The organism is Mesorhizobium humile (assembly GCF_033977215.1).
GTDB lineage: Bacteria > Pseudomonadota > Alphaproteobacteria > Rhizobiales > Rhizobiaceae > Mesorhizobium > Mesorhizobium humile.
The window spans coordinates 1-57671 of sequence record NZ_JAVIIV010000023.1 but is presented as its reverse complement, the minus strand read 5'-3'; the positions used below and the strand labels follow the sequence as shown (position 1 = coordinate 57671).

The window sequence follows — 57671 nt, the reverse complement described above, 5'->3', positions numbered from 1 at the left end:
GGAAGACGAGGTCGTCGTCAACGAGAACTTCGCCGAAGCGCACCGGTTCGCGCTGGGCTCAAGCTTCGCGGCTCTTCTCAATGGCCGCAAGCGCGACCTGACAATCGTCGGCATCGCCCTGTCTCCCGAATATATTTACGCCGTCGGCCCTGGCGACATCATGCCCGACGGCCGCCGCTACGGCGTCATCTGGATGTCCGAACGGGCCCTAGCCAGCGCCTACGATCTGCAAGACGCCTTCTCTTCCGTGTCGCTGAAGCTGCTGCCAGGAACGTCGGAGGGCGAGGCGATGACGCGTCTTGACGACCTGCTGGCTCGCTATGGCGGGCGAGCTGCCTACGGGCGCAAGGACCAGACATCGCACGCCTGGCTCGATCATGAGCTCGACATGCTCAACAACATGAGCCGCACGCTGCCGCCGATCTTCCTGCTGGTCTCGGCCTTCCTCGTGAACCTTACGCTGAGCCGCCTCGTTTCGCTCGAGCGCGAACAGATCGGTCTCCTGAAGGCGCTCGGCTACCGCAACGCCAGCATCGTCCTGCACTACCTGAAGTTTGTGGGCATCATCACCGCGGTCGGCATTGTCATCGGCGGCGTGGTCGGCACGTGGCTCGGCAGCTATGTGACCGGGATATTCGCAGACTTTTTCCGCTTTCCTTTTCTCCTGTTCACCAAGAGTCCCGATCTCTACGTCGCAGCAGCGGGATTGAGCTTGCTTGCGGCGGCAGTCGGCGCGCTGCGAGCCTTGCGCGAAGTCGTCAATCTGGCTCCTGCCGTCGCCATGCAGCCGCCGGCTCCGCCGGTTTTCCATCGAACACTGCCGTTGAGCCTCAGCCTGGCTGGCCTTGTCTCGCAGCCAACGAGAATGATGCTGCGCAACATCGCGCGCCATCCAATTCGCTCCTCTTTCACCGCGCTCGGCATGTCGCTGGCGACGGCAATCCTGATCGTGTCGCTCTTCACGAGGGGCACGATGGAGCAACTCATCGACGTCACGTACTTTCTTGCGGATCGTCAGGACGCGACCGTGAGCTTTTTTCAGAACCGTCCTCAGGAAGTAGCCTTCCAGATCGCGAGACTTCCCGGGATCTTGAGCGCAGAACCCTATCGGGAAATCCCAGTCCGCATTCGCAACGGCCATGTCGAGCGCCGCATCATGATCCGCGCTAGGCCGCAGAATGCGGAGCTTAACCGCATCATCGATGCCGACCTGAACCGTGTCGTCCTGCCGGAATCGGGCCTCGCGATCTCGGACAAGCTGGCCAGCATCCTGAAGGTGCGGGTTGGCGACACCGTCGAAGTCGATCTGCTCGACGGCGAGCGCCGGACGGTCTCGCTTCCGATTGCCGCGCTGGTCGAGGACTATCTCGGCATTCGCGGCATGATGGATCAGGAAGCGCTCAGCAAGCTTCTGCGCGAAGCGCCGATGGCGAATGGCGTCAGCGTCAGCCTGGACAGAAACCGGCGGGATGAGTTCTACACAGCCGTCAAGGCCTTGCCAGTCGTGAGCAGCCTGGCTCTGCAGACGGCGTCCCTCGCCACTTTCCGTGACGCTGTGGCAATTCTGGTCACGACCATGTCCAGCATCTACACGGGGCTCGCGGCCGTCATCGCGTTCGGCGTGGTTTATAACAACGCCCGCGTTTCCCTGTCTGAGCGAGCCAGGGAGCTGGCGAGCCTGCGAGTCCTCGGCTTCACCTCTGGCGAGGTGCTGCGCATCCTGCTGCTCGAACTCGCGCTGTTGACCCTGGTCGCGCAGCCGCCTGGCTGGGCGATCGGTTACGGTCTGGCCTGGATCATGAAGACGAACCTGGCTGGGGAACTCATGCGGGTGCGCTTGGTGGTCGAGCCCGCAACCTACGTTTTCGCCAGCGCCATCGTCGTTACGGCGGCTCTGCTCTCGGCGCTGATCGTTCGCAGGCGAGTCAATCAACTCGACCTCGTTGCCGTTCTCAAGACGCGGGATTGAAGACCATGCGTAGCAAATCGATGACCAATTGGCTGAAAAGATTAGGCGGCATCGCGGCCTTTGGCCTGATCGCCGCAGCGGCGGTCTGGTTTGCATGGCCGCAGCCGATCCCAGTCGATCTGGCGACGGTGGCCAAGGGCCCAATGGAGGTCGCGGTCGACGATGAGGCCAAGACCCAGGTGCGGCACCTCTATACAGTGTCGGCGCCGGTTGCCGGTAAGGTTCTCAGAATTTCACCGCCGCGTCACGTCGGCGATCAGGTCACCAAGGACGAAACCGTGATGGCGGTGATGCAGCCGACCATCCCCAGCTTTCATGATGTGCGCACGCACGAGGAACTGCTGGCGGCGCTCAGCGCGGCCGAAGCGGCGGTGATCTTCGCGGAAGCGGACGTGAGGCGGCTAGAGGCGGCGCTCGCGTATTCGCGTACAGAACTCGATCGTGCGGAAAAGCTCGCCAAGACCGGAGCGATATCGCAAGGGGATCTCGACAAGGCGAAGTTCGAACTCGACACCGACGAGGCAGCCCTGGCGAGCGCGAAGGCGCAGGTCGAAGTCCGACGCAACGAACGGGCGATGGTCCAGGCGCGGCTCGGCCAGCCTGTCGACGACGTTACGCAATCGGATCCGGCCTGCTGCATCCAGCTTCGTGCGCCGGTGAGCGGCCGCATCCTGAGGATCGTTCAGGAGAGTGAGGGCATGGTGCAGCCGGGCGCGCCGCTTGTAGAGATCGGCGACCCGCTCGATCTGCAAGTGGTTGCGGACCTGCTCTCGACCGATGCGGTCCAGATCAAACCCGGTGCCCCTGTCCTGATCGACGGCTGGGGTGGGCCTGCACTTCAAGGCTCGGTGACGCGTGTTGACCCTGCCGGCTTCCTCAAGGTCTCCGCCCTCGGGATCGAGGAGCAGCGTGTCCATACTGAGATCAATATCGTCGACCCTCCCGAAAAATGGGCGCAGCTCGGGCACGACTATCGTGTGATCGTGCATGTGACGAGCTGGCGGGACGACAATGTCGTCACCGTTCCGGTGGCGGCCCTGTTTCGAAAGGGTGATGACTGGGCCGTGTATCTCCTCGAGAACGGACGAGCGCGCACGACCGTGGTCAAGATCGGTCACCGGAACAACAGGGTGGCCGAGGTCGAGTCGGGCCTGTCGGAAGGCGACCGGGTTGTCCTGCACCCGAGCGACCGTGTGGGCGACGGCGTAGCCTTACGTGAGCGGAACGCGGAATAGACCACAGCTCTTTCGCCCCTAGTCTAGCCTGCGATCGATCGCGCCGCCCATGGCGGTTCCAACGCCCTGCGAAGCCCCCCGTGATCTGCAGGCGCTATTTGCACAATTTGGATTCCGCCTCCGGTACCATACTTTCAAGCTGCCCAACTCTTTCCGCGGCCCAAATCGAGCTTAATTGAATTCGCTTTGGCGGCGGCCTATACGTCGAGGCCATGGAAACCATAGCCAGCGCCCAAAAACAAATCATTCCGCTGTCCGGCAGCAAGCCTCGTGCCGGACGGGCAGCGCCGTTCCTGCCGATGAGCCGCGCCGAGATGACGGCGCTCGGCTGGGACGAATGCGACATCGTGCTCGTCACGGGCGACGCCTATGTGGATCATCCGAGCTTCGGCATGGCGATCATCGGCCGTCTGCTCGAATCCCAGGGTTTTCGCGTCGGCATCATCTCGCAGCCCGACTGGCAGTCGGCGGAGCCGTTCAAGGCGCTGGGCAGGCCCAGACTGTTCTTCGGCATCACCGGGGGCAACCTCGATTCCATGGTCAACCGCTATACGTCGGACCGCAAGCTGCGCCATGACGACGCCTATACGGCGGGCGGTGAAGGCGGCAAGCGGCCGGACCGCTGCACGATCGTCTATACGCAGCGCTGCCGCGAGGCCTACAAGGACGTGCCGATCGTGCTGGGCGGCATCGAAGCCTCGCTGCGCCGCATCGCCCATTACGACTACTGGTCCGACAAGGTGCGCCGTTCGATCCTGGCCGATGCCAAAGCCGACCTCTTGATCTACGGCAATGCCGAGCGCGCCGTCGTCGAGGTGGCGAACCGGCTTGCGGCCGGCGACACGCCACGCCAACTCGATTCGATCAGGGGCGTCGCCTTGTTCCGCCGCGTGCCCGAGCACTTCACGGAGCTCCATGCCGACGATCTCGATTCCGCCGACGAGGGCGCGAGCCGCAAGCCCGGCGACACCGTGATCCGGCTGCCATCCTTCGAACAGGTCGAGGACGATCGCGACGCCTATGCCCGCGCTTCGCGCGTGCTGCACCGCGAGGCCAACCCCGGCAATGCCCGCCCGCTGGTCCAGCGCCACGGCGACCGCGACCTGTGGCTCAACCCGCCGCCCATCCCGCTGACCTCCGACGAGATGGACGCCGTCTACGACCTGCCCTACGCGCGCGCCCCGCATCCGTCCTATGGCGATGCCAAGATCCCCGCCTGGGACATGATCAAGTTCTCGGTGACGGTGATGCGCGGCTGCTTCGGCGGCTGCACGTTCTGCTCGATCACCGAGCACGAAGGCCGCATCATCCAGAACCGCTCCGAGGGCTCGATCCTGCGCGAGATCGAGAAGATCCGCGACAAGACGCCGGGCTTCACCGGCGTGATCTCCGATATCGGCGGGCCGACCGCCAACATGTACCGGATGGCCTGCAAGGACCCCAAGATCGAGGCGGCCTGCCGCCTGCCGTCCTGCGTGTTTCCCGACATCTGCCCCAACCTCAACACCTCGCATGACGACCTGATCCGGCTCTACCGCAAGGTCCGCGAGGTCAAGGGCGTCAAGAAGGTGATGGTCGCCTCCGGCGTGCGTTACGACCTGGCGGTCAAGAGCCCCGAATATGTCAAGGAACTGGTGACCCACCACGTCGGCGGCTACCTCAAGATCGCGCCCGAGCACACCGAGCGCGGGCCGCTCGACAAGATGATGAAGCCCGGCATCGGCACCTACGACCGCTTCAAGGAGATGTTCGACGCAGCGGCCAAGGAAGCCGGCAAGAAATACTATCTCATTCCGTATTTCATCGCCGCCCATCCCGGCACGACCGACGAGGACATGCTGCAGCTGGCGCTCTGGCTGAAGAAGAACCGCTACCGCGCCGACCAGGTGCAGACCTTCCTGCCTTCGCCCATGGCCACGGCGACGGCGATGTACCATACCGGCGTCAACACGCTGAAGGGCGTGCGGCGCGGCGCGACCGACAAGGTCGAGACCGTGCGCGGCGGACGGCAGCGCCGGCTGCACAAGGCATTCCTGCGCTACCACGACCCCGACAATTGGCCGCTGCTGCGCGATGCCCTGAAGGAGATGGGGCGCACCGACCTCATCGGCCCTCGCCCCGACCAGCTCGTGCCCGCCCACCAGCCGCCCGGAACCGGCAAGGCCGCCGCCACCAAGCGCCCCATGCGCCCGATCGGCAAAGGGCAGCGGTTCACCACCAAGGGCGTGCCGTTTCCAAAGAAGTGAGCCGTTAGGGGCCGGTGATCTCCCTGCAACGCTCCCTCAGCATAGCTGTCCGGCTGGGTGGCGATCCGAGCCACAAGCAGATCCGATTTCGTAGGCAGCTAGGCGGCCGTTACCGCCCCCGAAAGCCGACGTTTTGGCCGACTATGCTGAGGGTCGCACACGCGCATTCGATGCCGAAGGGAGGCACATGTCTTGGAAAAAGCATGTGCAGCCGGCTAGGCTCCGGCGTACGGACAGCGGAGGATCAAGATTCCTAAGCCCACCTTCCTTGAGATTGCGCGGCGGGCCGGTGTTGGCACGGCCACGGTCGAGCGTGTCCTGAACGACAGGGGCGGAGTGCGGCCGCAGACCGTCGAGAAGGTGGTCGCGGCGGCGCGTTCGCTCGATTATCCGCGCCGACTGCCGGAGGCGCATCGCGGCGTCATTCGCATCGAGGTGATACTGGTCAGGCCGGACGCGACCTTCTTCGCCCGTCTTTCCGATGCCTTCGAGCGCATCGCCGCGACGCTCGACCGCTCGATCGCCGTGCACCGTACCTTTCTCGACGAGGCGAAGCCGGCGGCGATCGCCAAACGCATCCTGGAACCCGATCTGCGCCGCGCGGCGCTCATTCTCGCCGTGCCCGACCATCCGCTGGTCAGCGACGCCTTGCGGAAACTCGAGGCGGAGAACATTCCGACGGTGCAGATCGTCACCCAGATCTCCCGTACCAAGAGCACCTATGTCGGCATTGACAATTACGCCGCTGGCCGCATGGCGGGGCTACTCATGGCCAAGATGCAGCGGCGGCCGGGCAAGGTGATCGCGATCTGCCATAGTCAGATCTACCGCGTGCACCGCGACCGCGTGCGCGGCTTCTTCGATTACCTGATCGAGGAAGGCAAGGACTTCGAGCCGGTCGCGGCCCTTTTCGGCTTCGACGACGGCAACCGTAATGCCGAGCAGTTGCACGAGGCGTTGAAACGCTGGCCCGACCTTGCCGGCCTCTACAATGCCGGCGGCGCCAACACCGCTCTGAACAAGGTGTTGCGCAAGCACGGCAGAGGCCGCGATATCTTCTTCGTCGGCCATGAACTCACCGAGCGCAGCACCAAGGCCTTGCGCGAGGGGACGATGGATGTCGTGCTCGACCAGGCGCCAGACGCGCAAGCGCGCCGCGCCATTGACCTGGTGCTCGCCGCGCTCAACCTGCATGACTTGCCCGTCGGAAACCCGCCGATCCGCTTCATCACCTTCACGGCCGAAAACGTTTGATCTGATTTGATCAAGGAACAAGCGGCGCCAGCGAGCACGCGGTGCTATCCCTTGCGAAACGGGAGGATGACAGTGGCAAGGCGGCTGACGACATACGACCTGCAGAGCGCCAAAGGCAGCCGTAAATGGCTGCAGCTCCATGTCGACACGCCGGCCGAGGCCGCTGCCGCAGCGGCATGCGATATCGTCATCCTCTCCTGCGAGCCCGATCACAATCTGGAAGCCATCCGCCAGGCGGCACCTTACGCGTTCCTCTCCGTCGGCATGCCGCATGGCGCGGTCGCCTCGCCTGAGGAGGCCGTGCGGTTGGGCTTCGCTATGATGAAGCGCGGCGCCGATGCGGTCTATTCATCACACTCGCCGCGCTTTATCGAGGCAATGGCGGCGGAAGGCATTCCCGTCACCGGCCACGTCGGCCTGGTGCCTAACCGCGCCACCTGGACGAATTTCCGCGCCATCGGCCGCACCGCCGAGGAAGCGCTCAACGTACTGCGCGCGGCGAAGGACCTCGAGAATGCGGGCGCCGCCTGCATCGAGGTCGAGGTCGTACCGGTGCGACTCGCGGATCACATCACGCGCTCGACCCCGCTGATCACCATGGGCATGGGTTGCGGCAGCGCCTGCGACACGCAATACCTGTTCTCCTGCGATGTGCTGGGTACCCACACCGGCCACTATCCGCGCCACGCAAAGCGCTATGCCGACTTCGTCACGCTGGAGGCCGAGCTGCAGGAAAAGCGCATCAGCGCCTTCCGCGCCTTTGGCCGCGACGTCGCCGAAGGCAGCTATCCCGAAGCGAAGCACCAGGTGGACATGGACGATGCCGCCTATGACCGCTTCCTCACCCTCTCTCAGTCCTTGTGAGGCTCATCATGGATGACCTGCAATTCGGCACACGCAACAAAAGGGGCGACTGGGCTCCTAACGAACCGGCCGGCACCGCGCCGCTGTTCGTCTTCCCGCCGCGTCCGCTGGCGGTGCTGAAATGGCTGCCGAGCTATCTCCTGCCCTATAATCTGCTTTTCGCCGTCTCGGCGGTGGCATGGTGGCGCTTCGTGCTGCCCGACGTCGAGGTGATGAAGACGCTCTCCGCCGGCTGGATCCTGCGCCTGTTCATCGTCAACTGCGTGGCGCTGCTCGTCTTCTTCGGCGCCTTCGAGCTTCGACTGTACATTTTGAGAGCCCAGGGCAACCGTTTCAAATACAACGGCAAATGGCCCTCGGAACAGAAGAACAAGGCCTTCTTCTTCCAGAACCAAAACATCGACAACATGCTGCGCACCTTCGGCACCGGCATGCCGATCTGGACGGCGATCGAGGTGGCGATCCTCTACGCTTACGCCAATGGCTATGTGCCGTGGCTGACCTTCGCGGAGCATCCGGTCTACCTGTTCTGCCTGGCGCTGGTGGTGCCGATCATCCACGAAACGCATTTCTTCCTGCTGCACCGGGCGATCCATTGGGGTCCGCTCTACAAATGGGTGCATTCGGTGCACCACAATTCGGTCAACCCGTCGCCCTGGTCGTCGCTGTCGATGCACCCGGTGGAGCAGCTCGGCTATCTTGGCGTCGCTTTCTGGCACCTGATCATCCCGTCGAACCCGCTCTTGGCGCTCTACCAGCTCCATTATGCCGGCTTCGGCGCCATTCCCGGCCATGTCGGCTTCGACAAGATCGAGCTTACGGAAGACACGTCGGTCGATAGCCACGCCTATATCCACTACCTCCACCACAAGCATTTCGAGGTGAATTACGGCGACGGCCTCATCCCGTTCGACCGCTGGTTCGGCACCTTCCACGACGGCAGCAAGGAAGCCGCCGCGCGCATGGACGCCCGCTACGAGAAGAAGAAGGCCCGCGCCAATGCGGCGGCCATCAAATGACATCTGCACGCACAGCCGCTTGCGGGGCCTCCGGGCGGCTATGAAGGCTATGCGGAGGTGCGCCGCGATCGAATTTTACGGATGGGAAAAATGACCGATTGGATCAGGGCTTGCGGCCTCAATGACATCGAACAGGAGGGAGCCCGACGTTTCGACCATAAAGGCCGGACCTACGCCGTCTTCCGCTCGCCCAACGACGAGGTGTTCTGCACTGACGGCCTGTGCACGCATGAGGCCGTCCATATCGCCGATGGGCTGGTCATGGACTACGAGGTCGAATGCCCGAAACATGCTGGCGCCTTCGACTACCGCACCGGCGCGGCCACGCGCCTACCGCCCTGCATAAATCTGCGAACCTATCCTGCAAAGGTGGAAGGCGGCTCTGTCCTGGTTGCGATGCCGGTGGCAGCTGTCTGAAGACTTCGCGGACCGATCGACTTGCGCCTGACTGCCTTGGGTCAGTTCGCTGGTAAGCAAGCGGCGTGCCTCATCGTCTCTGGCTATTTATACCTCAAGCTGCCGGCCCGCTATTGGCCCCATTCGGGTGGGTCATTCAGGAAATGGATCGCGAATGGCTGTGGGCGGCCCGCCTGGGCGTGGACCTTCTCGCTGCATGACGGCGGCGAAGAAGCCGTCGGTGCCGTTGCGCGCGGGCGTCAGCGACAGGTAGTCGGAATGGGCTGAATTCGTCAGTTGCGGCGCGGCCTCGTTGAGCGGCACGGCGCGAAAAGCGGGATGCGCCGCCAGGAAAGCGGCCACCTGCTCCTCATTCTCCTCCGACAACATGGAGCATGTCGCGTAGACCAGCCGTCCGCCAGGCTTCACCAGACGCGCCGCGCTGGCCAGGATCCGGGCTTGCAGCGACACGAGACTGTCCAGGCCCTGCTCCTCCGGCGCGCGCCAGCGTGCGTCGGGATTGCGTCGCCACGTGCCGGTGCCGCTGCATGGCGCATCGACCAGCACGCGATCGAAACCACCCTTGTGGCGCTTGACCCAGCGGTCAGTCTCGCTGGCTAGGAACCGGGTCTCGATATTGTGCAGTCCTGCCCGGCGAAAGCGCTCGGCGCCTCGCTTCAAGCGGCCGTCCATCACATCGCAGGCGACAATATGGCCCTTGTTGTTCATCTGCGCGGCGATGGCCAGCGTCTTGCCGCCGGCTCCGGCGCAGAAATCGACCACGCGCTCGCCCGGCCGGGCATCGACCAGCATGGCGACGAGCTGCGAGCCCTCATCCTGGATCTCGACCTCACCGGTTCTGAGCATCGGCAGGCTGGCCAGCGAGGGGCGTTCATCCACGCGAATGCCGTAGGGAGCCATGGCTGACGCCTGTGCCCGCAAGCCGTGATCTCTCAACGCGCCAAGCATGGCCTCGCGCGTCGACTTGATCGGATTGACGCGCAAGTCGAGCGGCGCCGGCGTCAGATGCGCTGCCATCTCTTGCCCAAACGCTTCCCTGAAACGGCGCCGCAACGGATCGACCGCCCAGGACGGACATTCGAGGCGCACCTCTTCCGGCATGCCGGGATGGTCGATCGTGGATCCCTGCAATTTGACCAGCAGCGCGTGCTCGTGATCCGTCAGCATGGCGGGCGCGAATTTCGCGCCATTGAACAAGCGTTCGATCTGATCAGGCGTCTTGCCTTCCTTCAGCGCCAGCCATGCGAGCAGCCGCTTGCGGGGCACATCCTCGCGCCCGTGTCTCGCCAGCCACCAGCCGAGCCGTGCATGGTGCCGCAGGAGCGCATAGTGCACCTCCAGGATATAACCACGGTCCTTGTCGCCGATGTAACGGCGGGCGCGAAACCAGGCCGAGACGACAGCATCCGCGGGGCGCGGAGCACTATCGACTTCATGCATAAGTTCGAGGGCGGCTTGCAGACGGATGGCAGGGGTCACGGAACGACGATCAGGCTGAAAACGCCTATATAGTCGACAGGGCTGCTCCTGACCATTGATCGCGGATGGCGGGACTGCTCAGCCAGGACGCCTCGGCAGCATTTTTTTGGCGAAGGCCTCCACCTCGCCTTCGCGAGGCGCTTCGCCCGTATGCGTGAGCAAATAAGCCGGCGTCAGGAAGAGACGGTTGCTTACCGGCTCGACGATCTCTAGCGAGTAATAGCCGATCTGCGTGAAGTAAAGCACGCGCGCGCGCACGAACGCTTCCGTGGCTTCGTAGCCATGGCGTGAAAACATCGCCCGGATGGCTTCGACGCGCGCGTCGTCCTCCTCGGTCACGACCCGGTGCACGTCGGCGGACTGGCGCGACCAGGCGCGCACGGCGAAGTCCAGCCGCGGATTGAAGAGCGATTCGTCGAGCCAGCACTCAAAGATATTGAGCACGGCCTGCGTGATCGACGCGGCCGGCCGGCCGGCCTGCTCGACGATGAAACGGGTGTTGTTGTTGCGCCAGTAATCCAGCAGCTGGTCGAGCAGGTCCTGACGGCTCTTGAAGTACCAGTAGAAACTGGAACGGGAGACATTCAGCTTCTGCCCGAGCGCAAGCACGCGCACCGCCTCGACGCCCTCGGAGATCAATGTCTCCAGCGCGAGGTTCATCCAGTCCTCGCGCGTCACCTTGGTGTTGCCGATCAGACCGGACCGCCGCACGACTTCATCAGCACTGGAATCGGAGAGCATAGCGGACCGGCCAAGATTGAACGCCGGCTAGATAGACCCGAAACCATTCCCGCTACAATACTTGCGCCCGTTCGAGCCATTGCCAAAGATACGGAGCAAGACCCCGGTCGACATGGAGGCGCGCCCGATCGGATTTGCCGAACCGGTAGAAGAGAACGCCGACGCCGGCAAAAAGGATCGAAGCCGAGGGGCTTGCCGCTCCTGGATCGAGCGCCGTGCCCCTGGCGATCAGGCGTTCCATGTCCAGCCCCTCGATCTCGAACACGTGCAATCCGGCATCCATGACCGTGACCGCGAAACCGGCCGCGTGCCAGCCGGCCGCAATGGGGAACGGCTGTTCGCCAACCGCAAGGAGCCGGTCGCGCGCGATCCGCACCATGTATGTGTCGCCGCTGGCAATTGCGCCGGCTCCGACGCCTTCGCCGGCAAGCCCCGAAGCCTTCGACCAGGCCGCAAGGTCGCCGCTGACCAGAAGCTGGTTCAGCCCGCCAAGCGTTCGCACGCTGACGCTGCCTTTGCTAAGCGTGGCGGTGGCCCACTCGAGCGGTGCCGGCCACTTTTCGGCAAGGTTATGCATGGAGCCGCCTCCCTTCCGGATCGAAGGCGCAAGGCGCGACGATCGTTGCCTGCCGCACGACGCCCAGATGTTGAATGTCGATCGTTTCGCCATGCCGCGCCGCGCCGCGTTCGATGAGCGCCAGCGCGACAGGGCGTCCCAGGGTCGGGCTCTGATAGCTGGAGGTGACGAAGCCGATGCTTTTGGGCCGGCCCTCGCGCTTCTCCACCCCATACGCGCCGGTCGCCAGCGGCGCCTCGCCTTCGCGGACAGCCAGGCCAACGAGTTGATTGCGGTCCGTGCTGTTGCCCGCTTCCGTGAAAAGCGAGCGCCGGCCGACGAACTCGCTGGCGCGTTTGGTCCGCGGTCCGGCGACGCCCAGATCGTGCGGCATGGTGGTTCCGTCGGTGTCCTTGCCGATGACGATGTAGCCCTTCTCGGCGCGCAGGATCATCAGCGATTCAAGCCCGAGCAGCACGGCGTCGAAGGCGCGGCCCTCCTGCTGCATCCTGGCCCACAGCACCTCCGCCCGATCGGCGCGGATGGAGATTTCGTAGCTGCGGTCGCCGGTGAAGGAGACCCTGGCGATGCGCACCTCGTTGCCGGCGAAACGGCCAACGGCTACTCCCATATGCGGCAGGCTGGCATCGTCAAGTGTTGCACCCAGATCGAGCGCTTCCACGACCTGGCGCGCGTTCGGACCCGAAACGGTCAAGGTGGCGTATTGCGCGGTGGCGTTGTGGATATAGACCGCATCGCGGCCGAAACGATCCTGCCGCCATTCTTCGAGGCGCGCGTGGACCGCGGCGACATGCGACGACGAGCAGGAGACGATGAAGCGATGCTCGTCCAGGCGGACCAGCACGCCATCGTCGAAGACGACGCCGTTTTCCGACAGCATGAAGCCGTAGCGGCAATGGCCCGGCTTCAGGGTCGACATGGTGTTGTAATAGATGAAGTCGACGAACTCGGCCGCGCGGGGGCCGATCACCTCGATCTTGCCCAGCGTCGAGCCGTCGAAGAGCGCGACCGACTGCCGGGCGCGCCGCGCCTCCTCCTGGATCGAGGCGTGGGCTTCGCCGCCGCCATAATAGGCGGGCCTCAGCCAACCGCCATATTCCTGGAACACCCCGCCTGCGGCGCGATGGTTTGCCTCCAGCGGCAGGCGGCGGACCGGATTGTGCATGCTGCCCCGGCGCGAACCAACCAGGCTGGCGAACGGGACAGGCGTGAATGGCGGCCGGTAGGTCGTGGTGCCGACCTCCGGAATGCCGCGCCCGGTGATATCCGCCAGCAGCGCCAGACCGTTCAGGTTCGAAGTCTTGCCCTGGTCGGTCGCCATGCCGAGCGTGGTGTAGCGCTTCAGGTGCTCGACCGAGACGAAGTTCTCCCGCGCCGCAAGCTCGACGTCCTTGGCGGTAACGTCGCTCTGGTAGTCGATCCAGACGCGGCCCTTGGCCTTGGGTTTCGGCCACAGGCTGACGACGCCGAGCGTGGCTTCCGCTCCCGAGCCGCGAGGCGCGGGCGAAGAGGAACCGAACGCATCAACGGCCGCCACGCCGCTGGCCAAGGCTTCGGAAAGCGAGACCGCGCCGGCCACGGCGCCAGCGACGCCAATCCCTTCGATGGCTTCGCCGGGGATGAAAGCCGCCAGTTGGTCGTTCCAGGCGAGCTTGCCCTTCGCCTGCGAGAACAGATGCACGGTGGGTGTCCAGCCGCCCGAGACGAGAACGCAATCGGCAGCAAGCGTCGTACCGTCGTCCAGCAGGACACCCTGGACGGCGTTGCGCCCGCGCGCCACCGCCACCATGCGCCCCGCCAGAACGCGAACGCCGGTTCCCGCTTGCGCGCCGCCCTCGCGCCGGCAATCGACCACCGTCACGGAAGCGCCGGCCGCGGCCAACGCCGAGGCAGGCTCATAGGCGCTGTCGTTGTTGGTCGCGACCACGATTTCGCGACCGACAAGCACGCCATGCCGGCGCAGATAGCTGAGCGCCGCATCGGCGGATAGGATTCCCGGCAGGTCGTTGTTGGCAAACGGAACAGGCCGTTCGATCGCGCCTGTCGCCAGCACGATGCGACGAGGCCGCACGCGCCACAGCGTGTCCGGCCGACCGTCGGAGTGCCGCTGGTTGAGCGCGACCAGATTGTGGTCATAAAGGCCGAAGGCGGTCGTATCGCTCAGCACGAGCTGGCCACCGCTCTTCAGCCTGGCAACCACCGTCTCGACCCACGCCTTGCCGTCGAGGCCATCGACTTCGCCGGCGCGGTGGCGCAGCGATCCGCCTGGATGCGTCCTGTCGTCGACCAGGACGACCGAGTGTCCGGCCGCCGCCGCGCTGGCTGCCGCGGCAAGGCCGGCGGGCCCGGCGCCGACCACCAGCACGTCGCAGTGGTGGTTGACCTGATCGGAGACCTGGCGCGGCTTCCAGTCGCTGTCGACGATGCCAAGCCCGGCCATGGCGCGGATGCGCGGCTCGAACAGGTGCCAGTCCGGCCACATGAAGGTCTTGTAGTAGAAGGCGGCGGGCAGGAAGCGGGCGAAGCGATCCAGAACGGCGTTGCGGTCGGTCTCCGCCGTCGGAGAAGCGTTGACGCTCCTGACCTTGATGCCCTCGACGGCTTGCACGGTCGTCGCGCGCGCATTCGGCACGCGGCCGACCGCGCTCTCGACATCGACCAGCGCGTTGGGATCCTCGACGCCGGAGCCCCAGACGCCGCGCGGCCGATGGTATTTGAAGCTGCGGCCGACCACGGCCTGGCCGCTCGCCAGCAAGGCCGACGCGATCGTGTCGCCTGCAAAACCCTCGACGCGCCTGCCGTCGAAGGTGAAGCTCAGCGGACGAGCGCGGTCGATGTCGCTGCCGCCGGTGGTGAGACGCGAAGCACTCATGCGCCGTGCTCCGCTTCGCCGAGCACGGAAGAGCCCGACACCTTGTGGTTGACGCTGTCGCGGCTCATCGCGAAGAACTCGCCGCAGGTCAGATGCACCCAGATCTCGCGGGTCGGCCCCTTCGGATTGTCGCGCATGTGGAGATAGCCGGCCCAGCGCTCGGCGGTCACATCGCGGCCGTCGGGCCTCAGATTGCCGGCCTCGCCGCCATAGTGAAACTCGCTTTCTTCGCGCGGCCCGCAGAACGGGCAGGGAAAGAGCTGCATCTTCTTCTAGACCTTCAATGGGCAATGCCGGAGCCGGCGGCCTCGTCGACCAGGCGGCCGCGGGCGAAGCGGTCGAGATCGAAGGGCCGGCTGATGTCGTGATGCCTGCCGGTGGCAAGCAGATGGGCAAGCAGGGTGCCGCCGGCGGGTATCGCCTTGAACCCACCCGTGCCCCAGCCGCAATTGAGGAAAAGCCCGGGCAGCGGCGACTCGCCGATGATGGGCGAGGAATCCGGGACCACGTCGACGATGCCGGCCCATTGCCGCATCATCTTCAACTGGCCGAAGACCGGGAACATGTCGAGCATGCCGGCGATCACGCTTTCCAGCACCGGCAGATTGCCGCGCTGGCCGTATGATGGGATGCGGTCGAGCGCGCCGCCGATCACCAGTTCGCCCTTGTCCGACTGGCTGACATAGACGCCCGTGTCCGGCGAGATCACCACCGTATCGATGATCGGTTTGACCGGTTCGGACACGCAGGCCTGCAGCGCGTAGGAATTGACCGGCAGCCGGAATCCCGCCTTCGCCGCCAGCACCGACGAATGGCCGGCGACCGCCATGCCCGTGCGCTCGGCCCGGATCGCGCCGCGCGAGGTGACGACGCCGCGGCAGCGCCCGTCTTCGATGATGAAGTCGGTGATCTCGCAATTCTGGATGATGTCGACGCCGAGACGACTCGCGGCGCGCGCATAACCCCAGGCGACGGCGTCGTGACGAGCGGTGCCGCCGCTCGGCTGCCAGGTGCCGCCATAGACGGGGAAGCGTGTGTCCGGGCTGAAATTGTAGATCGGCACGACGCGACGCACGTCCTCGATCGAGAACAGCTCGCAATCGATGCCGTTGACCTGGATGGCGTTGACCGACCGTGCGGCGGTTTCCATTGCCGCTTCGCTGTGCGCGAGGGTGAGGATGCCGCGCGCGGAAAACATCACATTGTAGTTCAGGTCCGTCGAAAGCGTCTTGTAGAGGCTGTGGGCCAGCCCGTAGATCGCCGCGCTTTCAGGATAGAAGTAATTGGAGCGCACCACGGTGGTGTTGCGGCCGGTGTTGCCACCGCCGATCCAGCCCTTCTCCAGGAGCGCGACGTTGGTGACGCCATGATTCTTCGCAAGGTAATAGGCGGTGGCGAGACCATGGCCGCCGCCGCCGATGATGATGGCGTCGTAGCGCGGCTTCGGCTCCGGCGAGCGCCAGGCCTTGTCCCAACCGGTCTGGCCGGCGAGGCCTTCCTTGAAGAGCGAAAGCGCCGAATAATGCCTGGTCATACGGCCGGACCTTCGTCGCAGGTCGGAAGCTTTGCCCCGCCGCAAGGGCCTGGCCGCCATGTCTTCAGCTTGAGCTCATACAACCGAAACGCCCCTTGAAATAGCTGCCTTGCCGTTGGTCGCCGAACACTCCCAAGCAGCGCCAAGTGCACATTTAACGCGAATGTACACCTGTGTCCATTCAAAGCGTATGACGCGCTCCAGCGCGTTTCACAGATTTTGGGGTTTTTGGTCCGACAAGCGCCGGCACACTCATTGGAGCAACACCCTTCGACGAGATCATGATCGAGCAATGGCGCGCCGCCTTCGACGGCCCGTTCATGAGCGCGATGGATATCGTGAGGGCGGTGCTGCCTTCAATGCGCGAGAAGAAATGGAGCCGCGTGTGCTGTTCGTGACCTCCATCGCCGCGAAGGAGCCGATCAACCGCTTCGCGCTCTCCAACTCGCTGCGCGCCGGCATCCACCTCCCTACCGTGGAGGCCTATTCGAACGAGTAGGTGAATCCTTCCGGCGACGCGCCGACTGTGACTTTCGCCATCTTCTTGCCTTCGAGCGAGCGGTTGAGCACGCCGCGGCTCAATTCCGGCAGCAGCGTGTTGGTGAGGATGGCGTCGATCATGCGGCCGCCGGATTCGATCTCGGTGCAGCGCGCCTTGACCAGGTCCATCACGCCGTCGCCGATCACCAGCTCGGCGTCGTTGGTGGCCTTGAGCCGCTTGGCGATCTTGCCGAACTGGTGGCGGGCGATCGCCTCGATCATCGCGTCCGACAGCGGATAGTAGGGAATGGTCACGACGCGGCCGAGGAACGCGGCCGGGAAGACCTTCAGCAGCGGGGCGCGCAGCGCAGTGTCGAGATCGTCGATGCCGGTGCGGACCGTGCCGCTCTTCGTGCGGTCCATGATGACGTCGGAACCGACATTCGAGGTGAGCAGGATCAGCGTGTTCTTGAAGTCGATCCGGCGGCCCTCGCTGTCGTCCATCATGCCCTTGTCGAAGACCTGGAAGAAGATCTCGTGCACGTCCGGATGCGCCTTTTCGACCTCGTCGAGCAGGATCACCGAATAGGGTTTCCTGCGCACCGCCTCGGTCAGGATGCCGCCCTTGCCGTAGCCGACATAACCGGGCGGCGCGCCCTTGAGCGTCGAGACGGTGTGTGCTTCCTGGAACTCCGACATGTTGATCGAGATGAGATTCTGCTCGCCGCCGTAAAGCGTCTCGGCGAGCGCCAAAGCGGTTTCGGTCTTGCCGACGCCGGATGGGCCGCACAGCAGGAACACGCCGACCGGCTTTTCCGGCGCGCCGAGGCCGGCGCGGCTGGTCTGCACGCGCCTGGCGATCATCTCCATCGCGTGGTCCTGGCCGACCACGCGCTCGGACAGGGTCGCTGCAAGCTTGAGCGCTTTTTCGGTCTGACTGGAGAGCATCCGTCCCGTCGGGATGCCGGTCCAATCCTGCACCACGGCGGCGATCGCGTTGCGGTCGACCGACGGCAGGATGAGCGGTGTCTCGCCTTGCGCGGCGGCAAGCTCGGCCATCAGTTCGCGCAGCCGCGCGAGGTTAGCGGCGGCTTCATCCGCCGGCTCGGCGGAAGCCGTTTCAGCCTTCGCGGCCTTGGCCGCCTTGGCTTTCGAGGACTTGGCCTTCTTGGCCTCGGCAACCTTGCCGTCGCCAGCCTTGCCCTCGCCAGTCTTGTTCTCGGGGGCCCTTTGCTCGGGCGCCTTTGCCGCGCTCTCCGCGCTCTCCGTCTCCGCGGCGCTGTCCTCGGCCGCCTCGTCGAGCGGAACACCCTCGCCACGCAATTCTGCGCGCAGGTCGAGTATCTCGGCGACCAGCGCCTTTTCCCGGTCCCACCGCGCCTGGGCAGCCGCCAGACTGGTCTCGGTTTCCGCCAGCCCGGCATCGACGCGGGCCTGCCGGTCGGCGACGTCGATGCCGATCGCCGCCTCGCGGCCGATGATGCCGCTCTCGACCTCCAGCGCCTGGCGGCGGCGCAGGATATCCTCGACCTCGGCCGGCGTCGCGTGCTGCGAGACCGCGACGCGAGCGCAGGCGGTGTCGAGCAGGCTGACGGCCTTGTCCGGCAGCTGCCTGGCCGGAATATAACGATGCGACAGCGAGACCGCCGACTCGATCGCCTCGTCCAGGATCTGCACCTTGTGGTGCTGCTCCAGCACGCCGGCGACGCCGCGCAGCATCAGCACGGCCACCGCTTCCGAGGGCTCGTCGATCTTGACCACCTGGAAGCGACGGGTGAGCGCCGGGTCCTTCTCGATGTGCTGCTTGTATTCGGCCCAGGTCGTGGCCGCGATGGTGCGAAGCTCGCCGCGCGCCAAGGCCGGTTTCAACAGATTGGCCGCGTCGCCTGTGCCGGCCGCGCCGCCGGCGCCGATCAACGTATGCGCTTCGTCGATAAACAGGATGATCGGGACCTCGGAGGCCTGGACCTCGTCGATGACGGCCTTCAGCCGCTTCTCGAACTCGCCCTTGACGCTGGCGCCCGCCTGCATCAACCCGACATCGAGCATGCGCACGCTGACGTTCTGCAATGTCGGCGGCACGTCACCCTGGGCGATACGCAGCGCAAATCCCTCGACCGCCGCCGTCTTGCCGACGCCCGCCTCGCCGGTGAGGATCGGGTTGTTTTGCCGGCGTCGCATCAGGATATCGACGATCTGCCTGATCTCCGGATCGCGGCCGACCACGGGATCGATCTTGCCGTCGCGGGCGCGCTGGGTGAGGTCGGTGGCGTATTTCGCAAGCGCCGAATCCCCGCCCGGCCCGCGCTTCATCGGCGTCTCGGCGGCTGCCGTGGCAGGAGGTGAGCCGGCTTCGAGCGAGCCCTCGGCGACATCGGCGAAGCGGGAAATGACGCCGTCCGCGTCGATCTTGTCGAACTCGGCACTGATCTTCGAGACCAGCCCTTCCAGCACCGGCGTCTTGAGGCAGGCAAGCAGGATATGGGCACTGCGCACCTCTTCGACGCCGAACTCCAGCGTCGCCAGGTTCCAGCCTTCCTGGATGGCGTGGAAGATGTGGTCGGAGAATTCCTCCACCGAGGTGGCGCCGTAGGGCAGCTTGTCGATGGCACGGGTCATGTCCGCCGTCAGCCGGCTGACATCCAGCCCGGCATCGGCGACGATCATCTGCACATCCGAGCGCTCGGACAGCACCAGTTGCTGGATGAAATGGACAAGCTCGACATAGGGATTGCCGCGCAGCTTGGCCGTGTCGGCCGCGGCCTTGAAGGCGCGCACCCCCGTGGCGTTGAGCTTGGCGACCAGTTCCTTACGCTTGAAGCTCTGCGATGACCGGCGCTGTTCCATTGAACCTGCTCCCGCAACCTGCCGACCCGTACCCTGCCATATAAGCGGCTGCTTGACAAAGCCGAGCGAGGATAGGGTGTTTTGAATCCATCCGGGCGGCACCGCCCGGTTACACAAGCCTTGCAAACTCGCTGCAACAAACACCGGATTGCCGTCCCGGCTATGCGAGCCATTTCACATACCGGGTCCGGTAATCGCGCAATGGGTTTGGCCCGAAGAGAACGGTCGCGTTTAGCTTCCGTTAGTTTTTGCGCAGGTGCTCAATTGTCGTTGCGTGAGGCCGGTGATAACGTAACGTCACATAGGGTCTCAGGGCCGCTGGCTGGGGGTTGGTGTGATTGATCTCGCACTCTGGCTGAATCCTCTGAACGGTGAGAATCCGTCGGGAGAGGACTTGCGCAACGACCCGGCTTTTCATGAGCTGGAGCGCCTGACCGAACCTCAGCTAAAAGTTGTCCACGACGGCAATGGCAAGCCCACATCGCAATCCAGTCCGGTCGACTGGGCGGCGGTGCTCGAAGAGGCCGAAGAGCTGCGCTCCCGTGGCCGGGACCTGCGCCTGCTGGTCATCGTCACGCGGGCCTTGGCCAGCGAGGACGGGCTGGCCGGCCTCGCCCAGGGCCTGACGCTCATCGCCGGAACCTTCGACCAGCATTGGGAGACGATGCATCCGGCCTTGCGGGCAAACGCGTCGCCGCGCGAGGCCGCCCTGCGCCGCATCAATGCGCTGCTCGATCTCCAGAACGCCCAGAACGGCCTGCTGGCCAGCCTGCGCGGAACCATTTTCTTTTCGCCGCGCCAGGTCGGGCCGATCAGCGGACGCGATCTGGAACAGGGCGCGCTCGACGAGCGCGTCATGCTGCAGGAAGCGGCATCGGGGCTCAACGCCGCCGAAAAGGCGGCATTGGCAAGCGCGCACAACCAGCTGCTGAACCGGGTGCGCGCCGGATGCGCGGCCCAGATCGATCAAGCCGGCGAGGCGATGACGTCGCTTTTGGCCGATGCGCGTGCCGCGATCGCCGCCCTCGACGCGGTGGACGCCGCGCTCAACGCCCGTATCGAAGGCCATGGCGCCACCGTCCCGGAATTGAAGAAGTTCCTGCAGCGTTTGCTGACGACGCTGGAGCGGAATTCCGGTGCCGGCGCCGCGGCGAACGGTGCCGCGAAGCCCGCTCCGCAGGCAGCGGCGGAACCAGCAATGCCCGCCCGCAACGGTCATGGAGCCGAGACGATGGCAAGTGTGGCAAGTCCCGTGGAAGCGAGCGCCGGCCTGCCGGACCGGATCAGCTCGCGCGACGAAGTCGTCAAATGCCTCGACCTCGTCGTCGCCTTCTACGACCGCACCGAACCCTCCAGCCCCATCCCGCATCTCGCCCGGCGCGTGCGCCGGATGGTGCACATGGATTTCGTGGAACTGATGGAAGATCTCGCCCCGTCGGGGCTGAAGGAGTTCCGGCAGCTTGCCGGTGTCCCCGATCCCAAGAAGCCGGCCCAGAAGGATGAAAGGTAGAAAAGCATGCCAGCAGAGAGCAAAGCGAAGGTCATCGAAAGAAACCGCGCGCCGCGCGTGCAGATCGCCTACGACGTCGAAACCTACGGCAGCCCGACGACGATCGAACTGCCGTTCGTGATGGCCGTGATGGCCGATCTTTCGGGCGCCTCGCAAACCAAGGAAGCGTCGAAGTCGGTGCTCGACCGCAACTTCGTCGAAACCGACGCCAACCGCTTCCCGAAGTTCATGGAGGCGATGGGGCCGCGCGTGAAGGCCAGGGTGAAGAACACCCTGCCGCAGGCCGAGGGCCAGGAACGGGACGAAGAGCTCGCCGTCGACCTCACCTTCTCCAAGATGGGCGACTTCGCGCCGGACAAGGTCGCCGAGCAGGTGCCGCAACTGGCCGAGATCCTGAAGATGCGCCGTCAGCTCGAGGAGTTGCTGGGCTTCATGGACGGCCGCGTCGACGCCGAAAAGCGCATCGCGCAGCTTCTGAACAACGAGCCGCTGCTGAGCAAGATCGCCAGCCAGGCGATGGATGACGGCAAGGGCGAGGAGTAAGTCATGGCCGAACAGCAAAAGACCGCAGCCGCCACCGCCGAGGCGGAAGCCATCGATCTCGGCGAATTCAGCGGCCTCCTTGAAAAGGATTTCAAGGTCAAGAAGGACGACAGCGAGAAGCTGCAGCAACTGGTACGCAACCTGGCCTTGGCCGCGCAGTCGCGCTCCGAGACCACAACCATCTCGTCCAACGCGATCAAGTCGATCAAGTCGCTGATCGCCGGCATCGACAAGATGCTGACGACGCAGGTCAACGAGATCCTGCATGCGCCGGAAGTGCGTGAGATGGAAGGCACGTGGCGCGGCCTCTGGTACCTGATCAACAACACCGAGACGGACACCAAGCTGAAGATCCGGGTGATGAACATCTCCAAGGAGCAGCTGGCCGACACGCTGGAAGACTATGAAGGCCAGATGTGGGACCAGAGCCCGATCTTCAAGAAGGTCTACACAGACGAGTATTCGATGCTGGGCGGCGAGCCGATCGGCTGCATCATCGGCGCCTACGAGTTCTCGAACCACCCACGCGACGTCGGCCTGCTGCGCAACATTTCCGGCGTCTGCGCCTCGGCGCACACGCCGTTCATCGCCGCCGCCTCGCCGCGGCTGTTCCGCATGGACAGCTGGCAGGAACTGCCCAATCCGCAGGACCTGCAGATGATCGTGAACAACCCGGCCTATGCGTCGTGGCAGTCGCTGCGCGAAAGCGAGGACGCCCGCTATATCGGCCTCACCATGCCGCGGGTGCTGGCGCGCCTGCCCTACGGCTCCGAGACCGTTCCGGTGAAGGGCTTCACCTTCGAGGAAGAGGTGGGCGGCGACCACAACAAATATGTCTGGATGAATGCCGCCTTCCCGATGGGCGTGAACATCAACCGCAGCCACAAGCTGTATGGCTGGGGCACGCAGATCCGCGGCGTCGAGAATGGCGGCACGGTGCTCAACTTGCCGGTGCACGCCTTCCCGACCGACGACGGCTCGATCGCGATGAAATGCCCGACCGAGGTCGCCATCGACGACCGGCGCGAGGCGGAACTGGCCAAGCTCGGCCTGATGCCGATCCTGCACCGCAAGAACACCGACCTTGCGGCCTTCATCGGCGCTCACTCGCTGCAGGACGACGAGACGCGCGCCGGGCGCCTGGTCGATCCGGACGCGCAGTCGAACGAGCGGCTGTCCGCCAACCTGCCCTACCTCTTCCCCGTCTCGCGCTTCGCGCACTACCTCAAGGCGATCGCGCGCGACAAGATCGGCTCGTTCAAGGAACGCACCGACATGGAGATCTGGTTGACCGAATGGATCAACCGGTACGTGCTGGCCAATCCAGCCTTTGCCGATGACAAGGCGCGCGCCAAGCGCCCGCTTGCCGCGGCCGAGGTCCAGGTCGACAGCGTCGAAGGGCGGCCAGGTTACTACAATGCCCGTTTCTATCTGCGTCCGCACTACCAGCTGGAAGGCATCAACGCCTCGCTCCGGCTGGTGTCGGAACTGCCGTCGGTGAAGGGCTGAAATTGCAGAAACGTCATCTTGTTTCATTTGAAAGCGGTGGAGAAAGACAATGGCAGTGAAGATCGATGGTTTTTTGAAAGTTCCGGATATCAAGGGGCCCAGCAAGCGCGACGGCCACGAGGACGAGATCGAGGTATACGGCGTCGACTACAAGATGATCGCGCCTTACGATCCCAATTCGCTGTCGCGCCGGGGGCGCGTGTCGATGGGGATGATCAAGTTCACCAAGCACTACGACAAGTCGTCGCCCTATCTGAAGAAGGCCCTGTTTGAGAACAAGGCGCTCGACGAGGTGAAGTTTTCGGCGCGCCGCACCATTGACGGCGAGACCAGCGACTATCTGGTGGTGACGCTCACCGACGCTTCGGTCATGGAATACGACATGCGGCAGGCCCCCGACGAGGCGGACCTGATCGAGGAAGAAGTCAGCTTCGCCTACAAGAAGATCAAGTTCGTCTACAACAAGGACGACGAGATCGAAATGGACGTCTATGTCGGCAAGTGAGGCCAAGCGGCCTGGCGCGAAGGCGCAGCTTGCCGGCAGTTCCCGGGCAAAGCGCGAGGCGGTCCAGCCCTCCCTCTGGGACCGCCTCGTCAACGACTTGCCCGGGCTGACGTCGGAGATCGACGGGCTGCGCCGCCTGCTGGAGGACGAACTCGGCGCCGAACGCGTCGAGGTTCTTCTCGCCGCCAGCGCGCGCGCCATCGATGCCGACGCGGAATTGACGGCCGAGCAGAAGCGACGCCTGCATCGGCTGGTCTTCCAGATCGAGCATCGCACCGAGATCGAAAGCCGGGGCGTGGTGGTTTCGGCACGCGTGCTTCGCGAAGCCGTCCGGCGCGACATCGAGGCATTGTTCAACACCGAGCGTTTTGAATCCGTTCCAATGCTTTCCGACGCCGAGCACGAACAGCCTCTGGACGAATTGCCGCCGCTCGCCGACTTTCCGGAAGTGCGCCGCAGTGTCGTCAATTATGGCGTGCCGTCGTTCTCCGGCCGCTCATCGCGGGATTTCGACCGCGACGCGCTGGCACGCGAGATCCGCGCAGTGCTCGCCACCTTCGAGCCGCGGCTCAAGGAAAGCGCCACGACGGTCAACGTCACGCTCGGCGACAAGACTGTCGGCCTCAAGATCGAGATCGACGCCGTGTTGATCATGACGCCGACGCCCGAACGCATGCGGCTGCGCACCACGATCAATCTCGACAACGGGCTGGCGCGAACCGAATTCCGGGAGACCTGAGATGGATAGGGTCTTCGTGGAGTACTACGAAGAAGAACTGACCCATATCCGGGCGCTGGCCGCGGAATTCGCCGACATGCATCCGGCGGTCGCCCGCAACCTTTCCCTCGACACCGTCCCCTGCCCCGATCCCTATGTCGAACGGCTGCTCGACGGCGTGGCGTTTCTTGCAGCTCGCACGCGGCTCAAGGTCGACGCGGAGCGCTCGCGCTTTTCGCGCGCCGTGCTCGACGTGCTCTATCCGGACCTGGTGACGCCGGCGCCGGCGACCGCGATGGCCGTGCTGAAACCTGGACAGCAGGTGCAGTCGATGATCGCCGGCCACGCCGTCGCGCGCGGCACGCGGCTGGTCTCGGGCCTGCATCCAGGGTTGTCGACGCGCTCGACCTTCACCACCGCGCAAGAGGTCACGCTGTGGCCGATCGGCATCGCTTCGGTCAGCTATTTCCAGGACCGCAGCGCGCTGGCGGCCGCCGGCATCGCCCAGGTCGGCGGCGTGCGCGGCGAAGCGGCATTCCGCATCGCGTTCGCCCGAACCGGAAAAGGCAAGCTCAGCGAATTGTCGCTCGACCGTCTCGACCTCTATTTCGCCGGACGCACCAAGGCGCCGCTCATCTTCGACGCGATCTTCGGCGCCTGTTCGGTCGTCGGCGCACGGGCGGAAGGCAAGACCAATCCGCTCGCGGCGCTGCCCGAGCCCGAAATGATCGGCATCCACGACGACGAAGCGCTGATGCCGCGTACCCGCCCGACCTTCGAGGGATACCGGCTGCTGCGCGAATATTTCATGATCCCCGAGCGCTTCCACTATGTGCGGGTCGCCGGGCTGCAGCCCGTGGTGCGCAAGTGCGATGGGGGATTGGAGATCATCTTCCTGTTCCGGCGTCCAGTGCCGGAACTCGCCGATGTGGCGGTGGCCGATTTCGAGCTGTTCGCAACGCCGATCATCAATCTCTTCGAACGCGAGTGCAACGTCATCGAGATCGATCCGCGCCGGACGCGCCAGGTGCTGCATGCCGATCGCACGCGGGCTCGCGACTTCGAGATATTCCGGGTCACCCGGGTGGAAGACGCCGAGGCGGAAGGCAGCGAGGCGATAATCCCCGAACTGTTCAGCCTGGGACAGAACCGCGGCAGCGGCTGGGTCTATTCGACGGAGCGGCGCCCGCGCCGGGCCACGGAGGATGAGCGGCGCGACGGCCTGACCCGCACCTCCTATACGGGCGACGACGTCTTTCTCGCTGTCTCGCGGCCGGCCGGCAGCCAGCCCAACCGGCCGCTCAAGCGGCTCGACATCATGGCGCTCTGCACCAACCGCGACCTGCCGATCCTGGACGACACGCCAGCGCTGACGCTGGAGACCGCCGATCCCGTGGAAGCGGTGCGGTTGCTCGGCGCGCTGCGGCCGCCGCAGCCGGCGATCCCGGCTGCGCTGCCGGCCGGCGCCGAAGGCGAATCCCGTGCCGACAACCTCGCCTGGCGGCTGGTGGCGCAGCTCTCGCTCAATTTCCTGAGCCTGGCCAAGGAAGGCCGCGGCGTCGATCCGCTGCATGCCTTGCTCGACCTCTACGCCGATCGCGGCGATCCAAGCGTTGCCCGCAACGTGCACTCGATCACCCGCATCGACTCGCGCCCGGTGATCGAGCGGCTCAAGATCGACGGGCCGATGTGTTTCGGACGCGGCACAGAGGTGACGCTGCATGTCGACCAGTCGGTGCTGGCGGGGCAAAGCACGCTGCTGCTTTCGGCCCTGCTTGCGCGGCTGTTCGCCCGCCATGCCGGGATAAATGGTTTCGTGCGGACGCGTACGCGGCTGCTGCAGAAGCAGGAGGATGTGCCATGGCCGATGACGCCCGGCAATCGCTACCTGATCTAGCGCAGCCGGCCCCAAACGAAGCCGAGGCGCTTTCGGAAGGGTACGACTTCTTCGAGTTGCTGCGCCGCCTGGAGCAGCGGCGCGGGCTGTTCGGCCATTCCGGAACCGCTGACCGTGAGCCGGCAAGGATCGGCCAGCATGTGCGCCTGAGTTTTTCGGCCAGGGACGTGGTCAAATTCCAAGACGCCAGGGACAAGGCTCCGGCGCGGGTGACCGTCGCCAATCTCGGCCTGCTCGGGCCGGAAGGGCCGATGCCGCTGCATCTGACGCGCTGGGTGCTCGACCGGCTCTCGCAGCGCTGGTTCACCGGCGCCGACGCCGAGCAGACCAGCGATACGACCTTCGTCGACTTCGTCAACATCCTGCAGCATCGCATGATCGCGCTCTATTACCGCGCATGGGCGGATGCGCATCCGGCGGTGCAGGTCGAACGTTCGGTCGGCGGACGCGTACGCGCCATGCTGGAAGCCATGGCCGGGATCGGCCTTCCCGGCACGCAGGATCCGGAGCTCGACACGGTGCGGCTGCGCCAGGCCGCATCGCTGGCCAACCAGGTCGACGGCGCCGAGCGGCTGACGCTGTTTCTCGCCACCGCCTTCAAGGTGCCGGTGCAGATCAAGGAATTCGTCGCCGCCTGGATCACGATCCCCATGGCGCTGCAGAGCCGCATCGGCAAGGCCTATGCGTCGCTCGGCGGCGGCGCGACGATCGGGCCGCGCGTCTTCAGCCGCCAGAGCCGGATCGAGCTGCGCGTCGGACCGCTCAGCCTCGACGACTTCAAGTCCTTCCTGCCGGGCGAACGGCGCTTAGCCCTGTTCAAGAAGGCGGTGCGCGACATGATCGGCGAAGCGCTCGACGTCGATCTCAGGATCGTGCTCGCGCGCGACGCGGTGCCTGCGCCGAAGATGGGGACCATCCAGCTCGGCCGAACCTCCTGGCTTTCACGCCCCGCCGAAAAGGGCGACGCCGACGATCTCAGGCTGCGCACTATCGTCGGCTGGCGGCCGGAAATGGCGGAGGCAGCCGCATGAGCCTGCTTCTGACCCTGGAACAAGGCCCGCGCTCGCAGGTGGTCAGGCAAGCCCGGCTGGACGAGGGCGAGCTGGTGATCGGCCGCAGCGCCGATGCCGGCTGGCAGATCGACGATCCGGACATGTTCGTCTCGCGGGCGCACTGCAAGATCAGCGGCGGCCGCGACGGCTATTACGTCACTGACACGTCGAGCAGCGGATTGTTCATCGACGATTCCGAGAACCCTCTCGGCACCGGCAGGTCGGCACGACTGCAAAGCGGCATGCGGCTGCGCCTGGGCGACTATGTGTTGCATGTCGAGGTCCAACCCAGCGCCGGCCATACGTCGATCGGCCAGGCGCCGATCGCCAACGCCGCACCGGCATGGTCGCCGCCGCAATCGCGCACGCCTCCCAGCATCGGCGGCGACGATTTCTTCTCGGCGAAGGTCGAGGAAGAGCCGCAGCGACCGCGCCCGGCCGGCCTGCCCAATCCGTTCGAACAGCCTGTGCCCGGAGCTTACGACCGCGCCTCGAGCCAGCGCAGCTCGCCCGCCTTCGACGACCCGTTCAGCCTCGATCCGGTGGCGACGCCGGCCTCGGGCGACGAGCCCGCCGCCGGCCGGTCGGATCCGTTCGGCTTCGGCGAGATGCCATCGCGCAACGATACGCCCGAGCTTGCGCCGAAACCGTCCGGCTTCGACGATTTCAGCTTCGGACCAGCAGCGACGCCCGCTGCCGGCAACAGCGCCAATGCAGCCGGCCGCGACGAGCGGCCCGCCGAGAAGTCGAAGGCCACCCGCCCATGGGAGGTGCCGGCGCAGGTGGCCGCCCCCCCTGCCCCGCCGTCTCGCTCTGTCGGCGCGCCAAGGCCATCTCGTTCGACGCAACCGGCGCCGAACGACACGGCGCTGCGCGCCGCGTTCCTGCGCGGCATGGGCGTCGAGGAGGCCGATTTCCCGGGACGCGACGCGATAGCCGAAATGGAAAAGTTCGGGCGTGAATACCGGCTGATGCTCGATGGCCTGATGCAGCTTTTGCGCAAGCGCGCCGAGGAGAAGGGCAGCGCGCGCGTCGCCCAGACCATGGTCGGCGCCTCCGAGGTCAACCCGCTCAAATTCCTGCCGACGGTCGAGGATGTCATCGTCACCATCATCGCGGAGCGCAGTCCAGGCTTCCTTTCCGGCGAGGCGGCGATCGGCGACGCGGTCAAGGACTTGGCGCAGCATCACGTGCGCGCCTGGCGCGGCGTGCAGGCGGCATTGCGGCGCATGATCGACCGTTTCGATCCAGCCGTCATCGAGGAAGAACTCAAGTCCAATTCGGCGATCGGCAATCTGCTGTTCGGCGGACGCAATGCCAAGCTGTGGGAGCTTTACCAGAAACGCCATCGCGACATCGCCCAGAGCGCGGAATCGAGCTTCCTGGGCGAGATCGGCGCAGACTTCAGGGATGCATATGAAGAGGAGTAGGGACATGATCGACAGACGCGAATTCATCATTGCCATCGGCGCCACGGGGCTGCTTGCGGCTTGCCAGAGCGGCCCGCCGAAACCATCGGTCATCTCGGTCAACGTGACCGGCGGCGCCGGCATGAATCCGGGACCGGGCGGCGGCGACCGGCCGGTGACGGTGCTGGTGATGCGGCTTGCCAGTACCGGCAAGTTCAACTCGGCCGATTATTTCGCGTTGCAGGGGGGCGCCAGCGCGGCGCTCGGGGCCGACCTGATCGGCATGGACACGATCTCGGTGGCGCCGGGCAAGACCGCGGCCAAGACCATCACGGTCGAACCGAATGCGACGGCGCTCGGCTTCGTCGCGTTGATCCGCGAACCCGGCGGACGCAACTGGCGCACGACCAAGTCGGTTTCGCCGGGGTCGAAGTTCACCATCAATGTCGGCCTCGGCAAGGGCGGCATTTCCGCCTGACGGCGAGACAACCACGGCAGTGCAGAGAGTGGCAGCATGAGCGACGCAAACAGGGTGCTGTGGTCGGAGGGCCTGTTTCTCAGGACCCAGCATTTCCAGCAGCAGGACCGGTTCTTCGAAGGCATGGTGCGCGGCGCCTTGCAGGCCGGCCAACTCCATACGTTCGGCTTCCAGCAGCTGACGCTCGACCAGTCGCTGCTCGATGCCGGCCAGGTGTCGATCGTGTCCGCCCGGGGCATCTTCCCGGACGGCACGCCCTTCTCCATCCCGGAGCTGATGGATGCGCCCAAGCCGTTGCCGGTCACCGCCGACACCGGCGCCGGGTCGGTGCTGGTGGCGCTGCCGCTCGAGCCGCCCGGCGGCGTCGGGTTCGATCCGGCGCATGCCGCATCGACGGGCGCGCGCTACCACGGCAAGATCGTCCCGGTGCGCGATGCCGTGCAGGGCGGCGCCGATCCGGAGGACATCGAGCTCGCCCGGCCGCAAGCGGTGCTGCTGGCGCCCGGCAAATCGGTCGGCGGCTACACTGCGCTGCCGGTCGCCGACATCAAAGGCGTGCGCGCCGATGGCGGCGTCTCGCTCGACCCGACCTTCCTGCCGCCGACGCTGATCACCGGCGCCGTCCACTGGTACCGGCAATTGCTGCAGGAGGTCGTCACCGGCCTCGACCAGATCGCCGAGGCGCATGGCAAGATGGTGATGGGCGGGGCTGGCCGCAGCGTCGAGGACCTCTTGATGCTGCACCTCGCCAACGCCGCGCGGCCACGCCTTGCCCATATGCTCGCGCAGGACGTCTTCCATCCGGCCGAGCTCTATCTCGAACTTGCCGGCCTCGCCGGCGAGATGGCGACCTACGGCTCGAGCTCCAGGCGGCTCGGCGAATTGCCGGCCTACGACCACATGGCGCCCGGCCCCGCCTATATGGCGCTGGCGGACGCCTTGCGTTCGCTCATCCTCAGCCTGCGCTATATCGAGCCGAAGTCGCGCGCGCTGCCGGTCATGCGGCACGCGACCAATGTCTGGAAGGTGCGCATCGACAACCCGAAGCTCCTGGTCGCCAGCCGCATCGTCATCCGCGTCGGCTCCGAGCTTTCGGAGGATGCGCTGCGCAAGATCTTCGTCAACCAGGCGACGGTCGGCTCGGCAGACCAGTTCGAAGGCCTGTGGAAGTCGCGCCTGCCGGGCATACCGCTGAAACCGCTGCATTCGCAGCCGCGCGAGATTCCTTATGACGGCGACCGGCTGTGCCTCGAGCTCGACCAGAAGAGCGAGCATTGGGCCTCGCTGCTCGACGCCCCCGGCTTCGTCATCGGCGTTTCCGGCGTGCTGCCGAGCGAGCCGCAGGTCGACTGCTATTCGGTGAACAGGTGAGGCCATGAGCCGGGATGATCCTTTCGGACTGTCGGAGGATCGCGAGCGCACCCGCATCCGGCTGACCGGTGCCGCGCCCCGGCCGATGGCGCCGCTGGCGCCGGGAGCGCCGGTCAAGCGGGCGCGCGCCCATCCCAACACGCTCATCAACATCTTCGCGCCGCTGCTTGAATTCGCGCCGGAGCTCGAAAGCGCGCTCGCGCCGGAGAACCCGGAGGTGATGCGCACGCGCCTGCTCGACGAGCTGGTGCGGGCGCGCGACGCCTCCGTCGCCGCGGGCTCCTCGCTGGAACGCGCCGACCAGGCCGCATGGGCGGTAGCGGCGCTGCTCGACGATCTCGCGCTCAACACGCCATGGGGCGGCGCCAGCGCCTGGCCGCGCCAGCCGCTGGTGGTGATGCTGCGCGGCGACGTCGATGCCGGCACCCAGTTCTTCACCCGCCTTGACGAGCTGGAGCGGCATCCCAACCGCGACCGCGAAATGCTGGAGCTGCAGTATTACTGCCTGGCGCTCGGCTTCCGCGGCAAGTACCGCGTGCCCGGCCGCGCCGGCGACCGTTCGCTCAATGCCGTGCGCGTGGCGGCGGCGCGCTTCCTGCGCAATGCGGATGCCGAGGACGCCCCGCTGTCGCCGAACTGGAAAGGCGTGATCGCCTCCGACGAGCCGCAGCGTTTCATCGTTCCGATCTGGGTGATGGCGCTGGCCGCAATTGTCGTCGCCGCGGCTGCCTATATCGGCCTGTCGATGGGCCTGAGCAGCCAGGCGGTCGAGCTCTCCGCGCTGGTGCGCACGCTGCCGCCTGCCTCGCGCGGCGACGTTACCCGCGCCGCGCCCAAGCAGGATGCGCCCGAGCCCGAGGCGCCGCAGCCGGTCGATTTCGCGCTGCTGCCGGAATTCAAGGCCGCGGCGCCGGACGAGCTGAAAGCTGCGCTCAGCGGCACCGAGAGCGTCTCGCTGGCCAAGCTGATCATCCAGTCCTCCAACCCCGAGCTGTTCCAGTCTGCGCGGCCGACGCTGACTGAAGGCTACGAGCCGCTGATCGCGTCGATCGCCAAGGTCATCCTGGACAACAAGGAGCTGATCGGAAAAATCACCGTCGTCGGCCATACCGACAATGTGCGCCTGCAAAAGTCCAATCCGTTTGCCAGCAACCAACGTCTGTCGGAAGCCCGCGCCGAAACCATAGCCAAGCTTCTGGTGCAGGCGGGCGTGCCGCAGGAGAGCATCTCGTCCGAGGGCCGCGCCGAAACCGATCCGGTGGCCGACAACTCGACACGCGAGGGCCGCGCGCTCAACCGGCGCGTCGAGGTCCTGGTCGAGAAGAGGCTCTGAGATGTTCATCCTGCGCTTCCTCTGGGCCGTCATCACCTCGCGTTTCCTGTGGACGCTGATCGGCATCGCGCTGCTTTCGCTGCTGATCTGGGTGTTCGGCCCGATCGTGCAGGTCGGTCCCTACGCGCCGTTCGAATCCGACAATGTGCGCATCGCCATCATCGCCGGGCTGATCATCCTTTGGCTGATCTGGCTGATCGTCGCGCAGCGCCGCGCGATCCGCGCCAACCGCATGTTCGTCGCCGAGATTGCGGCGCCCGTCGCCGAGAAGCAGCTCACGCCCGGCGAGGAGAGCGTCGCGGCGGTCGGAGCGAAGTTCGGCGAGGTGATGGCCGAGCTCAAGCGCCGCAAGCTCGGCGGCCGCAAATTCCTGCGCGAAATGCCCTGGTATGTGATCGTCGGGCCGCCGGCGACCGGCAAGACCACGGCGCTGCGCCAGTCAGGGCTCAATTTCCCGATCGACCTCACCGACGATCTGCAGGGCGTCGGCGGCACGCGCAATTGCGATTGGTTCTTTTCCGAGAACGCGGTGCTGATCGACACCGCCGGCCGCTACGTTCAGCAGGAAAGCCAGCCGGATGTCGACGCGGCGGAGTGGTTGGGCTTCCTCGATCTTTTGAAGAAGCACCGGGGCCGACGCGCGCTCAACGGCGTCATCGTCGCGCTGTCGATCGACACGCTCTCGGAGGGCGACGAGGCGATCAAGGCGCATGGCAGAAAAATCCGCCGCCGGCTGGCGGAGTTGAACGATCGGCTCGAGATCCGCCTGCCCGTCTACCTGATGCTGACCAAGGCCGACCTGATCAAAGGCTTCGAGGCCTTCTTCGGCGGCTTGTCGACGGCGGCGCGCGAGCAGGTGTGGGGAACCACGTTCCCGCTCGATGCCCGCGTCAACGCCGGCACGATCCAGACCGAGCTTGCCAGGCTGGCCGCCGAGCTTGAGCGGCGGCTGGTGCCGCGGCTCGAAGACGAGGACAAACTCGGCCAGCGCGCCGATATCTTCCGTTTCCCGGCGCAACTGGCAAGCCTCTCCGAGCCGATCCAGGTGCTGGTCGAGGCGATGTTCGGCGAAAGCCGCTACGAGGAGGCCGCCTGGCTGCGCGGCCTCTATCTGACCTCGGCGACGCAGGAAGGCGCGCCGATCGACCGGCTGACCGCCGCCCTTTCCTCGTCCTTCGGATTGCCGCCGCGCCGCGCCATGCCGGCGGCGCGCGTCGAGAAGCGCAGCTTCTTCCTCAGGAACCTGCTCACCGAAGTGATCTTCAAGGAAGCCGGCCTCGGCACATTCGATCCGCTGGCGCAAAGGCGCCGCGCATGGATCTGGCGCGGGGCCGCCGCCACCTGCGCGCTCGCCGCCCTGCTCGCCGGCGGACTGTTCACCTGGTCCTATCTCGACAACCGCAATGCGATCACCGAACAGGCCGGCCAGTTCGAGGCGCTGCAGCAACCGCTAACGGATGTCGCGGCGATGCCGGCCGCGGTCGAGCAGCCGACCATGGACGGGGCGCTGGCGGCGATGGACGCGGTGGCGACGGCCCGCACCGCGCCGCCGGACGCGATCCATAATCTGCTCGGCCCGACCGCCTCGGCAGAGCTGGTGCGCGCGCAGACAGACACCTACGACCACGCGCTGCGCAACGTCCTGGAGCCGCATATGGTCGCGCTGCTGGAGGCCACGATGTGGCGGCAGATCCGCGATCCGGATTTCATGCTCGGCGCGCTGAAGACCTACCGGATGATGACCGGCCTGTCGCAGATGGACACCGATTTCGTCCAGAACTGGTGGGTGAACAGCCTGCCGCAATTCGCGCCGGCCGCGCCCTTTCCGACCCCGGATGCCGAAGAGCACCAACTTGCCGCGATCCGCCGCATGGCTGTCGACGACAGCTACATCGCGCCTGACAAGGAACTGGTCGCCGAGGCGCTGAAGACGGTGTGCACCATCTCGCTGCCGGAGCGGGCCTACAAGCAGCTTCTGGCCGACCCGGAAGTGGCGGCGGTCAAGGAATGGGTGCCGGCCAATTTCGCCGGACCGAACGGCGCGAAGGTGTTCGCGCGCCGTTCCGACAAGACGCTGCGCGTCGGCGTTCCGGGCCCCTATACCTATGCCGGCTTCCACGATGCGATCCTCGACCGGGTCGAGGATGTCGCGGGACAGGCGGCGCTCGATCGCGCCGTGTTTGCCGGCGGCTGCTCGGAGAATTCGGAGACGTCTGTCTCGGCGCTGTCGGAAGACATCCTGAAGCTCTACTATGACGACTATATCGCGCAGTGGGATAGCTTCCTGCGCGACATGCGGCTGGCGCCGCTGACCGATCTCAATGTCGCCAGCGAGAATCTCAAGGATCTCTCCAGCGCCGACTCCGCATTGAAGCGCCTGCTGACCGCGGTCGTGCAGGAGACCGATCTGACCCGCTCCGACGATGCGGCGGCGAACGACAAGAACGCCGCCAACACCGGCTCGAAGCTGCTCAGCAAGCTCGGTAAACTCGGCAAGGTGGTAAAGACCGGCGCAAAGCTCCTGCCACGCGCGGGCTCGGCCGATCAGGTCGACATGACCGGCAGCCTGGTGGCCGAGCATTTCAAGCCGCTCAAGGGCACGATCGCCCAGGTCGACGGCCAGCCGCCGGCGCTCGACGCCGCCGTCGTGGCGCTGACGGCGCTGTCCAACGTGCTGCAGACGGTCACCGCCAACCCCAATCCGCAGGACGCCATCAAGAAGCAGGGCGGGCTTGCCGAACTGACTGGCGCGGTCGCGAGACAAGCGCAGATCCTGCCTTCGCCGATCAACGACTGGCTGGGCGGCATTGCCGGCGACACGAGCGGCCTGTCGCAAAAAGCCGTCACCAATGAGCTCAACGCCATCTGGCGCGCCGATATCCTGCCGTTCTGCCAGGCTGCGCTCAACAACCGCTATCCGTTCAGCCCGGACAGCGCGGTCGACGTCAACGTGCGCGATTTCCAGCGCCTGTTCGGGCCGACCGGCCTGATCGACGCCTTCACCAACGACCATTTGATCAACTATGTCGACACCGCCAGCGAGCCATGGAAATGGCGCGCCGATTTCGGCCTCGATCCTGCAGCGCTCGCGGCCTTCGAGCAGGCGCGCCATATCCGCGACGATCTCTTCCCCGGCGGCACCGGTCCGGTGATGAATTTCACCCTGGAGCCAAAGGACCTGTCGCCCAACGTGGCTCGCATGACGCTCAACCTCGATGGCCAGACCATGGAATACTACAACAACGCGACCAGGCCGCAGCCGATGACATGGCCGGGCAAGGACGGCACCGGCGTGATCTCGCTGGCCTTCCAGCCGGTCGACGGCTCGCCCGAAGTGATGCTCAACGAGACCGGCAGCTGGGCGTGGCTGAGAATGCTGCGCGGCGGCCGCTTCAACGCGACCAAGCTCACCGACGTCTACAGCCTGCGGCTCGGCACCAAGGGGATGTGGGCCGATTTCGAGCTCAAGGCGGCCAGCGTCGAGAACCCCTATACGCTTGAAATGTTCAAGAAGTTCACATGTCCGCCGCAGATCTGATCCTGCCCGGCTTCTACGGCAAGATGCCGGCCGCCGGCGATTTCGTGACGCGCCGGCTGCCGGGCGATTTCGTGCGCGTGTGGGACCGCTGGCTGGCGCAGCACATCGTGCCGCTGTTCGGGCTCGAAGCGTGGCCGACAAGCACGGCGCTGCGCTTCCTCAGTGGCCCTGGTGCCTTCGGCGGCTCGGCGGGCATCGTGCTGCAAAGCGCCGACAGGGTCGGTCGGCAATTTCCATTGAGCGTCGTCGCAAGGCTCCCGGAGGCGCCCCTCAAGCTGGCCTATGCGGACGCGTGGTTCGAAGGGGTCGAGAATGCGGCGCTTGCCGCGCAACGCGGAGAGTTGACGCCCGACCAACTCGACGCAGCGCTGGGCGTGCTGCCGGTTCCGCTTGTCGATGGCGAGGGCGATGTCATCGACGGGCTGGCGGCGTGGACGGGGCATACGGATATTTTCGACATTGATCCGCAGGCACCGCAGCCGACGCTCGAGCGGATTTTTGCCGCAAGCTGGGAGACCAGCTGATGTGGCAGGTCGAGAACGATACGCCGTTTATGGCAAGCGGGATCTGGACCCGAGGTCGGGACGGAGGCGAGGTCTGGATGGTCGCCGTAAGATGCAGCCTTCGCATCAATCCGGATGGGACAACGGCTGTCGCCGATGAACAAGAGCCCCCGGTCGTGGCCCCCAAATTCGGCAGCGGGCCGGGCGCCGGCAGTCTGGTGTACGATTCCGATTTCTACCTGACGAAACCGACGACCGACGTGCTGCTGCGCGGCCATGCCTACGCCGCTGAGGGCAAACCGGCGACGTCCGTGGACGTGAGTTTGAGAATAGGTGACCTGCAAAAATCTCTCCGAGTCACCGGGGATCGCGTCTACCAGCACTCAGTCTCCGGTGTCAGTGTCGGATCGCCGCAGCCTTTCATGCGCATGCCGCTGGTCTACGAGCGCGCGTATGGCGGGCGCGAGCCCGATCCGGTCAAGGATCCGGCGCGGCCCCACTTCGACCAATACAACCCAGTCGGGACCGGACTGGTGCCCGTGCCCGGCAAGATCGCTCCGAATATCGAAACCTTGGGCTCTAACGGCGGCAGCAAGGCGGCCGGTTTCGGACCGATCCCCGCGCATTGGCGCCAGCGTGTCCAACATGCCGGGACCTATGATGAAGCCTGGCAGAAAAATCGGTTCCCGCTCTATCCGTTCGACTTGGATGACCGCTTCTTTCTTTGCTCTCCCGAGGACCAGCGGCCGAAACATTTCTTCCGGGGGGGAGAGCCTGTGGAATTGCTGAACCTGACGCCGACCGGGCGCATGGCATTTCTTTTACCTCGCCTCGCCTTCCGGTTTGAGACGGACATCAAGGGCAAACCACGCATTACGCACCGGGGGACCCTGCACACCGTCGTAATCGAGCCTGACGTGCCGCGGGTGGTGCTGGTCTGGCGAACGTCGTTGCCGGCGCATGCCGATGTGCAGCGGCTGGACCGGACGCGCGTGAGCCTGTTGTCGGTGACGAACGCACACCCACGCTCGGTCCCGTCCGGGATCGATGAGGCTTGGCGCGATCCTGATGAAGAAGGTGGTTAAGGGCGATGAGAGTGGCGCTTATCGGATCAGGAGCCCGAACGGCCGTTGGCATGACAGCGGCGGCGACAGCGGCCGCGGTGCGTGCCGGTATCGCCGGTTTCGGCGAACATCCTTTCGTGGTGGACACTGCCGGCAAGAGCATGATCGTGGCCCTGGCGCCATACCTCGACATAGATGTGAGGGGAGCGGCCCGGTTAGCGGAACTGGCGGCGCCCGCCGCAGTAGAGGCCGTCGGACCTTCATCAGCGCCTTGGTCCGGCGAACTGCCGGTCTCCCTGTTCGTCGGCTTGCCGTCTGCCCGGCCGGGCCGCGCAAGCGACGTTGCGACCATCGTCGTTGACCGGCTGCGCGAGGAACTGGCTCCTCTGTGCCGCATCGAAAAAACCATCGTCATCGAATCCGGGCACGCTGCCGGAACGATGGCGATCGAAAGGGCGTGGCAGGCGGTGCGGTCGGGCGCCTGCGAGTTCGCGCTGGCAGGTGGCGTCGATTCCTATCTGGAGCCGGAAACGTTGGAATGGCTGGAAGAAAGCGATCAGGTTCACTCGGCCGGGGCGGAGAACAATCCCTATGGTTTCATCCCCGGTGAGGCCGCCGGGTTTGTTTTGCTGACGACCACAGCCGCGGCGCAAAGGTATCAACTCTCAGCGGCGCTAGAGCTCATGTCGGTTGCCATCGCTCGCGAAACCAACCTGATCAAGACCGATACCGTGTGCACCGGCGAAGGCCTGCTGGCGATGTTTCGAAACCTGGCCGGCGACCCGCCCGCAATTAAGGTAGACCATCTGTATTGCGACATGAACGGCGAGCCTTACCGTGCTGACGAGTTTGGCTTTGCGAGCATCCGCGCGGCCGAGCTGTTCCGCGCGCCCGACGCCTTTACGGCGCCCGCAGATTGCTGGGGCGACGTGGGCGCGGCTTCCGGTCCACTACTGCTCATGCTGGCCGAGGCGGCTACCAGGAAACGTTATGCCGAGGGACCTGTCCTGGCGGCATTCACGAGTTCGGAGTCGGGCGAACGCTGCGGGTTCCTCGTCCACGACCGCACGGAGGCGCGGACGCACTGATGTCGGTAACCGTCAAGATCAACGGCACGATGAACGGAATCGTTCACAAGGGCAGCTCCGACTTCGCGATGAGCACGGCTCCCGACGTGTGCAAGACACCCAGCCCCGGCGGACCTGTGCCCATCCCGTATCCCGTCATCATTTCGAACGCCAGCGACTTGGCCAATGGCACCACGACCGTCACGGCGGACGGGAACTCCTGCGCCATCAAGGGCTCTGAACTCAGCCGCTGCTCGGGCGATGAGGCTGGAACCGCGGGCGGTGTCGTGTCGAGCACCTTTATGAAGGAGGCGACATGGATCACGTATTCCTTCGATGTGAAGATGGATGGGGCGAACGTGTGCCGGTTCAGCGACAAGCTGAAGATGAACCACGGCAACACGATCTGCATGGCGGGCATTATCCCCGACGTGTGTAAGGCCGGCAGCAATCCGCTGATTATCAAATGCTCCGACTACAAAGAGGAACGGAACAAAGAGAAGCGTGAATGCGACATAAAGTGCATGTGCGCCAAATGTCTGGCGATGAACAAGCAAGGCGATTTTCGGCGTCAGGCCTCGCACGCGCCGCGGTCGGGCGGGCGAAAAAGCTTGCGCAAGCTCGGCAACGCGGGGGCCAACGCCTACCGCAAGGCGCTGACCGACCAGCTCCCCCCCAAAGGCACCGCCAAGCCCGATGACATCAAAGACAACTTCGTCCACAAATGCGCGCATGACAGATGGAAGGATCAGGGAGCCAAACCCAACCTGCCGGGGATGAGCCCTGATCACATGAAGGAAATCCAGGTGGGCGGTGCGACCAAGGACTTCGCGAACCTTAGGATGATGCCGTCCAAACCGAACGAATGGATTGGTTCGAAGATGAGGGCCTTCAAGACCACCGATTTTACCTACGCGAACGGGAAAAAGGTCAAGGCACACACGGGCGTCACGCTCGATTGCTGCAAATAGATGGATGGGAACGATGGCCAAGGATATCCGTGCACGGCTACAGGCTCTGGTCTCGAAACTATATCAGGCCCGGGAAGAGTTCTACCAGGTGGCGTTCGGTCAGTCCGCCGACCAGGTCCTCGGGCCGCCTGCCTCTGAGCAACAGCTACAGGCCTTCGAACGCAGCCTTGGTTACGCGTTGCCTCCAAGCTATCGCGAGATGCTGCTGCTGCACGATGGCTGGGTAGCCCTGGAGGACGAAGCCGACCTCTTGTCCCTGGCGCAGCGCCGTGAGGAGGAAATTCGTGACCGCGTCAAAAGCTTCAAGAAAATGATGCGCGAGGGAGAAGACCCCTACAATCCGGATAATCTGCTGATCGTCGGCGGCGCGGATACCACCTTTGTCGTTTACCTCGACATCGACGCCCGCCGGGCCGACGGCGAAATGGACGTCGTGGAATACACCTACGAAGAAGGAGAATTGGCCCGACATAAGGATATGGCTGCATATCTCAAGAGCAATTACGACGAGGTGCGCGCGTGGATCAAGGACGAGATGGGGGCGGACGCCGGTCCGGACCCTAAAGAGTAACCAGGGATTCCAGATGACTTCTCCCGCACTCCTGACACTGCCCTCCCCCGGAGATCTCGACTCTCCCCTGCTGGAGATCGGGCTCGACCTCACTATCTATGCAGAACGCCTATCGGTACCTGAATGGGAAGCGGTTCTCGATATCTACCGAAAATACGCGCCGGCAGACGTCTGGACGAAGGTTAAGGCTTCACCGGATATCGGCTTCAACAGGCTGCCGGCCGGCGACTATATCAATGCTCCGCTTTCGGATGACGCAACATTTCCGTTCCTGCACCGTATCCGTCATCGGACCATCCGAGGATGGCGCACGGAATTTCGCATCTGGGACGGCAAGCTCTCGCAAGGCTGGAGCGCCTGCATATACCGCCTCGCGCATCAGGCCAACGAGCCGGAGCACGCCTTCTACCGGTTTCTCTTTCCCTGGGACACGGCACCGGCTCTGGTGGCAAGCCTAGCCAACGAATTGGGAAAACACATCCAATATCTGTCCGGCCATGCCGGATTTTGTCACCTGTACGATCCCTACTTCAAGACAGCCGCTTTCGCCCAGATTTTCCCGTGGGCGAAACGCTACTGGGCTGTCGATGTCGAGGATTTGAACGCGGCCTTGCCGTTCATGCACAATGGCATGAAGGCAATTTCCTGGCTCACCTTCATCGGCGCCAAGTTCCTGGCCGATCCAAAACTCGCGCCCCAGCGACAGTCGTTGAAGACGATACCCGGCGCGGTGCTCAAGCCCTGCGGGTCCGGCGCACTGCTTCAGCTCGGGGAGAAACCCATCCTGGGCGACCGACACCGCCGGGAGCCTGAACTGGCCTCCTATTTCGCGGCCGGGTCTCTCCTCGATCCAGTATTGCTGACGGACATCACCGAATTCGAAGGACCGTTCGCCGAGAGGGCCTGCACGGTGGACTGGATCCATCGATTTGCCGCGCCGAAGGCCTGGACGTCCGCATAAACCTCGTGACCGTGCCCGGTTCAGTCAGCCAAGCAGGGCAGCCGCCCTTCCCCAGGCCTCCACCTTGTCGGCCACGGGCAAATTCGGACCGAAATCTCCGAAATGGGCTTCGAATGCCTGGCCGATTTCCGCTGGGTCGAGCGTGAAGAGATCCGCGTTGCGCGCCTCCGGAAAAAGCTCGAGCAACGCGCCGCCCGCCGCCACGGCGAGCGCCGGATCGCGCATCTGGTGAATAAGCCAGTTCAGGATCGTGCGGTCACCCAGCATGCCGGCCCCGCGCACGGCAAGCGACGCGGTGTCGGGCGACTTCAGCAACCCGCCCATCCAGGCCCGGACATCCTTGTCCGGCCCGATCTTCACAATGGTGCGCAAGGCAATCAGCGCGTCGGGTCCGTTCGCCAGGACCTGCTTGTGCAGTTCGGGCTTTGCCAGAGCGGCGTGACCGAGTTCGTTCAGCGCCAGGGCGCTGGAAAGGCGCACCGCCTCGTGTTGCGATTCCAGGGCGGCAGCGATCTCGCGCACCAGGTCGGCGCGCCTCACCTTGCCGGCAAGGCGCAGGCTTGTTGCGCGCACGCGCATATCAGGATCGCGGACAAGGCGGACGAGGAGGTCCTTGGGATCCACGCCGTGCTCCAGGCATGCGGCAACCGCGAGATAACGCTTGAACCCATCCTCGGAAGCGATCCAGTTGCGCACCAGCGGTCCGATCGCCTTAGCGTCATGCCATCCAAGCGCGCCGACCAGCCCATGCACTTCGTCGTCCCGCGTGCGGCCCAGTTCCACGGCTTCGAGAATACGTCGCCCATCCGTCTGTTCTATTGCCGTCCAGCCATAGAGGAACAGTTCGCCCCTCTCGGGAAAGTCATCATAGGCGGCGATGATGAATGGCCAGGCGGCAGCTCCGGCAACGCGCACACCGTCCAGATTGGCCTCCAATCGCCGGTCGATACCCGCGATAGCTTTCTCGTCCGGCGGCTTCTGCGCCGCCAGCATGTCGCGCTGCGCCCAGAGGAATGCGGCCTGCTCGACGTGCTGGCGTACGATGTCGGGGACGATCTGCTCTTGCGCCGCGATAGGCGGCCGGTTCAATTTCACCGCGCCCGCCATCTGATCGTCAATTCAGGCTGATCGACCCGCCGCGCATGCGGTTGGTCGCGGTCGCATGGCTGGCGACATAGGTGCCGCGGATAGTGATGCGGCCGTCCGCCTCCATCAGAATCGTAGCCTTGCCACAACGCAGTTCAAGCCGCTCCTCGGCATGGATCCGCACGCGCTCGCCATCGCGAAAGACCTGAGCTCCTGTTGGCTTTTTGGCGGGCTCTACGATACGGCCGACGATCAGCGGCTTTTGCGGATTGCCGTCTTCGAACAGCAGCGCGACCTCCTGTCCGATCATGTCGGAACTCAAGGCGGCCAAGCTGCGTGCCGGCAACGCTGTTTCCCGGGGATTGCCGGGAAAAACGACCAGCGGCTTGTCGTCGTCAAAGCCAAGAAACTGGCCAATGACGACACCGTCGATGCGATTACGCAGCTTTGCCATGCGCCCTCCTAATTCTCCGCAATCTTCGAGCCCTTCATGGTGATGTCGCCCGATGCCTTGATAACGATCTTGCCCGATCCCTTGACCGAGATATCCTTGCCCTCGATCGCGATCGAGCCGTCCTTCTTCATCATGATCTTGGCCGACCCGGTCTGGATAAGGATCTCGTCGCCTGCATTGATCACCAGCTTCTTGCCGACATTGATCGCGCTGTTTTGGCTAATGCCGATCGAACTGTCCTTTGCGACACTCAGCGAATGGGCGCCTCCGACATTCGTCGAGTCATCCGCGCCGATGCTTGCGCTGCGCGCAGCACCGACGTTGAACGATTGAGCGCTCCCAATGGTGACGCTTTGATCCGCGCCGATATTGACGGTCTGCCCGGCTCCGACATTCCAGCTGTCGTCAGCCCCGATATCATGGCTTTGGCTGATGCCGACACTGACAGCGCGGGTCGCGCCGATGGTGTTAATCTGCGCCGCGCCCACGGTTCTGGTTTCGGCGGCCCCCACCGTATCGACGCGCGCCACGCCCACCGTGACCGTCTGATTGAGCCCCACGGTCTGCGAATGATTGGCGTCGATGTTCTCCGTCGAATTGGCGACGACGTGTATCGTCTCGTTGGCCATAACCGTCAGCGACCGGTTCGCGCCCACCGTCTCGGTGTCGTTCGAGCCGATATTCGTCGTCTGGTCGACGCCGATCTTGACCGTCTTGTTGTTGCCGACGTCCTCGTCGAGGTTGTGGCCGACGGAGTGCTTGGCGTCGTGGTCGATGCGGTCTGACTGGTCGTGCTGGACCGTCTTGTTGCGGTCGTGCTTGATCAGCAAATGGTGGTCCTTCTGGGCCTGGAAATTGACCAGCTCGGAGCCCGCCTTGTCCTCGAACATCAGCTCGTTGTAGCCGCCACCGCCTTTCGAAGAATTCGACTTCCAGCCCGATTGCGTGGCGTTGCCCGGCAGGCCGTAAGGCGGCATCTGAGACGCGTTGTAGACACGGCCGGTGATGATCGGCAGGTCAGGGTCGCCTTCGATGAAGTCGACGATGACCTCCTGGCCGATGCGCGGGATCTGGATGAAGCCCCAGTTGCTGCCGGCCCAGGTCTGCGAGACGCGCACGAAGCAGGATGAGTTCTGATCTTTCTTGCCGAGCCGGTCCCAGTGGAACTGCACCTTCACCCGCGCATATTTGTCGGTGAAGATTTCCTCGCCCGAAGGGCCGACGACGGTCGCGGTCTGCGGACCGCGCATGATCGGGCGCGGCGTGATGCGCGGCGGCCGGTAAGGCAATTTGGTCGGCGCCACGCCGAGCACCACCTTGAAATTCTCGTTATGGGCCTCGTTCTGGGTCCGGTAGCCCGGGTCGAACAGCCGGTATTCGGCGCTGACCACCAGATAGTCCTGGTTCTGGTCGTCGCGCGGAAAACTCTCCAGCGTGAACTTGCAGCCGGAGAAAAGACCGCGAACCGTGCCCACCGCCGTGCTGTGCTGGTGCACGGCCTGGAGTTCCTCGCGGCGGATCCCGGCGATCTTGTCGCCCCGCCCGACGTCGAGATGCGCGCCAGGCTGGCGATAGTTCTCGCCCGAGGCCTCCTTGTGGCCGAAGGGTTGCGAGGACTTCGCCATCAGATCGGCGCCGGGCTTCTCGAAATCATAGTCCGTATGGGCATAGGCGCCCGGGCGCACCGCGCTGCCGGGAATCCATTCGGTGATGTATTCGACGTCGCGCCGCGAGGCCTGGCCCTCGAAATTGTAGAGCACCTTCTCGTAACCGGGCGCCGGCTTCAGCTTGCTCATCGCATCGCAGAGGATGAGCGTGTGCTTGCCCTCGTCATGCTCGAAGAAATAGAAGATGCCTTCGTGCTCGAGCAGCCGCTGCACGAAATCGAGATCGCTCTCGTCATACTGAACGCAATATTCGCGCGAGGGATAGGACCCCTGCAGCCGCTTCTCGAATTTGGCGATGCCATATTTCGAGAATATCTTCTCGACGATCTCCACCGCCGTCATGTTCTGGAAGATGCGGCAGTCGGTGGTGTTGCCGAGGAACCAGAGCCAGGGCCTGACGGTCGCCTCGTAGAAGGCCAGCCGGTCCTCGATGCGGGTCAGCTTGAAATCCGACACGAGGCCGCTGAACCAGCGCTTCGGATCGGATTCGCCCTCGACCGAAACGACGCCGCCCAGCATCTTCAGCGGATCGACGTCGCGGTTCTTCGAGACGAAGCCGACGGTATAGGCGAAACAGCGGCTGATCTCATCGCGGCCGATGAGATGGGTGAAGGTCAGGTCGGCGCCAGCCGGCGTCTGTACAACCGTAGCACGTTCGTTCGGCATGGGTCGTGCCCCTCCTCGACGCGGCCGCCAGTGTGATGGTTTGAAACCCCCGTTCTATTAACTGCATCACGTTCGGGAGCGTTCGAATTCACCGCACCGTAAGGGGTCAGCCTAGCACATGTTTGGAGGAGGCCAAATAACAGCGGCGGCTAAACCGCACCCGGGCACCGGTGTGAAACGTTCCTCTCCCGCTCCGCTTGCAAGCTGCTAGAATACCGAAGCAATTCCGAGAAGGCGCCTGGCGGCTTTCCACCCGGAATCGCACGTAAGATAAGCATTTGTTGACCAAGTTCGGCGACGCTTCCGGATGTTCATCTCTCTGCAGATCAGCAATGTCGACAAGTTGCCGGCCGGCACCGCCGCCAGCTATGCCGCCCGCGACCGCAGTTTCGAGATCGGCCGCGAGAATTGCGACTGGACGCTGTCCGACCCGGACAAGTTCATCTCGGGCCGACACTGCGAGGTCCGCTACCAGGCGGGTTCGTTCTGGCTCTACGACCTCTCGCGCAACGGCACTTTCGTCAACGGTTCGAACCAGCGCATGGCCGGGCCGCATCGGCTGGCCCAGGGCGACCGGCTGCTGATCGGCCGCTATGTCGTCGGCGTTTCGATCGAAGACGAACGGGCCGCGACAGGCCATGCGCAGACCAGGACCGGGTCGACACAACGCGAGCTGCCGCCCTCGACCGGCCGCCCGATGGATCCCGGCCATGAGCCATTCTTCAATCCGGCGGAGCAGCGCCTGATTGGGGCGGCGCCCGTCTCGACATCCTCGGCGCTGCAGCCCGGCCCGGCGGCCCCGGCCAATCGGCCGGCCGAAGCGGACGCGCTGTTGCGGGAGATCGCCAGGGCGGCGGGCATCGCGCCTGAATTGCTGCAATCGCGCGACCCGCACGACATCGCAGCAGAGATCGGCGCGGTGCTGAGGACCACGGTCGAGCAACTGTCGCTGCTGCTCAAGGCGCGCGCGGCGGCGAAGGTGCTCGCCAAAACCGCGAACCGCACGATGATCGGCGCCGAGGACAACAACCCGTTGAAATTCGTGCCGGGTACCGACGACATTCTGGAGATCATGTTCGCCAAGCGCAGGGCGGGCTATCTCGATGCAAAGCACAGTGTCGAGGATGCGTTCCGCGACCTGAAGGCACACGAAATCGCAACCTACGCCGCCATGCAGGCCGCGCTCTCCCGGCTGCTCGACGACCTGTCGCCGGAGGCGATCGCCAAGAAAATCCCGCCCGCGTCCTTCTCGTCCAGGAAAAGCCAGGCCTGGGATGCGCTTGTCGCGACCTGGCGGGCGATGGAGGACAAGCACGAAAACGGCATGCTGGATGTCTTCCTCGCCTATTTCGCCGAAGCCTACGCCAAGGCCGGCAAGCAGAAATAGCCGCACGGGCACGGTCCGCGCCGGCCGTATGTGACGGGTCTCATAGAAGAACCCGCTTCTTCGAGCATCTTGCTCTCCGATTTCAATCGGCGGCCCCGTTTCAATTGGGTATCCGGGCGACTAGAATGCGCAAGGAAGCTTGCCTGGCGGGCAAAGCGGCGTGGCTTGGGGCGTTTGCAGCAATGTCATGTTTCGGCGAGATGTGCCTTTCCATGCGGCCCGCCGCCGAAGCCCTGGCTGAGATGCGTTCCCGCGGTCGAAGGCATGCCTGTCGCGTTGCGACGGTGGGTCGTCGCCGATGAGCTCGAAGGACGATCCCTCCAAGCCGGCGGACAAAACCGTCATCCGTGCACCGCGGCCGAAGCAGAAGCCGCTTGCGGCTCCCGAGAGATCAAGTCCGGAAGCCGCGCGGCCTGCCCCATCGCCTGCCCGCGAAGCGACAGTTTTCGACCCCGGCGATGGCCGGCAGATCCCCACCGGCTGGTCGTCTGGAACCGTGCTCTTTCAGGCGCCAACTCCGGGAGCGGCCGCAAATGCGGCGCCGGGGTTGCAGCAGGATGCCCTTCTCAACGCCGCCGGCGGCGTCAACTACCCTGCGGCAAATCCGATCCTCGCCGCTGCGGCACCGCTGCTGATGCTCTTCGGCCAATTGCGGCTGATACCGGTTGAACGGCAAGCCGCACCCTTGGCGGAGCATATAGCCGAGACGATCGAGACCTTCGACCGCGCAATCGCAAAAGCCGGCATTGGCGAGGAAGACGCGCGGATCGCCAAATTCGCCCTTTGCGAAACCGCCGACGACCTCGTCGGCAACCTGCCCTGGCCAAGCAAGGACAGCTGGCTTCAGCACAGCCTGGTGGCCCGGTTCTTCCACAGCCAACCAACAGGCGCCGGCTTCTACGGAGCGCTGAACACGATCCTCGCCAAGCCGGAAGCGCATTACGACCTGCTCGAACTGATGCATGCCTGCCTGTCGCTGGGCTTCGAGGGCCAGTATCGGGGGCTGACGGGCGAACGAAACACGCTCGAGCGCGTCCGGCGCGACGTCTACGACACGCTGCGCTACTTCAAGCCACGCGCCAATGATGACATCTCGCCCAGTTGGCAAGGCATGGCGGCGGCGTTGCCGAAGCCAAGGGCGCGGCTGCCGCTCTGGGCGGTCGCGGCCGCCGCGGCGACGCTGGTGACAGCGGCCTTCTTCGGACTGCGGGTGCTGATCACCGACGAAGGTGACGCGACCGCCGGCGAATTGCTGGCGCTCAACCCGTCGACGCCCGTCACCATCGAGCGCGCCAGCGTGGCGGCGCCCGCCGAACCGGTGCAACCCAGCCCGCCGCAGCCCGCGGTTCCAGACACGACCCAGATCGATCGCATCCGCGCGGCACTTGCCAAGGAAATCGCCGGCGGCGGACTGAGCGTCGGCGAGAAGGGCGAATTCATCGTCGTCGAGATCAACAACCAGCTCTTGTTCGCGTCCGGCCAGGCGGAACTGAAGCCGCAGTTCCAGCCAATCGCGGCCGATATCGCCACGGCGCTCGATGCCGAACCCGGGTCGATCCGGATCGTCGGCCACACCGACAATGTGAAGCCGAAGAAGTCGAGCCAGTTCAAATCGAATTTCGACCTTTCCGTCGCCCGCGCCAAAGCCCTCCAGGCGATGGTGGCCGAGCAATTGAAAGACCCATCACGGCTGAGTGCCGACGGCAAGGGCGAGGACGAGCCGATCGCCGACAATGGGACGGCGGACGGCCGCGCCAAGAACCGCCGCGTCGACCTGATGATCCCCAAACAGGAGACCTTGCAGACCAGCGCGGCGGAGAACGGCGACTGATGCGCTGGATGCTGCGGATCTTCAGCTTGGCTGCGCTTGCCGGTTTCTCGGCGGCGGTCTGGTATGCCGGGCCGCTGATCCGCTTCGCCGATACGCACCCGCTCGGGCCCGTGTGGCTCAGGGCCACGATCATCGGCGTCACGGTTGCGGTGCTCGCGCTGTTCTACGGGGTCCGCTTCTGGCAGCGGCGCAAGGCGCAAAAGGCGCTCGAAACGGCCATCGTGCGCAGCGACGAGCGCAACGACGATTCACAAGTGCTCGAAGCGCGCATGGGTGAAGCGATCGCGACGCTGAAGCGGACGAGCGGCAAGCGCAATTTCCTCTATGACATTCCCTGGTACATCATCATCGGCCCGCCCGGCGCCGGCAAGACGACGGCGCTGGTCAATTCCGGGCTGAAGTTTCCGCTTGCAGGCTCCGGCAGCGCGCAGCCGGTGGCCGGCGTCGGCGGCACGCGGTCCTGCGACTGGTGGTTCACCGACGAGGCGGTGCTGATCGATACGGCCGGCCGCTACACGACGCAGGAATCGGATCGCGAGCGCGACAAGGCAAGCTGGCTCGCCTTCCTGCGATTGCTCAAGAAACAGCGCACCAGGCAACCGATCAATGGCGTGATCCTGGCCGTCAGCCTTGCAGATCTGGTCGGTTTCGACGACCGGCAGCTCGACGCGCATGTCACCGAGATCAGAAGCCGCCTGCGCGAATTGCACGAGACACTGAAGATCCAGTTCCCGGTCTATCTGCTCTTCACCAAGGCCGACCTCGTCTCCGGTTTCATGGACTTTTTCGGCGATTTCGATGAAGCGCGCCGGCGCAAGGTATGGGGCGTGACATTCCAGACCGCCGACCGCACCAAAAACATGGCCGGAGAGGCGCCGGCGGAATTCGACGGGCTGGCGAAGCGGCTCGCCGAAGAGGTCGCCGACCGCCTGCAGGAAGAGACCGACCCCGTAGTGCGCATCGCGCTGTTCGGCTTCCCGGCGCAGTTCAGTGCGCTGAAGAACCGGATAGCGCAGTTCGTCGGCAGCCTGTTCGATACCTCGCGGAGCCAGGTCAATGTCAGCCTGCGCGGGCTCTATTTCTCATCGGGCACCCAGGAAGGCACGCCCTTCGACCAGGTGCTCGGCGCGATCGGCCGCAGTTTCGGCAGTGCCTCGCAAGCGCATCTTTCCGGCGCCGGCAAGAGCTTCTTCCTGCATGATCTGCTGGCCAAAGTGATCTTCCCGGAATCGGGCTGGGTGTCGTTCGACCGGGCGGCCGAGCGGCGCGCCAGGCTCGCCAGGTTCGGTAGCCTGGCCGCGATCGCGCTGGCGGCGTTGGCGGCGCTCGGCGTATTGGGCCTCAGCTTCTTCGCCAACAAGCAGCTGATCGCCTCCACAAGGCAAGCCATGGCGCATTATCGCGACAGCGCCGATACGCTGCTCAAGGGCACGACGGTGACCGACGTCGACCTCGAAAACGTCATCGGTCCGCTCGACCAGTTGCGCAACCTGCCGGCCGGGTTCGAAAACGGCGACCAGGCAAGGCCGATCGAGGAGACCTTCGGGCTCAGCCAGCGCGAGAGGCTGCTGTCCGCCTCCAAGACCGCCTACCGGCAAGCGCTGGAGCGAACCTTCCGCTCGCGGCTGCTGGTGCAGGCGGAGCGGACGATCCAGGCAAGGATGGCCGACCCGGTGGCGCTCTACGAACCGCTCAAGATCTACCTGATGCTGGGCGGCAAGGCGCCGAAAGTCGATGACGAACTGGTCGTCTCCTGGATGAAACAGGACTGGGAAGAGAACCGCTACCCCGGCGAGAACAACCGCGAGGGCCGCGCACAGCTCGAAAGGCATCTGCGCGCCATGCTTGCCCTCGACGACGCCTATGATCCAACCTTCGAGCTCAACCAGCCGCTGGTGGAGGCCGCGCAGCGCTCGCTCGGACGCATGAGCCTCGCCGACCGCGCCTGGGCGCAGATCAAATCGGCGGTCTACGCGGCAAGGCTGCAGGATTTCTCCGTCGCCGCGAAAGCCGGTCCGGAAGCGCAGCTGTTGTTCGAGCGCGCGGACGGCAGCGAACTTGCCGATCTTCAGGTCCCAGGCCTTTACACGCGCGCCGGGTTCAATCGCTTCTTCCTGCCGCAGCTCTCGCGCATCGCGCAGATGCTCGTCGACGACCAATGGGTGCTCGGCGGCGGCGGCGAGCAGGGCGGCATCGACCAGGACCTGCCCAAGCTCGGTCCCGAGCTCATCGACCGGTACGGCAAGGAATTCGCCGCCGCCTGGAACGGCGTGCTCGACCAGCTGAAGCTCAAGGCGATGCTGAAGGACAAGCCGCAATATCTGGCGCTCTCCGCCCTCGCCGCGCCGGACTCGCCCCTCGACCAGCTCTTCACCGCAATCGCCGATGAAACCGCGTTGACGAAGGACAGCGCCGCCGAGGGCGATACCGGCACGGCGCAGCAGGACCCGGCCAGCATGGCGAAAGGCCTCGCCCGCATCGGCCTGCAGATCGCCGGCGGCAAGTCGCAGAGCCGCGCCGGCGCAAGCTCGGCCGTCGCGCAGAATGCCGGCGCGAGCGTCGAGGCGCAGTTCCGCTCGTTCCAGGCGCTGGTCGGCGGGGCAGCCGGTCGCCGGCCGCTCGATGCGCTGACGCAGAACTTCCACGACATCTTCCAGAGCCTGAAGCTCGCGGCCGATGTCCCCACGCAGACCGAGCGCGTCAACGCCAACCTGCAACTGCAGATCTCGACGTTGCGCGCCAATGTCTCGCGCCTGCCCAAGCCGCTGGCGCGCATGGTCAACGCGGCGGCGGACGAGCTCGAAGGCAATGTCGCGGAAACCTCTGTCGCCAACCTCAACCAGACCCTCGACCAGACGGTGACGCGCGCCTGCGAGGCGGCCGTCAATGGCCGCTATCCCTTCACCCGCGAGGGCACCGACGAGATCTCGATGGCGGATTTCACCAAGCTGTTCGCGCCGGGCGGCCTGATGGACCGCTTCTTCGCGCAGAACCTTGCACCGCTGATCGACATGACCGGCCAGGAATGGGCCTGGAAGCAGGATGCGCGTTCCAGCAAGGACCTTGCAAAATCGACCTTGAAGGCGTTCCAGTCGGCGGCGGAGATCCGCAGCGCCTTTTTCCCCTCCGGCGGCTCGGTGCCCTCGGTCTCGATCACTATCACGCCGGCGTCGCTGAACAGCGAGGTCGACAGCGCCGTGCTCGACGTCGACGGTCAGACGGTCCAGAGCGCGCAGGCCGGCAACGCGCCGAGCATCGTGACATGGCCGAGCGGCGCCGCTTCCGGATCAGCGAGCCTCAGCCTCGTGCCGGAAATGCCTGGACGCGAGTCCGCGCTCAAATTCGAAGGGCCGTGGGCGTTGAAGCGGCTGTTCGACAAGGCGACCATCACGGGCGACGGCGCCAACACGGAAGCCCGCTTCGTGATCGGCGGACGCGATGTCGCCTATACGATCCAGACCGGCTCGGGCGCCAATCCGTTGCTGCTGCCGGCCTTGTCCGGCTTCAGCTGTCCGAAGGCGTTCTGAGATGACCGGATCGAGCCTTCATTTCGGTACTCTAATGTACACGCTTATGGCAGAGTGGCCTGGGCACGCGGCCCGTGGCTGGTCACAGAGGACGCTCGTGAAGCGCTTGGTGGCAAATTGAGCACTGTCGCCCTCCCCATCGAAAGCTTCGGCGTGAGCCACCAGGGCTGCGTGCGCGATCACAACGAGGACAACTACCTCATTGAACCGCAGACCGGGCTCTGGGTGGTGGCCGACGGGATGGGCGGGCACGAGGCCGGCGAAGTCGCCTCGGCCAGCATCGTCGATCACCTGGCGACGATCGGCATTGCGAGTTCGGCGCCGGATCTTCGCGCCCGCTTCGAGGACCGGCTCAGCCGCGCCAATGCGGAGATCCGCGACATATCGCGCTCGCGCGGCATCACCATCGGCTCCACTTTCGCGGCGCTGCTTGCCATGGATGGACGGTTCGCCTGCCTGTGGGCCGGCGACAGCCGCATCTATCTCGTCCGCAACGGCTCGATCTTCCAGGTTTCGAAGGATCATACCGAGGTGCAGGAATTGCTCGACCGCGGCATGATCAGCGCGGAGGAAGCGCGCACCTGGCCGCGCCGCAACGTGATCACGCATGCGGTCGGCGTCAACGATGAGCTCGAGATCGACTTTCAGCAAGGCGAGCTGATGGCGGGCGATGTTTTCGTCCTCGGCACCGACGGACTGACCGCGCATGTCAGCGACGCCGAGATCGAGGCCGCGGTCAGGTCCGCTACGCCGCGGACGGCATGCCAGACCCTCCTGGATACCGTGCTTGAGCGCGGCGGAACCGACAATGTAACCATCGTACTCGTGAAGATCGGCGGCGGGCATAGCGGCGCGCAGCATTCGGATCGCTCCGGAGCGGAGGCCCTGGCCAGATGAGCGACGACGACAAGACGCGCATATCGACTGGTGTCACCTATACCGGGGTCGGCACGCAGCTCAGCGGCATCTACGAGCTCGATGAGAGGATCGCCTCCGGCGGCATGGGCGAAGTCTATCGCGGCCACAACATCCAGACCGGCGACCATGTGGCGATCAAGATCGTGCTGCCCGAATTCGCCCGCGACCAGACGATCCTGTCGCTGTTCCGCAAGGAAGCGTCGATCCTCAACCATCTGTCGCATGATGCGGTGGTGCGCTACCACGTCTTCACCATCGATACGGGAATCGGCCGCCCCTATCTTGCGATGGAGTTCGTGGACGGCCAATCGCTGTTCGACGTCATGCGGCGCGGGCCGATGCAGGGAGAGGACGTGCGCCGGCTTTGCCATCGCCTCGCCTCGGGGCTTAGTGCCGTGCACCAGGCCGGCGCGGTGCACCGCGACCTCTCGCCGGACAACATCATCCTGCCCGGCGGCCGGGTCGAGCGGGCCAAGATCATCGATTTCGGCATCGCCCGGTCGGCCACCGTCGGCGGCGAAACGCTGATCGGCGGGAAATTTGCCGGCAAATACAACTACGTCTCGCCGGAACAACTCGGCCTCTATGGCGGCGAGGTCAGCGAGCAATCCGATATCTATAGCCTCGGGCTGGTGCTGGCCGCGGCGCTGCGCGGAAAGCCGCTCGACATGAGCGGCTCGCAATATGAGGTCATCGAGAAACGCCGGACCGTGCCGGACCTGTCGGATATCGATCCCGACTTCCATGAACTGATCTCGGCCATGCTGCAGCCGGATCCGCGCGACCGACCGGCCAGCATGGCCGAGATCGCCAGGGCGACGCGCGGCGAGGACCTCGAGGCGACATTGCCGCCGCCGGTGCCGTTCGGCGCGCGCGACCGCTCCGGCCTGCCGCGCGCCGGCTGGACAGCGACGCCGGACTCCAAACCGCCGCCACCGGCGCCTCCCGGCGAACCGCGCTTCGTCGAGCATGTGCGCCCCGCATACCTGTCGGAGCCAAAGCCCGCGCCGGCTGCCGCTCCGTCCAGCGCGCCCGCACCGGCTGCGCCCAAAAAGGCTTCGCGGATGCCCGCCATCGCCGGAGGGGTCGCGGCGCTCGCCGTCCTGGCTGGAGGCGGCGTCTATTTCAGCGGCGTCCTGGCGCCGTCGCCGGTGACGGAAACATCGAAGCCGCTGACGCCGAAGCCGGTCGCGGAAGCCACCAAACCAGTGGCGGAAGCACAGCAACCGGAGGCGCCGAAACCCCAGCCAACGGCCACGCCTCAGCCGAAACCGCCGAAACCTGACACGGCGAAGCCACCAGCCCAACCCGACGCGGAGGCCAAGACGCCCGTCAAGCAGCCGGCCTCGCCAGCCACCCAGCCGCAGAGCGAGGCCAACAGCCAGGCGCATCTCCCACCGGTCGAGATCAAACCCGTGCAACCCCCGGCGCAACAGTCGCCGACGCCTGCGCCGGCTCCCGCACCGGAGGCGGTGGAAAGCCCGAAGCCGACGCAGCCTGCAAGCGAGCCGGCGGCCAAGACGCCGGAACCGAGCCAGGCGGCTGAGAAAAAGCCGGCGCAGGAGGCAAGTCCGCCGGCGGCCAAGCCCAGCGTGAAAGACCTCGTGGACATGCTTTCCAAGCTGCCCAAGCCGAACGCCTCCCCGCCCCCCGCTACGGAAAACCGGGCACAAGCGCAGCCGACCACTCTGCCGCCCGAGCCGAAGGCACAGACCCCGACAGCCAGCCCGCCGGAAACGCAGACGGCTCCGACAGCGCAGCAACCGCAACCGCCGGCGACCAAGCAGCCGGGTAACACCGACGTAGTCATCAATGTGCCCAAGCCGGCGCTTCCGTCAGCGGATGACAATATGGCCAAGTGGAACGACCAGCGCTCGTGGGTGCGCGATTTCAGCGGCGGCAATTGTTTTTATGCGAACGTGACATCGGGCCCCGGTGGCGCCCCGACGATCGAGGGATACGGAACCGCGGTCCAGCCCTTCGAACAATTGCTCAACGATTTCCAGACGCGGTTCCATATCGAGCCGGATATCAGCGTGCGCCTCATCACCCTGTCCCAGTGCGGAGTGCCCACGTTCCTGCGCTTCCTCGACCGGAGCTCGGCCGCGAAGCCGCAGCTTGTGCTGGACCGGACATCCATCCCGGACGGCTCGCCGGTCAGCGGCGCGCTGTATACGGGCGGGGGGCTCGTCTCGAACGTCATGCTGATCGACCACAAGGGCGTCGCCTTCAACCTCGACGACCGCATGGTGCCACAAACCGACAAGGTGACCTTCAACATCCCGATCGGCCTCGCCGCCGCGGACAAGGCGGCCGGCAAGGCGGTGCCGCAGATCATGCTGGTGATCACCGGGCCCAAGGACATCCAGGCCGCCATGTTCTCCAGGCCGACGCCGGCCTCGGAGCTTTTGCCAAAAATCCTCGAGGAGATCGAGGCCAATGGATCGCAGTTCTCCGCCACGGCCACGTATTTCCGGCTTGGCGGATAGCATGAACGCCGATGGATCTTCGTCGCTCGCGTTCTCTGTACCAGCCCTCGCCACGCAAGCAGCGTAGCCGGCTCCGATTGCTGTTGCCGGGCCGCGTGACGCTTGCCACGCTGCTCGGCGCGGCGCTGCTCTCGATCTTTTCGCCCGGCAGAGCGCGTGCCGAATTCACCGTCTGCAACCAGACGCTCGACGTCGTCAATCTCGCGGTGGGACAGAAGGTCGACAATGCCGACCAGACGGACGGCTGGTGGACGATCGGCGCCAACCAGTGCGTCAACGTCATCCGCGAGGAGCTGACCAACCGCTACATCTATCTCTACGCGACGGATGTCTTCGGCCATGCGATCCTCAACGGGTCGACCGAGATGTGCATCGACCGGAGGCGCTTCTCGATCCGCGGCATCGAGGAGTGCTGGCAGCGCGGCCATATCGCGGCGCGCTTCGTCGAGGTCGACACGCTCGAGCAAGTGCGCTGGACCTATTTCCTGACCGGAAACAGCCCTTGACGCACTCGATCGACACGAGCTTCAAGGCAAAGAAGCAGGCGCGCCAGGCCGAGCGCCGGCGCAAGCTCTGGCGCCGGGCCCTTGCCGGCCTTGCCACGCTCGCCGTCGTCGCTTTAGCCACCGGCTTCTATCTGACCAGGGACTACTGGTCGTTCGGCGACGAGGATGAAGAGCTGCATCCGGTCGAGGGCATGGAAGACGTGCCGCCCGACGCCTCGGTCTATGTGCCGGCGATCATCGATCTCGCCGGCGATCCGATGTGGATCACGCTGGCGCCCGATGCCGACACCGCGACGAAGGGCACGACCGTCGCGCGCCCGGCCGAGCTCGACAGTTCCGGGGCCTCGCCGCAGATCGAAATCCTCACCGACGTGATGCTGAGCGCCAGCGAGAAGTTCATGACGACGATCCCGTCGACGCAAGAGGATTTCGCCTTCTTCCAGGCGCAGCGGCAGGCCTCTCCGAAACCTTCGGCAACGGCGCCGGAAGGTGAGCAACCGCTCCCGCCGGCTCCGGCCGCAGCGCCCGACGATCAACAGGGCGACCTGGAGAACGACCTCCAGGCAGCGCCGGACGAGAGCGACGCCGGTTCAGCGCCCAAGGCCGACGCCGACGACCCGGAGGCCGGCTGGGGCGAGACCATCGACCAGGGCGAAGCAGCACTCCCGGCTTTCAAGAAAACCGCAATCGAGAACAACACGACTGTCGCGACCGTCGCCAGCGAATATCAGCGCTTCGAGGCGACCGAGGACACTTTCGTGAAGATCCTCAATGACCGCAGCCTGGACAGCGTGGCGCTCGACGCGCATTTCTCCGCCGACGACGCGAAGCTGGCAGGCGAAGCGCTGAAGGCACTGTTCAACCGCGACGGGCTGGAGTCCGGCTTTGTCGTGGCCATGCGTGGGTTCCGGCCGAACCGCGAGACGACGACCATGTCGCTGATGCAGGTCTCCATCTACGCGAGAAACGTCTATGTCGGCACGCTGACGCGCAATGCGGCCGGCGCCTTCGTGTCGGGCGTCGACCCCTGGGTCCGCGAGGACCTCTTCAACTATTCGGGCGCCTCGGACCAGGGCGGGCCCAAGCGTCAGTACCGGCTGCTCGACGCGATCTATTCGACGGCGGCGCGCAACAAGGTGCCGACCAGCGTCATCGGCGAGGCGATCATGTATCTGTCGCGAGGACAGGACCTCGACGCCTTCGCCAGCGAGGACCAGCGCTTGGTGCTGATCTACTCGCAAACGCCGCGCGGCCAGGGCGAAATCTCCGGGCGGGTGCTCTATGTCGGCGTCCACGGCGCGGACAAGAGCCTCGACTGCTTCGTCTTCCAGCAGAGCGACGGCCAGTATGCCTGCGTGACCGGCGACGACCAGGTGCACTCGCTGACCGTCACCAACGGCATGGTCACGCCGGTCGCCGGGGTGATGACCTCGACTTTCGGCCCGCGCAAGCATCCGATCCTCGGCACGGTTCGAATCCACAAAGGCGTCGACTGGGCGGCGCCGGTCGGCACGCCGATCATGGCTGCCTTCGACGGCGAAATCTCGTTCCAGGGCGATGGCGGCAGCTACGGCAATCTGGTGAAGATCACGCATGCCAATGGCCGCGAGACGCGCTACGCGCATATGCAGAAATTCGCCATCGCCAGCGGCGTCGGCACCAAGGTGAAGGCCGGCGACGTCATCGGCTATATCGGCACCACGGGGCTTTCGACCGGCCCGCATTTGCATTTCGAGCTCTACCAGAATGGCGAGGCGATCGACCCGCTGGGGACGGTCACCACGGTCGCCACCGCCGTGTCAGTCAGTTCCGGTGGCTCCGGCGATGCCGCGGTCGAGACGCTGACCGAGCGGATCGTGCATGTCGAAAGCGGCGGCAGCTCTCGCGCCAAGAACCCGCTTTCCTCGGCAACCGGCGCCGGCCAGTTCATTTCCAAGACCTGGATCCGGATGATGAACACGTATCGGCCCGACCTTGCCCGCTCGCTGTCGACCGCCGACCTTTTGGCGCTTCGCTACGACGCGACGCTGTCGCGCGAAATGGTGCGCAACCTGGCGCGCGAGGGGGAAGCCTATCTGCGCGCCCGCGGCCACCAGATCACCGCCGGCCGCCTCTATCTTTGCCATTTCCTCGGCATGGAAGGGGCGCACCAGGTGCTGGCGGCGCCGGGTTCGTCGCAATTGAGCGCCGTTCTTGGGTCGGCCGTCATCCAGGCCAATCCGTTCCTGACCGGCAAGACCGCGAGCTACGTCGTCGACTGGGCTGAGCGGAAGATGGGACAGAAAGTGCCGCGCGTGGTGACCGACCAGAGCCAGCCGACGACAACCACGACCGAGGTCCGGCAGACCTCCCCGGAATTTGAGAAGTACAAGCAGGCGATCACCGCGCTGATAGGCTCTATCCAGGATACGCTGGAGCCTGGTTAGTTCCTCAACACAGAAGTTTTGACCGGTTGGCTATGTGTGCGTTGGCATGCCTTGGCGATTGGCCGAGATGCCTATCGCGGTCGTCATCCACGGGCGGAGCAAGGAGCGCAGCGACGCGCGCAGACCCGAGGATCCATGCCGTGACTTGGAAGCGCCGCGGCGGTCCAGAAATTCTGCACC

Annotated in this window: 43 protein-coding genes (1 of these 43 running past the window's edge); 33 read left to right on the top strand and 10 right to left on the bottom strand. The window is 65.1% G+C overall.

What is annotated here, in order from left to right:
- From RFM52_RS27090 to RFM52_RS27060, 7 genes are all read left to right on the top strand, one after another.
- Positions 1–1969, top strand: the 3' portion of a protein-coding gene (locus tag RFM52_RS27090; protein ID WP_320298752.1) for an ABC transporter permease. 395 nt of this gene lie to the left of the window's left edge; only the last 1969 of its 2364 coding nucleotides appear in the window; its start codon lies beyond the left edge, outside the window; the stop codon is at positions 1967–1969.
- A gap of 5 nt (positions 1970–1974) precedes the next feature.
- A complete protein-coding gene (locus RFM52_RS27085) occupies positions 1975–3204 on the top strand; it encodes an efflux RND transporter periplasmic adaptor subunit (protein WP_320298751.1) in 1230 nt (409 codons plus the stop codon).
- A gap of 212 nt (positions 3205–3416) precedes the next feature.
- Positions 3417–5450, top strand: a complete 2034-nt coding sequence (locus tag RFM52_RS27080) for a YgiQ family radical SAM protein (protein WP_320298750.1) — start codon at positions 3417–3419, stop codon at positions 5448–5450.
- Positions 5451–5699: 249 nt separating this feature from the next.
- Positions 5700–6704 carry a LacI family DNA-binding transcriptional regulator gene (locus RFM52_RS27075; protein ID WP_320298797.1) on the top strand — a complete coding sequence of 335 codons (1005 nt, stop codon included), beginning with the start codon at positions 5700–5702 and terminating at the stop codon, positions 6702–6704.
- 72 nt (positions 6705–6776) lie between these two features.
- On the top strand, positions 6777–7568 hold the full coding sequence (locus RFM52_RS27070) for a 3-methyl-2-oxobutanoate hydroxymethyltransferase (RefSeq protein ID WP_320298749.1): 792 nt from the start codon (positions 6777–6779) through the stop codon (positions 7566–7568).
- Positions 7569–7576: 8 nt separating this feature from the next.
- On the top strand, positions 7577–8587 hold the full coding sequence (locus RFM52_RS27065; protein ID WP_320298748.1) for a sterol desaturase family protein: 1011 nt from the start codon (positions 7577–7579) through the stop codon (positions 8585–8587).
- Between the two features lie 90 nt (positions 8588–8677).
- Positions 8678–9004: a MocE family 2Fe-2S type ferredoxin gene (locus RFM52_RS27060; RefSeq protein WP_320298747.1), complete on the top strand. Its 327-nt coding sequence runs from the start codon at positions 8678–8680 to the stop codon at positions 9002–9004.
- 132 nt (positions 9005–9136) lie between these two features.
- Here the strand turns inward: RFM52_RS27060 and RFM52_RS27055 are convergent, their stop codons facing one another.
- The 6 genes from RFM52_RS27055 to RFM52_RS27030 all read right to left on the bottom strand — a co-directional run bounded on the left by RFM52_RS27055 (position 9137) and on the right by RFM52_RS27030 (position 16207).
- The gene (locus tag RFM52_RS27055; protein ID WP_320327884.1) at positions 9137–10483 is read right to left on the bottom strand and encodes an RsmB/NOP family class I SAM-dependent RNA methyltransferase; all 1347 of its coding nucleotides are present in this window, start codon (positions 10481–10483) and stop codon (positions 9137–9139) included.
- Between the two features lie 78 nt (positions 10484–10561).
- Positions 10562–11224: a TetR/AcrR family transcriptional regulator gene (locus tag RFM52_RS27050; RefSeq protein ID WP_320298745.1), complete on the bottom strand. Its 663-nt coding sequence runs from the start codon at positions 11222–11224 to the stop codon at positions 10562–10564.
- A 52-nt stretch (positions 11225–11276) separates the two neighbouring features.
- The gene (locus tag RFM52_RS27045) at positions 11277–11801 is read right to left on the bottom strand and encodes a hypothetical protein (RefSeq protein WP_320298744.1); all 525 of its coding nucleotides are present in this window, start codon (positions 11799–11801) and stop codon (positions 11277–11279) included.
- Positions 11794–14673, bottom strand: a complete 2880-nt coding sequence (locus tag RFM52_RS27040; protein WP_320298743.1) for a sarcosine oxidase subunit alpha family protein — start codon at positions 14671–14673, stop codon at positions 11794–11796. The genes RFM52_RS27045 and RFM52_RS27040 overlap by 8 nt, the downstream gene beginning before the upstream one ends.
- Complete coding sequence (locus tag RFM52_RS27035) at positions 14670–14939, bottom strand: sarcosine oxidase subunit delta (RefSeq protein WP_320298742.1); 270 nt, start codon at positions 14937–14939, stop codon at positions 14670–14672. Before RFM52_RS27035 ends, RFM52_RS27040 begins: the two co-directional genes overlap by 4 nt.
- Before the next feature lie 14 nt (positions 14940–14953).
- The gene (locus tag RFM52_RS27030) at positions 14954–16207 is read right to left on the bottom strand and encodes a sarcosine oxidase subunit beta family protein (RefSeq protein WP_320298741.1); all 1254 of its coding nucleotides are present in this window, start codon (positions 16205–16207) and stop codon (positions 14954–14956) included.
- A gap of 373 nt (positions 16208–16580) precedes the next feature.
- On the opposite strand from RFM52_RS27030, the gene RFM52_RS27025 reads away from it, so the two are divergent.
- Positions 16581–16706, top strand: a complete 126-nt coding sequence (locus RFM52_RS27025) for a hypothetical protein (protein WP_320298740.1) — start codon at positions 16581–16583, stop codon at positions 16704–16706.
- Here RFM52_RS27025 and RFM52_RS27020 read toward each other — a convergent pair.
- A complete protein-coding gene (locus tag RFM52_RS27020; RefSeq protein WP_320298739.1) occupies positions 16691–19534 on the bottom strand; it encodes a type VI secretion system ATPase TssH in 2844 nt (947 codons plus the stop codon). The two genes, RFM52_RS27025 and RFM52_RS27020, sit on opposite strands and share 16 nt — an antisense overlap.
- 334 nt (positions 19535–19868) lie before the next feature.
- Between RFM52_RS27020 and tssA the strand changes: the two genes are divergently transcribed.
- The 18 genes from tssA to RFM52_RS26930 are packed head-to-tail and all read left to right on the top strand — an operon-like array spanning position 19869 to position 40534.
- Positions 19869–21044: a type VI secretion system protein TssA gene (tssA, locus tag RFM52_RS27015; RefSeq protein WP_320298738.1), complete on the top strand. Its 1176-nt coding sequence runs from the start codon at positions 19869–19871 to the stop codon at positions 21042–21044.
- 6 nt (positions 21045–21050) lie between these two features.
- A complete protein-coding gene (tssB, locus tag RFM52_RS27010; RefSeq protein WP_320298737.1) occupies positions 21051–21587 on the top strand; it encodes a type VI secretion system contractile sheath small subunit in 537 nt (178 codons plus the stop codon).
- 3 nt (positions 21588–21590) lie between these two features.
- A complete protein-coding gene (gene tssC, locus RFM52_RS27005; protein ID WP_010910844.1) occupies positions 21591–23096 on the top strand; it encodes a type VI secretion system contractile sheath large subunit in 1506 nt (501 codons plus the stop codon).
- A gap of 49 nt (positions 23097–23145) precedes the next feature.
- Positions 23146–23601: an Hcp family type VI secretion system effector gene (locus RFM52_RS27000; RefSeq protein WP_320298736.1), complete on the top strand. Its 456-nt coding sequence runs from the start codon at positions 23146–23148 to the stop codon at positions 23599–23601.
- The gene (gene tssE / locus RFM52_RS26995; protein WP_320298735.1) at positions 23588–24340 is read left to right on the top strand and encodes a type VI secretion system baseplate subunit TssE; all 753 of its coding nucleotides are present in this window, start codon (positions 23588–23590) and stop codon (positions 24338–24340) included. Before RFM52_RS27000 ends, tssE begins: the two co-directional genes overlap by 14 nt.
- Before the next feature lies 1 nt (position 24341).
- On the top strand, positions 24342–26216 hold the full coding sequence (tssF, locus tag RFM52_RS26990) for a type VI secretion system baseplate subunit TssF (protein WP_320298734.1): 1875 nt from the start codon (positions 24342–24344) through the stop codon (positions 26214–26216).
- Positions 26180–27247, top strand: a complete 1068-nt coding sequence (gene tssG / locus RFM52_RS26985) for a type VI secretion system baseplate subunit TssG (protein WP_320298733.1) — start codon at positions 26180–26182, stop codon at positions 27245–27247. The genes tssF and tssG overlap by 37 nt, the downstream gene beginning before the upstream one ends.
- Positions 27244–28698 (top strand): type VI secretion system-associated FHA domain protein TagH, encoded by a 1455-nt coding sequence (gene tagH / locus RFM52_RS26980; protein ID WP_320298732.1) that lies wholly within the window; start codon positions 27244–27246, stop codon positions 28696–28698. The genes tssG and tagH (RFM52_RS26980) overlap by 4 nt, the downstream gene beginning before the upstream one ends.
- A gap of 4 nt (positions 28699–28702) precedes the next feature.
- The gene (gene tssJ / locus RFM52_RS26975) at positions 28703–29155 is read left to right on the top strand and encodes a type VI secretion system lipoprotein TssJ (protein WP_320298731.1); all 453 of its coding nucleotides are present in this window, start codon (positions 28703–28705) and stop codon (positions 29153–29155) included.
- Between the two features lie 36 nt (positions 29156–29191).
- A complete protein-coding gene (gene tssK / locus RFM52_RS26970; protein WP_320298730.1) occupies positions 29192–30526 on the top strand; it encodes a type VI secretion system baseplate subunit TssK in 1335 nt (444 codons plus the stop codon).
- Between the two features lie 4 nt (positions 30527–30530).
- Positions 30531–31859, top strand: coding sequence for a type VI secretion system protein TssL, long form (gene tssL, locus RFM52_RS26965; protein ID WP_320298729.1), 1329 nt, complete (start codon positions 30531–30533; stop codon positions 31857–31859).
- A gap of 1 nt (position 31860) precedes the next feature.
- On the top strand, positions 31861–35397 hold the full coding sequence (gene tssM / locus RFM52_RS26960; protein WP_320298728.1) for a type VI secretion system membrane subunit TssM: 3537 nt from the start codon (positions 31861–31863) through the stop codon (positions 35395–35397).
- Positions 35379–35921: a type VI secretion system-associated protein TagF gene (tagF, locus tag RFM52_RS26955; protein ID WP_320298727.1), complete on the top strand. Its 543-nt coding sequence runs from the start codon at positions 35379–35381 to the stop codon at positions 35919–35921. The genes tssM (RFM52_RS26960) and tagF overlap by 19 nt, the downstream gene beginning before the upstream one ends.
- Positions 35921–36985, top strand: a complete 1065-nt coding sequence (locus RFM52_RS26950; RefSeq protein WP_320298726.1) for a DUF2169 family type VI secretion system accessory protein — start codon at positions 35921–35923, stop codon at positions 36983–36985. The genes tagF and RFM52_RS26950 overlap by 1 nt, the downstream gene beginning before the upstream one ends.
- A 50-nt stretch (positions 36986–37035) precedes the next feature.
- Positions 37036–38052, top strand: a complete 1017-nt coding sequence (locus RFM52_RS26945; RefSeq protein ID WP_320298725.1) for a beta-ketoacyl synthase N-terminal-like domain-containing protein — start codon at positions 37036–37038, stop codon at positions 38050–38052.
- Positions 38052–39002: a DUF4150 domain-containing protein gene (locus RFM52_RS26940; protein WP_320298724.1), complete on the top strand. Its 951-nt coding sequence runs from the start codon at positions 38052–38054 to the stop codon at positions 39000–39002. Before RFM52_RS26945 ends, RFM52_RS26940 begins: the two co-directional genes overlap by 1 nt.
- A 13-nt stretch (positions 39003–39015) precedes the next feature.
- Positions 39016–39573: an SMI1/KNR4 family protein gene (locus tag RFM52_RS26935; RefSeq protein ID WP_320298723.1), complete on the top strand. Its 558-nt coding sequence runs from the start codon at positions 39016–39018 to the stop codon at positions 39571–39573.
- Between the two features lie 13 nt (positions 39574–39586).
- Complete coding sequence (locus tag RFM52_RS26930) at positions 39587–40534, top strand: type VI immunity family protein (protein ID WP_320298722.1); 948 nt, start codon at positions 39587–39589, stop codon at positions 40532–40534.
- 24 nt (positions 40535–40558) lie between these two features.
- Here RFM52_RS26930 and RFM52_RS26925 read toward each other — a convergent pair whose 3' ends face one another.
- Genes RFM52_RS26925 through RFM52_RS26915 form a run of 3 tightly spaced genes read right to left on the bottom strand, consistent with a single transcriptional unit; the run spans position 40559 to position 44407 of the window.
- Positions 40559–41641 (bottom strand): HEAT repeat domain-containing protein, encoded by a 1083-nt coding sequence (locus RFM52_RS26925; RefSeq protein ID WP_320298721.1) that lies wholly within the window; start codon positions 41639–41641, stop codon positions 40559–40561.
- Positions 41642–41648: 7 nt separating this feature from the next.
- Entirely contained in the window at positions 41649–42074 is a 426-nt protein-coding gene (locus RFM52_RS26920; protein WP_320298720.1) for a DUF6484 domain-containing protein, read from the bottom strand.
- A gap of 8 nt (positions 42075–42082) precedes the next feature.
- Positions 42083–44407 (bottom strand): type VI secretion system Vgr family protein, encoded by a 2325-nt coding sequence (locus tag RFM52_RS26915; protein WP_320298719.1) that lies wholly within the window; start codon positions 44405–44407, stop codon positions 42083–42085.
- 307 nt (positions 44408–44714) lie between these two features.
- On the opposite strand from RFM52_RS26915, the gene tagH (RFM52_RS26910) reads away from it, so the two are divergent.
- From tagH (RFM52_RS26910) to RFM52_RS26880, 7 genes are all read left to right on the top strand, one after another.
- Positions 44715–45794 carry a type VI secretion system-associated FHA domain protein TagH gene (gene tagH / locus RFM52_RS26910; protein ID WP_320298718.1) on the top strand — a complete coding sequence of 360 codons (1080 nt, stop codon included), beginning with the start codon at positions 44715–44717 and terminating at the stop codon, positions 45792–45794.
- Positions 45795–46092: 298 nt separating this feature from the next.
- On the top strand, positions 46093–47625 hold the full coding sequence (tssL, locus tag RFM52_RS26905) for a type VI secretion system protein TssL, long form (RefSeq protein ID WP_320298717.1): 1533 nt from the start codon (positions 46093–46095) through the stop codon (positions 47623–47625).
- Positions 47625–51152: a type VI secretion system membrane subunit TssM gene (tssM, locus tag RFM52_RS26900; RefSeq protein WP_320298716.1), complete on the top strand. Its 3528-nt coding sequence runs from the start codon at positions 47625–47627 to the stop codon at positions 51150–51152. The genes tssL (RFM52_RS26905) and tssM (RFM52_RS26900) overlap by 1 nt, the downstream gene beginning before the upstream one ends.
- 117 nt (positions 51153–51269) lie before the next feature.
- The gene (locus tag RFM52_RS26895; RefSeq protein ID WP_320298715.1) at positions 51270–52049 is read left to right on the top strand and encodes a PP2C family protein-serine/threonine phosphatase; all 780 of its coding nucleotides are present in this window, start codon (positions 51270–51272) and stop codon (positions 52047–52049) included.
- Positions 52046–54559 (top strand): serine/threonine-protein kinase, encoded by a 2514-nt coding sequence (locus RFM52_RS26890; RefSeq protein WP_320298714.1) that lies wholly within the window; start codon positions 52046–52048, stop codon positions 54557–54559. Before RFM52_RS26895 ends, RFM52_RS26890 begins: the two co-directional genes overlap by 4 nt.
- Before the next feature lie 11 nt (positions 54560–54570).
- Positions 54571–55065, top strand: coding sequence for a DUF1036 domain-containing protein (locus RFM52_RS26885; RefSeq protein ID WP_320298713.1), 495 nt, complete (start codon positions 54571–54573; stop codon positions 55063–55065).
- Positions 55062–57491 (top strand): M23 family metallopeptidase, encoded by a 2430-nt coding sequence (locus tag RFM52_RS26880; RefSeq protein ID WP_320298712.1) that lies wholly within the window; start codon positions 55062–55064, stop codon positions 57489–57491. Before RFM52_RS26885 ends, RFM52_RS26880 begins: the two co-directional genes overlap by 4 nt.
- Positions 57492–57671: the final 180 nt, after the last annotated feature.

What these genes read in the sequence shown, in the direction of transcription:
- RFM52_RS27085 (WP_320298751.1), top strand. Translation starts at nt 1,975, where the DNA reads ATGCGTAGCAAATCGATGACCAATTGGCTGAAAAGATTAGGCGGCATC.
- RFM52_RS27080 (WP_320298750.1), top strand. Translation starts at nt 3,417, where the DNA reads ATGGAAACCATAGCCAGCGCCCAAAAACAAATCATTCCGCTGTCCGGC.
- RFM52_RS27065 (WP_320298748.1), top strand. Translation starts at nt 7,577, where the DNA reads ATGGATGACCTGCAATTCGGCACACGCAACAAAAGGGGCGACTGGGCT.
- RFM52_RS27060 (WP_320298747.1), top strand. Translation starts at nt 8,678, where the DNA reads ATGACCGATTGGATCAGGGCTTGCGGCCTCAATGACATCGAACAGGAG.
- RFM52_RS27050 (WP_320298745.1), bottom strand. Translation starts at nt 11,224, where the DNA reads ATGCTCTCCGATTCCAGTGCTGATGAAGTCGTGCGGCGGTCCGGTCTG.
- RFM52_RS27045 (WP_320298744.1), bottom strand. Translation starts at nt 11,801, where the DNA reads ATGCATAACCTTGCCGAAAAGTGGCCGGCACCGCTCGAGTGGGCCACC.
- RFM52_RS27040 (WP_320298743.1), bottom strand. Translation starts at nt 14,673, where the DNA reads ATGAGTGCTTCGCGTCTCACCACCGGCGGCAGCGACATCGACCGCGCT.
- RFM52_RS27035 (WP_320298742.1), bottom strand. Translation starts at nt 14,939, where the DNA reads ATGCAGCTCTTTCCCTGCCCGTTCTGCGGGCCGCGCGAAGAAAGCGAG.
- RFM52_RS27030 (WP_320298741.1), bottom strand. Translation starts at nt 16,207, where the DNA reads ATGACCAGGCATTATTCGGCGCTTTCGCTCTTCAAGGAAGGCCTCGCC.
- RFM52_RS27025 (WP_320298740.1), top strand. Translation starts at nt 16,581, where the DNA reads ATGGAGCCGCGTGTGCTGTTCGTGACCTCCATCGCCGCGAAGGAGCCG.
- RFM52_RS27020 (WP_320298739.1), bottom strand. Translation starts at nt 19,534, where the DNA reads ATGGAACAGCGCCGGTCATCGCAGAGCTTCAAGCGTAAGGAACTGGTC.
- tssB (WP_320298737.1), top strand. Translation starts at nt 21,051, where the DNA reads ATGCCAGCAGAGAGCAAAGCGAAGGTCATCGAAAGAAACCGCGCGCCG.
- tssC (WP_010910844.1), top strand. Translation starts at nt 21,591, where the DNA reads ATGGCCGAACAGCAAAAGACCGCAGCCGCCACCGCCGAGGCGGAAGCC.
- RFM52_RS27000 (WP_320298736.1), top strand. Translation starts at nt 23,146, where the DNA reads ATGGCAGTGAAGATCGATGGTTTTTTGAAAGTTCCGGATATCAAGGGG.
- tssE (WP_320298735.1), top strand. Translation starts at nt 23,588, where the DNA reads ATGTCGGCAAGTGAGGCCAAGCGGCCTGGCGCGAAGGCGCAGCTTGCC.
- tssF (WP_320298734.1), top strand. Translation starts at nt 24,342, where the DNA reads ATGGATAGGGTCTTCGTGGAGTACTACGAAGAAGAACTGACCCATATC.
- tssG (WP_320298733.1), top strand. Translation starts at nt 26,180, where the DNA reads ATGGCCGATGACGCCCGGCAATCGCTACCTGATCTAGCGCAGCCGGCC.
- tagH (WP_320298732.1), top strand. Translation starts at nt 27,244, where the DNA reads ATGAGCCTGCTTCTGACCCTGGAACAAGGCCCGCGCTCGCAGGTGGTC.
- tssJ (WP_320298731.1), top strand. Translation starts at nt 28,703, where the DNA reads ATGATCGACAGACGCGAATTCATCATTGCCATCGGCGCCACGGGGCTG.
- tssK (WP_320298730.1), top strand. Translation starts at nt 29,192, where the DNA reads ATGAGCGACGCAAACAGGGTGCTGTGGTCGGAGGGCCTGTTTCTCAGG.
- tssL (WP_320298729.1), top strand. Translation starts at nt 30,531, where the DNA reads ATGAGCCGGGATGATCCTTTCGGACTGTCGGAGGATCGCGAGCGCACC.
- tssM (WP_320298728.1), top strand. Translation starts at nt 31,861, where the DNA reads ATGTTCATCCTGCGCTTCCTCTGGGCCGTCATCACCTCGCGTTTCCTG.
- tagF (WP_320298727.1), top strand. Translation starts at nt 35,379, where the DNA reads ATGTCCGCCGCAGATCTGATCCTGCCCGGCTTCTACGGCAAGATGCCG.
- RFM52_RS26950 (WP_320298726.1), top strand. Translation starts at nt 35,921, where the DNA reads ATGTGGCAGGTCGAGAACGATACGCCGTTTATGGCAAGCGGGATCTGG.
- RFM52_RS26945 (WP_320298725.1), top strand. Translation starts at nt 37,036, where the DNA reads ATGACAGCGGCGGCGACAGCGGCCGCGGTGCGTGCCGGTATCGCCGGT.
- RFM52_RS26940 (WP_320298724.1), top strand. Translation starts at nt 38,052, where the DNA reads ATGTCGGTAACCGTCAAGATCAACGGCACGATGAACGGAATCGTTCAC.
- RFM52_RS26935 (WP_320298723.1), top strand. Translation starts at nt 39,016, where the DNA reads ATGGCCAAGGATATCCGTGCACGGCTACAGGCTCTGGTCTCGAAACTA.
- RFM52_RS26930 (WP_320298722.1), top strand. Translation starts at nt 39,587, where the DNA reads ATGACTTCTCCCGCACTCCTGACACTGCCCTCCCCCGGAGATCTCGAC.
- RFM52_RS26925 (WP_320298721.1), bottom strand. Translation starts at nt 41,641, where the DNA reads ATGGCGGGCGCGGTGAAATTGAACCGGCCGCCTATCGCGGCGCAAGAG.
- RFM52_RS26920 (WP_320298720.1), bottom strand. Translation starts at nt 42,074, where the DNA reads ATGGCAAAGCTGCGTAATCGCATCGACGGTGTCGTCATTGGCCAGTTT.
- RFM52_RS26915 (WP_320298719.1), bottom strand. Translation starts at nt 44,407, where the DNA reads ATGCCGAACGAACGTGCTACGGTTGTACAGACGCCGGCTGGCGCCGAC.
- tagH (WP_320298718.1), top strand. Translation starts at nt 44,715, where the DNA reads ATGTTCATCTCTCTGCAGATCAGCAATGTCGACAAGTTGCCGGCCGGC.
- tssL (WP_320298717.1), top strand. Translation starts at nt 46,093, where the DNA reads ATGAGCTCGAAGGACGATCCCTCCAAGCCGGCGGACAAAACCGTCATC.
- tssM (WP_320298716.1), top strand. Translation starts at nt 47,625, where the DNA reads ATGCGCTGGATGCTGCGGATCTTCAGCTTGGCTGCGCTTGCCGGTTTC.
- RFM52_RS26890 (WP_320298714.1), top strand. Translation starts at nt 52,046, where the DNA reads ATGAGCGACGACGACAAGACGCGCATATCGACTGGTGTCACCTATACC.
- RFM52_RS26885 (WP_320298713.1), top strand. Translation starts at nt 54,571, where the DNA reads ATGGATCTTCGTCGCTCGCGTTCTCTGTACCAGCCCTCGCCACGCAAG.